The sequence below is a fragment of the Atribacterota bacterium genome, from assembly GCA_028703475.1.
Taxonomy (GTDB): domain Bacteria; phylum Atribacterota; class Phoenicimicrobiia; order Phoenicimicrobiales; family Stramentimicrobiaceae; genus JAQVMU01.
Map to the genome: position 1 here is coordinate 1 of JAQVMU010000002.1, position 57,671 is coordinate 57,671.

57 protein-coding genes and 1 riboswitch (1 of these 58 running past the window's edge) are annotated in these 57,671 nt (G+C 32.6%); of the genes, 14 read left to right on the forward strand and 43 right to left on the reverse strand.

Annotation, left to right across the window (positions count from 1 at the left end; genetic code table 11):
• On the forward strand, positions 1–416 hold a 416-nt coding region (locus PHQ99_00560; GenBank protein MDD4288074.1), incomplete at its 5' end, for a formylmethanofuran dehydrogenase subunit E family protein.
• A gap of 1 nt (position 417) precedes the next feature.
• Here the strand turns inward: PHQ99_00560 and PHQ99_00565 are convergent.
• Both PHQ99_00565 and fumC read right to left on the reverse strand, forming a co-directional pair.
• Complete coding sequence (locus tag PHQ99_00565; GenBank protein MDD4288075.1) at positions 418–648, reverse strand: uracil-DNA glycosylase; 231 nt, start codon at positions 646–648, stop codon at positions 418–420.
• A 102-nt stretch (positions 649–750) separates the two neighbouring features.
• Entirely contained in the window at positions 751–2,115 is a 1,365-nt protein-coding gene (gene fumC / locus PHQ99_00570; protein MDD4288076.1) for a class II fumarate hydratase, read from the reverse strand.
• Between the two features lie 583 nt (positions 2,116–2,698).
• Between fumC and PHQ99_00575 the strand changes: the two genes are divergently transcribed.
• The 4 genes from PHQ99_00575 to PHQ99_00590 all read left to right on the forward strand — a co-directional run bounded on the left by PHQ99_00575 (position 2,699) and on the right by PHQ99_00590 (position 7,435).
• Positions 2,699–3,703 carry an ABC transporter substrate-binding protein gene (locus PHQ99_00575; GenBank protein MDD4288077.1) on the forward strand — a complete coding sequence of 335 codons (1,005 nt, stop codon included), beginning with the start codon at positions 2,699–2,701 and terminating at the stop codon, positions 3,701–3,703.
• Between the two features lie 94 nt (positions 3,704–3,797).
• Positions 3,798–5,513: an iron ABC transporter permease gene (locus tag PHQ99_00580; protein MDD4288078.1), complete on the forward strand. Its 1,716-nt coding sequence runs from the start codon at positions 3,798–3,800 to the stop codon at positions 5,511–5,513.
• A 33-nt stretch (positions 5,514–5,546) separates the two neighbouring features.
• Positions 5,547–6,641 carry an ABC transporter ATP-binding protein gene (locus PHQ99_00585; GenBank protein MDD4288079.1) on the forward strand — a complete coding sequence of 365 codons (1,095 nt, stop codon included), beginning with the start codon at positions 5,547–5,549 and terminating at the stop codon, positions 6,639–6,641.
• A complete protein-coding gene (locus PHQ99_00590) occupies positions 6,638–7,435 on the forward strand; it encodes a TIM barrel protein (GenBank protein MDD4288080.1) in 798 nt (265 codons plus the stop codon). Before PHQ99_00585 ends, PHQ99_00590 begins: the two co-directional genes overlap by 4 nt.
• Positions 7,436–7,456: 21 nt before the next feature.
• Here the strand turns inward: PHQ99_00590 and PHQ99_00595 are convergent, their stop codons facing one another.
• From PHQ99_00595 to PHQ99_00720, 26 genes are all read right to left on the reverse strand, one after another.
• Entirely contained in the window at positions 7,457–8,335 is an 879-nt protein-coding gene (locus PHQ99_00595) for a PfkB family carbohydrate kinase (GenBank protein ID MDD4288081.1), read from the reverse strand.
• 65 nt (positions 8,336–8,400) lie between these two features.
• Positions 8,401–9,237: a TIM barrel protein gene (locus PHQ99_00600; protein MDD4288082.1), complete on the reverse strand. Its 837-nt coding sequence runs from the start codon at positions 9,235–9,237 to the stop codon at positions 8,401–8,403.
• A 267-nt stretch (positions 9,238–9,504) separates the two neighbouring features.
• A complete protein-coding gene (locus PHQ99_00605; protein MDD4288083.1) occupies positions 9,505–10,410 on the reverse strand; it encodes a cation diffusion facilitator family transporter in 906 nt (301 codons plus the stop codon).
• 177 nt (positions 10,411–10,587) lie between these two features.
• A complete protein-coding gene (locus PHQ99_00610) occupies positions 10,588–11,493 on the reverse strand; it encodes a phosphate acyltransferase (GenBank protein MDD4288084.1) in 906 nt (301 codons plus the stop codon).
• 64 nt (positions 11,494–11,557) lie between these two features.
• Entirely contained in the window at positions 11,558–12,721 is a 1,164-nt protein-coding gene (locus PHQ99_00615) for a pyridoxal phosphate-dependent aminotransferase (GenBank protein MDD4288085.1), read from the reverse strand.
• Positions 12,722–12,757: 36 nt separating this feature from the next.
• Complete coding sequence (gene iorB / locus PHQ99_00620; protein ID MDD4288086.1) at positions 12,758–13,360, reverse strand: indolepyruvate ferredoxin oxidoreductase subunit beta; 603 nt, start codon at positions 13,358–13,360, stop codon at positions 12,758–12,760.
• Positions 13,357–15,213: an indolepyruvate ferredoxin oxidoreductase subunit alpha gene (gene iorA / locus PHQ99_00625; GenBank protein MDD4288087.1), complete on the reverse strand. Its 1,857-nt coding sequence runs from the start codon at positions 15,211–15,213 to the stop codon at positions 13,357–13,359. The genes iorB and iorA overlap by 4 nt, the downstream gene beginning before the upstream one ends.
• A gap of 74 nt (positions 15,214–15,287) precedes the next feature.
• Complete coding sequence (locus PHQ99_00630; GenBank protein ID MDD4288088.1) at positions 15,288–16,073, reverse strand: IclR family transcriptional regulator; 786 nt, start codon at positions 16,071–16,073, stop codon at positions 15,288–15,290.
• Positions 16,074–16,739: 666 nt separating this feature from the next.
• Entirely contained in the window at positions 16,740–17,915 is a 1,176-nt protein-coding gene (locus PHQ99_00635; GenBank protein ID MDD4288089.1) for an NAD-dependent malic enzyme, read from the reverse strand.
• Positions 17,916–17,991: 76 nt separating this feature from the next.
• On the reverse strand, positions 17,992–18,549 hold the full coding sequence (locus PHQ99_00640; protein MDD4288090.1) for a Fe-S-containing hydro-lyase: 558 nt from the start codon (positions 18,547–18,549) through the stop codon (positions 17,992–17,994).
• A gap of 28 nt (positions 18,550–18,577) precedes the next feature.
• The gene (locus PHQ99_00645) at positions 18,578–19,423 is read right to left on the reverse strand and encodes a fumarate hydratase (protein MDD4288091.1); all 846 of its coding nucleotides are present in this window, start codon (positions 19,421–19,423) and stop codon (positions 18,578–18,580) included.
• A gap of 8 nt (positions 19,424–19,431) precedes the next feature.
• Positions 19,432–20,097 carry a GntR family transcriptional regulator gene (locus PHQ99_00650; GenBank protein ID MDD4288092.1) on the reverse strand — a complete coding sequence of 222 codons (666 nt, stop codon included), beginning with the start codon at positions 20,095–20,097 and terminating at the stop codon, positions 19,432–19,434.
• Positions 20,098–20,413: 316 nt separating this feature from the next.
• Positions 20,414–21,277, reverse strand: a complete 864-nt coding sequence (locus PHQ99_00655; protein ID MDD4288093.1) for a DMT family transporter — start codon at positions 21,275–21,277, stop codon at positions 20,414–20,416.
• Between the two features lie 46 nt (positions 21,278–21,323).
• The gene (locus tag PHQ99_00660; protein MDD4288094.1) at positions 21,324–22,298 is read right to left on the reverse strand and encodes a P1 family peptidase; all 975 of its coding nucleotides are present in this window, start codon (positions 22,296–22,298) and stop codon (positions 21,324–21,326) included.
• Positions 22,299–22,453: 155 nt separating this feature from the next.
• On the reverse strand, positions 22,454–23,641 hold the full coding sequence (locus PHQ99_00665) for an ABC transporter substrate-binding protein (protein ID MDD4288095.1): 1,188 nt from the start codon (positions 23,639–23,641) through the stop codon (positions 22,454–22,456).
• A 43-nt stretch (positions 23,642–23,684) separates the two neighbouring features.
• The gene (locus PHQ99_00670) at positions 23,685–24,230 is read right to left on the reverse strand and encodes an ECF transporter S component (GenBank protein MDD4288096.1); all 546 of its coding nucleotides are present in this window, start codon (positions 24,228–24,230) and stop codon (positions 23,685–23,687) included.
• A gap of 131 nt (positions 24,231–24,361) precedes the next feature.
• A riboswitch (FMN riboswitch) is annotated at positions 24,362–24,554 on the reverse strand.
• A gap of 96 nt (positions 24,555–24,650) precedes the next feature.
• Entirely contained in the window at positions 24,651–25,511 is an 861-nt protein-coding gene (locus PHQ99_00675) for a branched-chain amino acid ABC transporter permease (GenBank protein ID MDD4288097.1), read from the reverse strand.
• Between the two features lie 133 nt (positions 25,512–25,644).
• A complete protein-coding gene (locus PHQ99_00680; protein MDD4288098.1) occupies positions 25,645–26,520 on the reverse strand; it encodes a branched-chain amino acid ABC transporter permease in 876 nt (291 codons plus the stop codon).
• 24 nt (positions 26,521–26,544) lie between these two features.
• A complete protein-coding gene (locus PHQ99_00685; protein ID MDD4288099.1) occupies positions 26,545–27,267 on the reverse strand; it encodes an ABC transporter ATP-binding protein in 723 nt (240 codons plus the stop codon).
• The gene (locus PHQ99_00690; protein ID MDD4288100.1) at positions 27,254–28,018 is read right to left on the reverse strand and encodes an ATP-binding cassette domain-containing protein; all 765 of its coding nucleotides are present in this window, start codon (positions 28,016–28,018) and stop codon (positions 27,254–27,256) included. Before PHQ99_00690 ends, PHQ99_00685 begins: the two co-directional genes overlap by 14 nt.
• 86 nt (positions 28,019–28,104) lie before the next feature.
• Complete coding sequence (locus PHQ99_00695; GenBank protein ID MDD4288101.1) at positions 28,105–29,295, reverse strand: amidohydrolase; 1,191 nt, start codon at positions 29,293–29,295, stop codon at positions 28,105–28,107.
• A gap of 85 nt (positions 29,296–29,380) precedes the next feature.
• Positions 29,381–30,847 carry a pyridoxal-phosphate dependent enzyme gene (locus tag PHQ99_00700; GenBank protein MDD4288102.1) on the reverse strand — a complete coding sequence of 489 codons (1,467 nt, stop codon included), beginning with the start codon at positions 30,845–30,847 and terminating at the stop codon, positions 29,381–29,383.
• Positions 30,848–31,081: 234 nt separating this feature from the next.
• Positions 31,082–31,543 carry a YbaK/EbsC family protein gene (locus PHQ99_00705; protein MDD4288103.1) on the reverse strand — a complete coding sequence of 154 codons (462 nt, stop codon included), beginning with the start codon at positions 31,541–31,543 and terminating at the stop codon, positions 31,082–31,084.
• Between the two features lie 65 nt (positions 31,544–31,608).
• On the reverse strand, positions 31,609–32,103 hold the full coding sequence (locus tag PHQ99_00710; protein MDD4288104.1) for a hypothetical protein: 495 nt from the start codon (positions 32,101–32,103) through the stop codon (positions 31,609–31,611).
• Between the two features lie 54 nt (positions 32,104–32,157).
• Positions 32,158–33,165, reverse strand: coding sequence for a flotillin-like protein FloA (floA, locus tag PHQ99_00715; GenBank protein MDD4288105.1), 1,008 nt, complete (start codon positions 33,163–33,165; stop codon positions 32,158–32,160).
• A 30-nt stretch (positions 33,166–33,195) separates the two neighbouring features.
• A complete protein-coding gene (locus tag PHQ99_00720) occupies positions 33,196–34,503 on the reverse strand; it encodes a nodulation protein NfeD (protein ID MDD4288106.1) in 1,308 nt (435 codons plus the stop codon).
• A gap of 312 nt (positions 34,504–34,815) precedes the next feature.
• On the opposite strand from PHQ99_00720, the gene PHQ99_00725 reads away from it, so the two are divergent.
• Together PHQ99_00725 and PHQ99_00730 are read left to right on the forward strand one after the other, a co-directional pair.
• Positions 34,816–36,426, forward strand: coding sequence for a Na/Pi cotransporter family protein (locus PHQ99_00725; protein MDD4288107.1), 1,611 nt, complete (start codon positions 34,816–34,818; stop codon positions 36,424–36,426).
• Positions 36,427–36,489: 63 nt separating this feature from the next.
• A complete protein-coding gene (locus PHQ99_00730; protein ID MDD4288108.1) occupies positions 36,490–37,158 on the forward strand; it encodes a PIG-L family deacetylase in 669 nt (222 codons plus the stop codon).
• Positions 37,159–37,181: 23 nt separating this feature from the next.
• Here PHQ99_00730 and PHQ99_00735 read toward each other — a convergent pair whose 3' ends face one another.
• Positions 37,182–38,555 carry a hypothetical protein gene (locus PHQ99_00735; protein ID MDD4288109.1) on the reverse strand — a complete coding sequence of 458 codons (1,374 nt, stop codon included), beginning with the start codon at positions 38,553–38,555 and terminating at the stop codon, positions 37,182–37,184.
• Positions 38,556–38,693: 138 nt separating this feature from the next.
• Positions 38,694–40,007 (reverse strand): hypothetical protein, encoded by a 1,314-nt coding sequence (locus PHQ99_00740; protein ID MDD4288110.1) that lies wholly within the window; start codon positions 40,005–40,007, stop codon positions 38,694–38,696.
• A gap of 160 nt (positions 40,008–40,167) precedes the next feature.
• Here PHQ99_00740 and PHQ99_00745 point away from each other — a divergent pair, with 160 nt between their 5' ends.
• Both PHQ99_00745 and trxA read left to right on the forward strand, forming a co-directional pair.
• On the forward strand, positions 40,168–40,629 hold the full coding sequence (locus PHQ99_00745) for a MarR family transcriptional regulator (protein MDD4288111.1): 462 nt from the start codon (positions 40,168–40,170) through the stop codon (positions 40,627–40,629).
• Positions 40,598–40,927: a thioredoxin gene (trxA, locus tag PHQ99_00750; protein MDD4288112.1), complete on the forward strand. Its 330-nt coding sequence runs from the start codon at positions 40,598–40,600 to the stop codon at positions 40,925–40,927. The genes PHQ99_00745 and trxA overlap by 32 nt, the downstream gene beginning before the upstream one ends.
• Positions 40,928–41,022: 95 nt before the next feature.
• On the opposite strand, the gene PHQ99_00755 is transcribed toward trxA, so the two are convergent.
• The 13 genes from PHQ99_00755 to rpmH all read right to left on the reverse strand — a co-directional run bounded on the left by PHQ99_00755 (position 41,023) and on the right by rpmH (position 52,572).
• Positions 41,023–42,690, reverse strand: coding sequence for an MBL fold metallo-hydrolase (locus PHQ99_00755; GenBank protein ID MDD4288113.1), 1,668 nt, complete (start codon positions 42,688–42,690; stop codon positions 41,023–41,025).
• Positions 42,691–42,911: 221 nt separating this feature from the next.
• Positions 42,912–44,150 carry a DUF401 family protein gene (locus tag PHQ99_00760; GenBank protein MDD4288114.1) on the reverse strand — a complete coding sequence of 413 codons (1,239 nt, stop codon included), beginning with the start codon at positions 44,148–44,150 and terminating at the stop codon, positions 42,912–42,914.
• 153 nt (positions 44,151–44,303) lie between these two features.
• A complete protein-coding gene (locus tag PHQ99_00765; protein ID MDD4288115.1) occupies positions 44,304–44,780 on the reverse strand; it encodes an Asp23/Gls24 family envelope stress response protein in 477 nt (158 codons plus the stop codon).
• 19 nt (positions 44,781–44,799) lie between these two features.
• Entirely contained in the window at positions 44,800–45,369 is a 570-nt protein-coding gene (gene amaP / locus PHQ99_00770) for an alkaline shock response membrane anchor protein AmaP (protein ID MDD4288116.1), read from the reverse strand.
• A gap of 74 nt (positions 45,370–45,443) precedes the next feature.
• On the reverse strand, positions 45,444–46,283 hold the full coding sequence (locus PHQ99_00775) for a ParB/RepB/Spo0J family partition protein (protein ID MDD4288117.1): 840 nt from the start codon (positions 46,281–46,283) through the stop codon (positions 45,444–45,446).
• The gene (locus PHQ99_00780) at positions 46,276–47,037 is read right to left on the reverse strand and encodes an AAA family ATPase (GenBank protein ID MDD4288118.1); all 762 of its coding nucleotides are present in this window, start codon (positions 47,035–47,037) and stop codon (positions 46,276–46,278) included. The genes PHQ99_00775 and PHQ99_00780 overlap by 8 nt, the downstream gene beginning before the upstream one ends.
• Positions 47,038–47,278: 241 nt before the next feature.
• Entirely contained in the window at positions 47,279–48,049 is a 771-nt protein-coding gene (gene rsmG / locus PHQ99_00785) for a 16S rRNA (guanine(527)-N(7))-methyltransferase RsmG (GenBank protein MDD4288119.1), read from the reverse strand.
• Positions 48,050–48,637: 588 nt separating this feature from the next.
• Positions 48,638–50,071, reverse strand: a complete 1,434-nt coding sequence (mnmE, locus tag PHQ99_00790) for a tRNA uridine-5-carboxymethylaminomethyl(34) synthesis GTPase MnmE (GenBank protein MDD4288120.1) — start codon at positions 50,069–50,071, stop codon at positions 48,638–48,640.
• Positions 50,072–50,166: 95 nt separating this feature from the next.
• Positions 50,167–50,667 carry a KH domain-containing protein gene (locus PHQ99_00795; protein ID MDD4288121.1) on the reverse strand — a complete coding sequence of 167 codons (501 nt, stop codon included), beginning with the start codon at positions 50,665–50,667 and terminating at the stop codon, positions 50,167–50,169.
• A gap of 80 nt (positions 50,668–50,747) precedes the next feature.
• A complete protein-coding gene (locus PHQ99_00800) occupies positions 50,748–51,695 on the reverse strand; it encodes a YidC/Oxa1 family membrane protein insertase (protein MDD4288122.1) in 948 nt (315 codons plus the stop codon).
• A gap of 100 nt (positions 51,696–51,795) precedes the next feature.
• Positions 51,796–52,050 (reverse strand): membrane protein insertion efficiency factor YidD, encoded by a 255-nt coding sequence (gene yidD / locus PHQ99_00805; protein ID MDD4288123.1) that lies wholly within the window; start codon positions 52,048–52,050, stop codon positions 51,796–51,798.
• A 42-nt stretch (positions 52,051–52,092) separates the two neighbouring features.
• Entirely contained in the window at positions 52,093–52,413 is a 321-nt protein-coding gene (rnpA, locus tag PHQ99_00810) for a ribonuclease P protein component (GenBank protein MDD4288124.1), read from the reverse strand.
• An 18-nt stretch (positions 52,414–52,431) separates the two neighbouring features.
• Positions 52,432–52,572, reverse strand: a complete 141-nt coding sequence (gene rpmH, locus PHQ99_00815) for a 50S ribosomal protein L34 (protein ID MDD4288125.1) — start codon at positions 52,570–52,572, stop codon at positions 52,432–52,434.
• Between the two features lie 593 nt (positions 52,573–53,165).
• Here rpmH and dnaA point away from each other — a divergent pair.
• The 5 genes from dnaA to gyrB form a co-directional block, all read left to right on the forward strand.
• Positions 53,166–54,536, forward strand: coding sequence for a chromosomal replication initiator protein DnaA (dnaA, locus tag PHQ99_00820; protein ID MDD4288126.1), 1,371 nt, complete (start codon positions 53,166–53,168; stop codon positions 54,534–54,536).
• A gap of 191 nt (positions 54,537–54,727) precedes the next feature.
• A complete protein-coding gene (gene dnaN, locus PHQ99_00825) occupies positions 54,728–55,900 on the forward strand; it encodes a DNA polymerase III subunit beta (protein ID MDD4288127.1) in 1,173 nt (390 codons plus the stop codon).
• A 19-nt stretch (positions 55,901–55,919) separates the two neighbouring features.
• Positions 55,920–57,062: a DNA replication/repair protein RecF gene (recF, locus tag PHQ99_00830; GenBank protein ID MDD4288128.1), complete on the forward strand. Its 1,143-nt coding sequence runs from the start codon at positions 55,920–55,922 to the stop codon at positions 57,060–57,062.
• Positions 57,062–57,391 (forward strand): DUF721 domain-containing protein, encoded by a 330-nt coding sequence (locus tag PHQ99_00835; protein MDD4288129.1) that lies wholly within the window; start codon positions 57,062–57,064, stop codon positions 57,389–57,391. The genes recF and PHQ99_00835 overlap by 1 nt, the downstream gene beginning before the upstream one ends.
• Positions 57,392–57,606: 215 nt before the next feature.
• Positions 57,607–57,671, forward strand: partial view of a DNA topoisomerase (ATP-hydrolyzing) subunit B gene (gyrB, locus tag PHQ99_00840; protein MDD4288130.1) — the start only. 1,879 nt of this gene lie beyond the right edge of the window; 65 of the gene's 1,944 nt are visible here — the first part of the coding sequence; its start codon is at positions 57,607–57,609; the stop codon falls past the right edge of the window.

The window sequence follows — 57,671 nt, forward strand, 5'->3', positions numbered from 1 at the left end:
ATAACTTAGGTGATATGATTGAACGTGGAATAAAACTGCATGGTCATGCAGGTCCTTATCTAAATCTGGGTATAAAAATGGGTCTTTTAGCCCTCAAGAATTTAAAAGCAAAAGGATATTTTGATTTATCTGTTGAAGCTGAACTGGAATACCGCAGACCAATGTCCTGTTTTGTTGATGGACTACAGATATCAACCGGCTGTACTATGGGAAAGGGAAATATCAAAGTAAAGAATCAAACCGGTAATATTAATGCTTTATTTAAAACAGAAGACAAAAACCTTCGCATATTCCTAAAACCAGAAATAGTTAAATCTCTGGATTTTGAAAAAGAAAGCTGTGAGGATTTAAGTCAAAAAGTGTTAGATATTCCCAATGCTGAATTATTTGACTATTTTAGAGAAAAATCCGATTAAGTTAAAAGTGGCCTTTTTCTTCAATAATTTTCTTTAAATTTTCATTAACAGTTCCGTCCGGTAAAACATAATCCGGAGAAACATATCCTTTTTCTTCAAATCGCTGCTTCCGTATACAATTTTTGCCACCATTTAAACAATAATTTTCAATCCATTTCTTATCCAGCAATCCTTTATCATAAGCTCGTTTCATCCCTGAAGTCTGGTCATACCAAATACATACATTCACCATAGTAAAACTCCTTAATATCTCTTTATGACATGAAATAATGAAAATATTTATGCAGCTAACAATATATACTTATATTGAATTGTAAAACAATTAGTACGATACCTAAACCATTTTGGCAGGGTCAACAATTTTGTCAAATTCTTCTTCAGTCAATAAATTTAATTTTAAAGCAGCTTCTTTTAAACTTATCTCTTCCTGGTATGCTTTCAGAGCTATCTTTGCAGCATTATCATAGCCAACTATAGGATTTAAAGCGGTTACCAGCATAAGGTTATTATTTAAAAAATAATTTATTCTTTCTTTATTTGGGCTGAGGCCTTTTAAGCAATTTTCGCTGAATGAAATGATAGAATCAGCTAAGAGCCTGACTGATTGTAAAAAATTGTATACAGTAACCGGTAAAAATACGTTTAGCTCAAAATTTCCTTGACTGGCTGCAATACCAATAGAAACATCATTTCCCATAATCTGTACTGCAACCATTGTCACAGCCTCACATTGTGTTGGATTAACCTTTCCCGGCATTATAGAACTTCCCGGTTCATTAGCCGGAATATTCAATTCTCCTATCCCACAGCGAGGACCACTGGAAAGCCACCGGATATCATTTGCTATTTTCATCATATCTGCGGCTAATCCTTTAACTGCTCCATGTGTGAAGACTAAATCATCCAAACTGGTTAATGAATAGAATTTATTAGATGCAGTTTTAAAATTTCTGGATGTCAGGACTGCAATCTTTTCAGCTACTCTTTCGGCAAATTCAGGAGGGGCATTTAATCCTGTCCCTACCGCCGTACCCCCTAAAGCGATATCTAATAATTTAAGGCAACCTTCCTTAATCATTTCTTCACTGCGTTCAATCATCCGGTACCATCCACTTATCTCCTGTCCCAAGGTCAATGGAACGGCATCCTGAAGATGAGTTCTGCCTGCTTTTACAATATCTTTATTATCCTCAATTTTTTTAATTAAAACTTCTTTTATTAACGACAGGGCAGGAAATAACCTGCCTTCGAGTTCATTAACAGCAGCAATATGCATTGCAGTCGGGAAAGTGTCATTGGAGCTCTGCCCCTTATTAACATGATCATTGGGATGAATTGTTTTCTTGCCTAAAATCTGGTTTGCCCTATTCGCGATTACTTCATTTATATTCATGTTAGTATGTGTGCCACTACCTGTTTGCCATACGACAAGTGGAAAATGACTATCCATCTTTCCATTCAATATCTCTTCACACACTATAACAATCATATCAGCAGCTTTCTTCTCTATCCAACCAAGTTCATAATTAGTTAAGGCAGCGGCCTTTTTTAAAATTGCAAAGGCCTTTATAATTTCGATTGGCATTTTATCTTTACCTATCTTAAAATTCTCCAGACTACGCTGGGTTTGAGCTCCCCACAATCTATCTCCAGGTATTTGTACTTCTCCCATACTATCCTTTTCAACTTTTATCCTCATTATTGGAATCCTCCTATTTAATAATTCACAATAAATTAACTGTCAAATTGATAAAAAAATGAATTATAAAAAACTAAATTCGAAACATTTTTGTCCATATTTCAACCTCAACTATAATTTTCTAATTTCCTTTTAAAATTATATTTTTAATCCAATACTTTTTCTAAAAATTAAATCACTTATTTTTATTATAGTACAATTGAATAAAAAATATGGACGATCTATACAATTTTAAATATTTATCTACCCAAAAACTCCCGGTTTTAATTTGATTAAACTAAATAGCGAAGCAATAAAAGTATTTTTGCAGGATACACTTCTATTTGATACAATATTTACTGTGAGGTGGTTTGCTATATTCTAATAGTGTTATCTTTATTGAAAATTGTCTATTATTGTGTCAATAAAATTACAATAGACTTATTATTTATTCAGTAACTTACATTTGAAGTATCAAAATTCTAAAATCTTTGAGATGGGGGGTGATTATCAAAATATTTGATCAATTATCCTTTTCTTTATTGTATAACTATCCAACTTAAAAAATAATTTATTATTAAAAAACTATAGGAGGTTTTATTCGATGAAAAAAATATTGTGGTCTTTGCTAATAGTTTTATTTTTGGTTTTCTGTGTAACTGCTAACAGTCTTGCCCAAAAAGAAGTCCTACACTTATATACAGCTTTTGATACCGAGGAAGCAAAATTATACATTGAAGCATTTGAAGAAGAAACCGGTATTGATGTCCAATGGGTTAGAATGTCTTCTGGAGAGGTATTAGCCAGAATAGAAGCAGAAGCCAGTAATCCTCAGGCAAGTGTCTGGCACGCCGGTTCTAATACATCTCATATTAATGCTGCTTCCAAAGGATTATTGGAACCCTACAAACCCAATACAGATTTTGAATTACCTGATTTATTCCATGCTGATGATTGGGCTTGGTTAGGATTCTATAGTGGTGCCATAGGATTTGTCACCAATACCGAATTTTTAGAAGAAAACAATATGGAACCCCCGACTTCCTGGGCAAACTTACTTCATCCTAAATTAAAACAGAATGTAGCTATGGCTTACCCTTATACTTCGGGAACTGCCTATACAACCTATGCAACTCTTGTTCAAATGTTAGGCTTAGAAAAAGCACTGGATTGGTGGGAAGATTTTGACCAGCATAGCATTTTCCAATACACCAAATCAGGAACCGCCTGCATAGGTATGGTAGGACTTGGCGAAGTTGCTGTTGGAATATCCTTCTCCCATGATATCCTGGCTAAGGGTGTAAAAGCAGGTTATCCTGTAGTCATGACCTTCCCGGAAGAAGGGACTGGATATGAGATTGGAGGATTATCCTTAATTAAAGGAGCTCCTGAGGCGGAATTAGGAAAGAAATTTATAGATTGGTGTTATACGGTCGATGCTCAAAACCTATTCCAGGAATACAACAGACTTCCAGTTAATCCGGAGGCTACAGTCGCAGAAGGCTCTGTTACCTTAGAAGATGTAAAGTTAATCGATTATGACCATATTCTTGCAGGAGAGAGTAAAGATGATTGGGTCGAGGCCTGGAGAGATCGTATAGGCAAATAAAGAAATGAATTAAAATAATTTTAATCCCTGCTGCTATTAATCTAATTCAAAAATTTAGAAACAGTAGCAGGGATTTTATAAATCAAGGCAATTAATGATGAATAGCTATAGAAACAGGCAGTTTCATGAAATAGCAGGACAATTAAGGCTTATCTGGAAAGAGCCAATACTTTTTGTTTTTATCATACTTATTTTTTATTTTTTATTTACTTTTGTTGCATATCCCTTATTCCAGGTTATTAAATATAGTATTTTTATTGACGGACAATGGGATTTTTCCAACTACCTGGCAATCTTTTCTAAAAGATATTATTTTCAGCCATTTATAAATAGTATAATTCTGGGTATTTGTACCGCAACTATCGGAACAATTGCCGGTTTTATTTTTGCTTATGCCTTGACCAGAACCCCTTTGCCATTTAAATCATTTTTTCGTTTAACCGCCACTTTTCCCATTATCTCGCCACCATTTGTAGTTGCACTGGCAGCAATTCTTCTTTTTGGAAGAGCAGGTGCATTAACGCCCTGGTTAAAAAATATAATTGGCAATTATTCTGTCTATGGATTGGGTGGTTTGATTTTAGTAGAGACAATTGCCTATAGTCCTACCGCTTTCATGGTTTTATATGGAATCCTGGAGGCAATAGACCCCTCATTGGAAGAAGCTTCTATGGATCTGGGGGCTGCAAGAATTAAAATATTTTCTTCTGTCACTTTGCCTCTTGCTACTCCGGGAATCGCCAGTGCCTGGCTTTTAGTATTCATTCAATCTATGGCAGATTTTGGTAATCCCATGGTTATTTCGGGTAATTATAGAGTGCTTTCGGTTCAAGCTTTTTTACAGATTACCGGAATGTATGATCTTCCCCGTGGCTCTACTTTAGCTATACTTTTACTTGTGCCAACCTTGATCGCTTTTTTTGTTCAAAAATACTGGGTTTCCCGTAAATCCTATGTGACTGTAACCGGAAAACCTACCGGTGCTACTATAAAAAACCTGGAATGGTATATCAAACTGCCGGTATATGGAGCCTGCTTACTTTATGCCGGAATTGTAATTTTATTCTATGGTACTATTGTATATGGCTCATTCCAAACCTTATGGGGTGTTAATCCTACGCTGACTCTACAAAATTATGTAGAAATGTTTGAGGTTGGAAAAGATTATCTGATTGACTCTATTACTTTATCTACTATTGCCACCCCTATTACCGGAATAGTTGGAATTTTTATATCTTTCTTGATTATAAGAAAAAAATTTATTGGGCGAGGACTCATGGAATTTATTTCCATGTTAACCTTTGCAGTGCCCGGAACAGTTGTTGGTATTGGATATATACTGGCATTCAATCAGGAATCAGTTGTGATGCCTGTTGTTTTAACCGGCACAGCATGGATAATTATTTTACTTCTCGTTTTCCGTAATATGCCAGTCGGTATACGTTCAGGAATTGCTGCGCTGCAACAGATTGACCCGGCAATTGAAGAAGCATCAACTGACTTAGGAGCTGATAGTAATACCACTTTCCGAAAAATTACTCTGCCGATGATTGCTCCGGCATTCTTTTCGGGTTTAGCCTACAGTTTTGTTAAAGCAATGACAGCAATCAGTGCAATTATTTTTGTAGTATCAGGTCAATGGAATCTTATCACAGTTGCAATTCTCGGTTTTGTTGATAACACTCAATACGCACATGCTGCCGCCATGAGTATGTTATTAATTGTAATTGTCCTGATAGCGCTTGGACTGATACAATTTATTGTAGGTAAAATAGGGAAAGGTGTTAGAACAACTGAAATTTTGGGTTAATTCTATTGTTTAATTAAGCAGAAAGGTTCTAAAATGAAAAATAACTATTTGGAATTGAAAGATTTGATTAAAATATTTGGAAGTGGAAGAGATAGTGTAACAGCAGTTAATAATGTAAGCTTAAAAGTTAATGAAGGTGAACTTGTAACCCTTCTGGGGCCTTCAGGGTGTGGTAAAACTACTATATTACGGATGATTTCCGGCTTTGAATTGCCCACCTCCGGTAAAATATTTATTGATCAGGAAGATGTGACAACAACTCCTCCTAATAAGCGACCAACGGCTATGGTATTTCAAAATTATGCACTTTTCCCTCATATGACAGTTGCCCAAAACATTATTTATGGACCTAAAATTCATGGCGAAAATTCTCAATCAGCCAAGAAAAAGGCTGATGATATAATGAAATTGGTTGGCCTGGAAAAATTTGGAAATCGTTCACCATCCCAACTCTCCGGAGGACAGCAGCAAAGAGTCAGCCTGGCTCGTTCTTTGATTATGGAGCCAAAAGTTTTATTGCTTGATGAACCTCTTTCAAATCTGGATGCAAAACTCAGGGTATCAATGCGTCTTGAAATAAGAAAATTACAACAACGGGTCGGAATTACCTCCATATATGTAACCCATGATCAGGAAGAAGCTATGTCTCTTTCCGATCGAGTTGTAATCTTGAAAGATGGGGTAATACAGCAAATTGGAACCCCCTTAGAAGTTTATGCCAGACCGGATAATTGTTTTGTGGCTGATTTTATCGGGAAAGCAAATTTTCTAAATACAGTTGTTGAGGATGTCACTCCAGACGGTGATGTTACTATTAATCTATTAGAGCAAAAACTAATTATCCCAAAAGCAAAAAAATCCTTTAAAAAAAATGATAAAGCATTTCTGGTCCTACGCCCTGAATCTATAATCCTTGAAAAGAAAAAACCTGATACTATAACCGGCATCATTCGGGAAATTGTCTTTTTAGGTAATCAGATGACCTATATTATCGAAATTGCAAAACAACTGGTTACTGTTGAAATGTCAAATCCACAGGAATGTGAATCATTTGAAAATGGTGAAGAAGTATCTATTAAATTACCGGTTAGAAGTCTTCATTTATTACCATGGGAGGAAGAAAAATGAAACCGGTTATCTGCATTGAAATGATTTATCCGGGGATAAAGCCAGAAGAAAAAATCGAGAAAATTAAGCAAGCCGGTTTTTCCTGGATTGAATTCTGGGATTGGACAGACAAAAACATTGATCTTCTTTATTCCTCATGCCATCAATTTAATGTAAAAGTGGCTAATTTCAGTGCCCAGAGACACGGGTGCTTAATTGCCAGCAACACTCATCATGAAATATTTTTTGATTTGAAACATGCAATAAAAACAGCAAAAATACTGAATTGCCCTTATCTGATGTTATTAACAGATGAATTGGGAGAAGAAGGAATAGTAAAATACAACTATGCTGAGATAAGTGCAAAAGAGAAATATGATAATATTATTTCCGGCCTGGAAAAGGCAATCAGCCTAACTCCCGGTTCTATAACTCTGGTATTAGAAATTCTTAATACAAAAATTGACCATCCTGGTTATTGTCTGGATAATATGGATACTGCGGTAAAAATAATCAGGGAGATTAACTATCCTCAGCTTAAAATTTTAGCCGATTTATATCATCTTGGAGTCATGGGTCATGATATCAAACAAATTATTAAACAATACCTCCCGGAAATAGGTTATATTCATATTGCCGATATTCCGGGAAGACACGAACCCGGAACAGGTCAAATAGACTGGAAAGAAATTCTGGAATTACTGAAAGCAGAAAGATACAATGGTTTTGTTGGGTTTGAATATTCCCCTGCTCATGATTCTGATGAATCACTACTCCAAATAAAAAATCTCTGGGAATCAGTTTTTACTGAATAATCTTGATTAAATTTTTTATATTTAATATTTTTCCTGAATCAGTGTTTCCACCTCATCAATAGATCGACGAAAAGGCCCTTCTGCTTCCATCTTCAAACTTGTTACTGCTGCTGCCCAGATAGTGGATTCCTGTGGGGAAGAATTAATTCTTTTTGCCATATAGGAAGCTATACAGGTATCACCCCTACCACTCCGTCCGATTAGTTCTCTGGGATAAAATAGAGCCTGGTGAAACTTTTCCTCAGCAAACACCAGCACACCTTCTTTGTGTGTAATGATTACTTCTTTTGGCCCCAAATCCCTAATTAAAGTAGCTGCTTTTTTAATATCTTTCTCTCCTGTTAAAATTTCAGCTTCCACTGCATCAGTCTTTAATACATCAATACAGGATAAAATTTCTTCCTTCTCCGGCCATGTTTTTGCTATTAATTTACCATTATCATTTACACGGAGAAAACTTTGAATATCAGCAGCCAAAATAGAGTCTTTCTGTGCAAGCATCTTAACCACTGTCAGTGGAATTTCTTCACGCATGGAAGCTCCAACAACAATAACTTCAGCATTTATTACATTAACCTCCCTCAAAGTAAAGGGTCCTGCCCAGCTACTTACATATATAACTCTCTCATCCGGGTTATCTGAAGGATATACTAATTTTAAACAGGTAGATTCTGGAATCCAGGTTACATATGTTTTAACTCCCAACTCTTCTAAATCCCTTGCCACTTCTGAATCTTCTGATGACATCATTGTTACTGCCTGTACTTTAAGATTCATTCTGGCGGCAACATTTGCGCCATAATTGAAAGCACCTCCATTAACAACCCTGGTCCCACTGACAGATACAATAGTATCTTTTGTATAATGGCCTATAAAGGCTATTTGGTATGAGTTTTTCAACTAACTAACCTCCTGAATTGTTATGAAAAAAATTATAAATAAGAATTACATTATACTAATTCTTATTAGGTATTTAAAAATTCAATTGCCTTTTCAATTCTATTTTTTAGGTCCTCTTTATTTAATGCCTGTAAATCCCTATTAAATGGTTCAAATGAAACTATACCATCATAACCATTCTTAATAAAATACTCAATTAGTTGTTTGCTTTTTAATTTATCATTTAAAAAATCAATATTGCGGTGTTCATCGTTATATTCTTCTGTACATATTTCTGCAGTTACAGCAGATATATGTATTATTCCGGTTATTTGAATATCATACTCCCTAATTATTGTCTTAAAACTGTCAGGACCGATGGCATGATGGAAAGTGTCAAATACAACTTTATATCCTTCATATCCCACCTCTCTAATTGCTTTCATGGCTGTAATAACAGAAGATAAAGAACTGGATTTAAATCCTAGCGGTTCGATATATCCCTTAATATTATATTTCTTAAGGATAGGGGCCAATTCTATTAACATATCAACAGTATCCCTGAATTGCTCTTTTGGACTACGAAAATCATTAATGGAATTAATCGGACAAAAAACAATTGCCGGGCAGTTTATTTCTTTTGCTAAATTTGACAGGTAGATTAATTCCTTTTTTATTTTTTCCAAATCAATAGGATTGTTAAACCTTTGTAATGCATTAATGGTGCATATTTTTATACTATATCGATCAGCAAGTATCTTTGTTTCTTTTGCAGTAAGAGTATCGGTTATGCTTTTACCTGGTAAATCATTTCTTAGTTCAAGACAATTTAACCCTAACTCATTTGCAAGTTGAAAATAATCTATAATATGAAGAGACGGGCATAAAATTCTATTTATCCCAAAATTAGAACGATTAATCATAATTTCTTCTTTCTTATTTAAAAATCCTTTTTATGACGAAATTAACCTTTTGTTTTCCTATCATAAATAAAATATATATATAATTCTGTATAACTAAATTGTTAACACTACTCGAAAATAGTACAACTAAATTATAATCCTATGGTCAAAAGATCTAAATACTTGTAGTTGATACACTACTCCTTAATTCTGTAAATTACATATTATAGAAAAGTTTGAGAGGTAAAATATTATATGTTCGAAATAGTAGTTATAAACACTATTAATTTACCCGGAACTGTTATCTATACATTCCTGATTATTGCATAAGCTAAACTCTATCTGAAGATGAGGGTGGTGAATATGAAATTCGTGTTCCAATATTTCTTCAACCTGTTTCCTTATATTATCCGCTTCACTTAGCCTCAGGTCTTTATTTAAGGTAATGTGGCCTTCAAAAAGAATTCGATTTTCATCAATTTGCCAGACATGAACATGATGGAGATTGTGTATTTGAGGAATAATTTCTATCTTCTTTTTTATTTCATCTATATTAATTTTTGCAGGAACTCTCTCCATGAGTATTAGCACACTTTGTTTTAAAATGCTATATCCTTGAAACAAAATAAAGGTAGCAATTACAACTGATAAAAGAGAATCAATAAGGTAAAAGTCATAGAAATAGATAATTATTCCACCGATAATTACTGCTACCGAGGAAAGTGTATCCCCCATTAGGTGTAAATACGCAGAACGGATATTCAAGCTATTATGTGTCTCTGAATGGAGCAAATATACACTCACCAAATCAGCAATAAATCCAAAAGTCCCAATCCCTATCATTAAGTGAGTGGTAATTTCCATAGGATTTATAAAGCGTAAATAGGCCTCTCTAAAAAGAAAAAAAGAAATTATAACAATTACAGATGAATTTAACAGGGCAGCTAATATTTCTGCCCGCTTATAACCAAAAGTCATTTTTAAATCAGGAGAACGCTGGCCTATCTTTCTAGCAATATAGCTTATCAAGATTGCCATTCCATCACTAAAGTTATGCAATGCATCTGCCAGCAGTGAAAGACTGCCTGATAAAAGTCCACCAATAATCTCCAATAGACTTATAGCAAAATTAAGTATTATAGTGATAATGATTCTTTTATTGCTTTTATTGTTTTGGTGAATATGGTTATGCATTTTTCTTTCTTTTTTTTCTTACTATAACAAGATAAAATTTTTATATATTTTTACTACAATATAATTCCATATCAGGCAAGGGAAGAAACAATGAGCCAACCGTATTACTAATTAGGAAAAAGTGTTATCAATAAAATATTTTTAACTATTTTAAATATAGAAAGTTGTCTACTTAAATTATCTGCTACATAAAATTGACAAACCAATGGCATTTAATTTAGCTTCACTTCTATCTGATCTGGAAGAAATCATTACTGGTACTTGGGCACCAATTACCAGGTTTCCTTCCGGAAAATTGGTATAATACATAATACTTTTGCCAAGAATATTTCCACAGGCAATATTAGGAACAATTAGGATATCAGCCTGTCCGGCGACAGGTGATTCAATACCTTTTTTCTTTACAGCAAATTCTGAAATAGCAACATCAAGTGCTAAAGGTCCATCAATAATACATCCTGGTATCTGCCCTCTTTGATTCATCTTACACAAAATACTTGCCTGTACGGTATCTTCCATATCAGGGTTTACCACTTCTACCGCTGCCAACAAGGCTACTTTTGGATTCATAATTCCTAATTTATTGGCTACTGTTACTGCATTTCTAATTACTGAAATCATTGTCTTTAAATCCGGTTTAATATTCACTCCTCCATCACTTAACAGTACCATACGGGATTTTCCTTCTCTCTGTTCTTCAAAAACAAAAACATTACTGATATGATTTTCAGTTCTTAATCCGGTTTCCTTGTTAAGCACTGCTTTTAGAAGATTGGCAGTTTTTATTTTTCCTTTTAAGAGAATACCACCTTTCTTGACTTCTTCCACAGCCACAGGGGCTTTTTCTTCTTCATTTTTAATTGAAACTATGTCCCTGATAAAAGAATGCTCTTTATAACCAAGTTCGTTTAAAGAGCTTTCAATTTCTTCTTCTTTTCCCACAAGAACAGCCTCACCAATGCCCATCTCATAACTTGCCTTTACGGCCTTCAGTGCTTCTATATCTTCACCTCCGGCAATAATAACCCTTTGTCTTTGTTCTTTGCTTAACTTTTGGAAGAGTTGTTGAAAACTTGTTATCATATTAAATCCTCCTGAGGTTTATAATTATCCATGCTATTTAGCTGCTTAATATTATACATGCTATTTAAAAATCTTTAATACCTTTTTTAATCCTTTCTATTCCTTTTTTAATCATATCAACTGAGGTGGCAAATGAAAAACGCAAATAACCTTCACCGTATTGCCCAAAGGCATTGCCTGGTACAGCAACTACGCCACATTTATCAAGTAAATAAATAGATAAATCATCTGAACTTGTACCAGTTCTGGTGATATTGGGAAAGGCATAAAAGGCTCCTTCTGGTGTTAGACATTCAAATCCATCAATTTCATTAAGTCCCTTTAAGATAACATCTCTGCGTTCTTGATATGCAGCACGCATTCTTTCAATGCTTGTTTTAGTTTCTTGCGGGTTTTGCAAGCCATGCAATACAGCCCGCTGTGTAACAGAATTAGGACAAACAGCAGTATTCTGTTGGATTTTAATCATCTCTTTGATTAAAAATTCTGGACAGGTAAGATAAGCTATGCGCCAACCAGTCATAGCATAGCTTTTTGAAAATCCAAAAATAGAAATAGTACGTTCTTTCATTTCTGGAAATGATGCTATGCTTAGATGTTCTCTACCATCAAATAAGATATCTTCGTACAGCTCATCACTAATAACAAATAAATCATTTTCTTTTGCTATAAATGCTATTTCTTCTAAAACTTCTTTCTTTATTATCATTCCGGTGGGATTACTGGGAGAATTTAATAAAATTGCCTTTGTCTTTGTTGTTATCAATTTTCTTAATTCATCAGGATCAATTTGAAAGTTGTTTTTCTCTCTAATTGGTAGAAAAACAGGGTTCCCACCAGCTAAAATTACCTGTGAACCATAGATAAGAAAACCAGGATCTGGAACAATCAATTCATCCCCGGGATTCATTAAAGTATAAAAAGCTGTAAATAGAGCTTGGGTTCCTCCGGAGGTTACCAGTACTTCCTCAGGTTTGCTAGTTATATGATTAAAATTAACTAATTTTTTTGCTAAGGCTTCTCTTAAATCGGCAAATCCGGCATTAGGGGTATAATGAGTATACCCTTCTTCAATTGCTCTTTTAGCTGCATCCCGAACATGATCAGGTGTGATAAAATCAGGTTCTCCAATACCAAAACTGATAATATCCTTTCTATTCTGCGCCAAATCAAACAATTTTCGGATACTCGAGGGTTTTATTCTTTTAAGGTTCTGATTCCATTTCATAATTATCCTCCTCCAAAGTTCATTTATAAAACCATTTTACTCAGAAAATAACTCTTTATATCCCAATTCTAATGCCTTAAGATTAATATCAATCATCCTGACAGGTAAATTCTTTTTAACAGATTCTATAACAATCTTTCTGCTAATAGGGAATCCGGGAATTGCAAGTGCTGCTCCCAGGATCACAATATTTGCAGTAATTAAATGACCAGCTTCTTTTGCTAATTTTTCAGCATCAATTAAATAAAAATTGTTTATCTCTTTTTTCAGCTTATCAAGCATCCGTTTTTTTTCAGGATATGTGGATATACCAAGAGAGACTGTAAAAGGCACTATTGTAGAGCTATTAGCTATAACCTGGGTTTGTTCACCAATTTTATCCAGGGTTCTTAATATTTCTGAAGGTTCAAAAGCCAGGACTAAATTTGCAGCATTCCTTTCAATAAGAGGACTCTCTGCCTGTCCTATTTTCATTTCAGTGACAACTGTTCCCCCACGCTGCGCCATACCATGAACTTCACTCATTACCACATTTAATCCCTGGGACATGGCTGCTTCTCCAATAATGGTAGCAGTTTTTATGGTACCCTGCCCACCAATGCCAATCAAATAAATCTTATAACATTTTTTTGAAATCATTTTTTCACCTCTATTGCTTTCTGGGGACATACCTGTACACATACTCCGCATCCTGTGCATAATAATTCATTAATATGGATGGACCCATCATCTTTTTTATAAATAGCAGGGCAGTTAAATTGTTTTAAACAAATCTGACACCGGGTACACTTTTCCTGATTAATCTGAAAATTCGGTCTCTTTTCTTTGCTTTTTAGCATAATACATGGGGAACGGGAAATTACTACTGATACACCCTTATATTGCAATGCTTCTTTAAAAATCTCAGTCGCCTTTTTAATATTCCCCGGATTTATAACAGCTACATACCCGGCACCAGTTGCTTTGGCCAATTCTTCTATGGAAATTACAGGGGTTTCTTCCCCCCATCCATCCAAAGGAATACTTGGATTTGGTTGGCCTCCTGTCATTGCTGTAATACGATTATCCAAAACAACTACCATGATATTTGCTCTATTGTGAACCGCATTAATAAGAGGCGGTATTCCGGCATGAAAGAAGGTTGAATCTCCAATAAGTGAAATAACTTTCTGTTTGGTTGCTTTGGCCATTCCACTGCCAATGCCAATACTGGATCCCATGCAAATACAATAATCTGCCATATTATAGGGTGGTTGCATTGCAAGTGTATAACATCCTATATCATTGGAATAAATAACATCTTCATCTCTTATTTTTAGACTGTTAACCGCCTTTTTAATAGCGTAAATACTGGAGCGATGCGGACATCCCGGACATAGCACCGGGGGCCGGAATGGCGGTTCGATATCAATATTTTTATCTGTTTGTTCGGGTAAATTAAAATTTACCACCTTTGCTATTGATTCAGCAATAATATCCGGATTATATTCATATATTCTTGGAAATGTATCGTCTAACTTTCCATGTACCTTTATTTTTTTATATTCCTTCCCTATTAATGCCAGTACTTCTTTTTCTATAAAAGGTTCAACTTCCTCAACAATTATTACCCTCTCCAACCCGTCCAGAAATTTTCTTACCAATCCTCTGGGGAAAGGATAGCTTAAGCCCAGCTTAAGAATGTTAACCTGTAAATTATTTTCATTAACAACATCAATCACATAATTATATGGCGCTCCACTGGTAATAACTCCTGTTTTACTGTTACATTCCTTAACAATTTGATTAACCGTTGAGTTATTAGCAACTTCTTCTATCTGCTGAAGTTTTTCAACCAGGGATTTTCGCAGTTTTCTTGCAAATGCCGGTGCTATATTAAATCTGTTTTCTTCTTTCTCAAAAAATCCTTCCTTGTTCTTTTTCTTTATATCACCTAACTTTACTATAGCACGCATATGAGAGACTCTGGTTGTGGTGCGCATTAAGACAGGTATTTGAAATTGTTCAGATATTTCTATTCCATAATGCATAAGGTCTTTTACTTCCTGGGGGTTAGCAGGTTCTAATACCGGAACCCCTGCCATCTGGGCAAAAAGTCTGTTATCCTGCTCATTCTGGGATGAATGCATGGAGGGATCATCAGCCGAAAGTATAATCATGCCACCACGAACACCTGTATAGGCTGTACTCATAAAAGCATCGGCAGCTACATTTAATCCAACATGTTTCATAAAAACAAATGACCTTAAACCCGATGCAGCTGCAGCAGCTGAAACTTCCAATGCCACTTTTTCGTTTACGGAAAACTCAAAATATACTCCTGCTTTTTTGGCTATTTTTGCCAGAACATTACCGATTTCAGAAGAGGGGGTACCTGGATAGGTTGAAGTAAAAGTGATACCTGCTTCCAATGCACCTCTGACTGCAGCTTCATTACCAAGCAAAAATAATTTTTCATCTTTCTTTTTTTCTAAAATATCTTCGATTTTCAATTTATCACTCCCATTCGTTTAAACTTATTCTTATTTCACTACTGTATTCTTATGAATTATAGAATCATTAAATATCAATCTATAAAAACTTTTGGTATTTTAATATTTTCAACAGTATTTTTCAGTGATTTAATCATTTTCCCTAAAATAACCGGGTTCATGCGGGCAGTTGGGAGGCTAAAACTAAGGGATGCAGCTATACTTCCCTCTTCATCAAAAATCGGGGCTGCAATACAGCACACTCCCGGACGGTATTCTTCACTTACAAAACTATAACCCTGTTTACGGATTTTTTGAAATATTTTTACAAGTTGTTCAGTATCTGTTATTGTCTTAGGAGTATAGGTTTTAAAATTCCCCTTATTTAAAAAGCTATTTAAAACCTCTTCATTCTGGTAAGCTAATAATATCCTGCCCAGAGCAGTACAATGAACAGGCTGGTATGTACCAACCTTAAAATCAAGTTTCAAGGCATGAGGGGATTCAATATTATGCAGATATACTACTTTGTCCTGTTCTAAAACTGCCAGGTTGACCATTTCTTTGTATTCTTTTGCCAGTTGTTTCATATGTGGGATAATTTCTGTTATATGCAGTTTTTCATTCAATACTATTCCTATTTTAGAAAATTTATAGGTAAGATAATATTTTCGATTGATGCGATTGTGCCCGACATAACCAAGAGATCTTAATGTTCCCAATAACCTGTAAACCGTACCCTTTGGCAATTGGGCTTCTCTCACTATTTCTGCAATAGAATATTCCATTTTGCCTTTAGCCAACATTTCAATAATTGAAAAGGCAAAAATGACAGAACGTACCGGATATTTAAAGGAGACAATAATATTCTGTTGTTTCATTATTTAAACCTTTTGTTTCATATAACAAACTATATTATTATAACATAGTTTAAACAATTTTTCCTAGTGTAATAATTTAGGACATTCTGCTATTTTTCAAAAGGTTATAAATTTCATATATTCCAACACTTTTATAGTCGTGGTACAGGTTAAACTCAAGCTTCCTTGTTCTATTTTTTTCTGCTTGGGATTGAACGTATTTCCGAATCAGTTTTTCATTGATTTCTACAGTTGAGAATAAATACCCTTTTTTCTAAATGCCTTTTTATTCCTGTATAACTTTTTCAAAAGGTGAATTTTCTGCTGAGGGATTTGTTGATATTATTCTTAATGGTTTCTGTTAATTTGCTCACCGTATATTTCAGAGGAATTACAATATACAGATGAGCATGATCTGACTTTATTCTGATTTTCTGGTATTCTCAATCAGGATAATATTTTATTATTTCTTATAACTTTATCTCCAAATAAATATTTACCCCTATGACCAAGATATTTCTCAGGTAACAAGTTATCCAGATGATATGATGATAGGTTTTACATACATTATGGATTGACTTCTATAATTTCATACTTTTTATTATATCAAAGAACGACCGGAAGATTACAAAAAAGAGTTCTACTCCCCACCTTTACAGGTGGGGAGTTCTTGCTTGATTTAAAACATTAAATCCTTGCCACACCTGTATCCATAGCTGCCTGAGCAACTGCTTCGGCTTCTTTCTTCATTACTTCCGGATGGAAAACATTAGGGATAATGTTTTCCTCATTAAGTTGGTCTTCTGGTATTACTGATGCAATAGCATTGGCTGCTGCTAATTTCATCTCTTCATTAATTTCACTGGCTCTTACTTTTAAAGCACCTTTAAAGATTGCTGGGAAACCTAAACAATTATTTACCTGGTTCGGGAAATCTGAACGACCTGTAGCAATAATACGGGCACCACCTGCTTTTGCTTCATCCGGTAATATTTCCGGAGTTGGGTTAGCCATTGCAAAAATAATTGGGTCATCGGCCATTGTTTTAACCATATCCCGGTTAACAACATTAGGTGCTGATAAACCTAAAAATACATCTGCATCAACTAATGCGTCTGCTAAGCTTCCTTTAACTTTGCCTTTATTAGTAATTTTAGCCATTTCTTCTTTGGCAGAATTCATATTATTTTCTCTGCCTTCATAAATAGCTCCTTTTGAATCACATAAAATAACATTCTGTGCGCCAGCTGACATAATAAATTTGGCTACTGCTATAGAAGCAGATCCGGCTCCATTGACAACTATCTTAGCATTCTCAAGTTTTTTATTAACCAGTTTAAGTGCATTTAATAATCCTGACAAAACAACAACTGCAGTACCATGCTGGTCATCGTGGAAAACAGGGATATCTAATGTTTCTTTTAGTCTTCTTTCGATTTCAAAGCAACGTGGTGCACTAATATCTTCCAGGTTAATACCGCCAAAAACTGGTGCTATCAAGGTTACAGCTTCAATTATTTTTTCAGGATCTTTTGTAGAAAGGCAAATAGGAAATGCGTCCACACCTGCAAAATATTTAAAGAGAACTGCCTTTCCTTCCATTACCGGTATAGCTGCTTCAGGTCCAATATCACCAAGGCCTAATACTGCTGTTCCATCAGAAACAACTGCAACCATATTGCCTTTTGAGGTATATTCATATACTTTAGAAACATCCTCATTGATCTTACGGCAAGGTTCAGCAACACCAGGTGTATATACTACAGCTAAATCGTGCATATCTTTAATTTTTGTCTTACTGATAACTTCAATTTTGCCCTTATTCTCACTATGTAATTTTAGGGCTTCTTGATTGATGTCCATAATAATTATCTCCTTTTATTACTTTTTATTAAGTATATTTATTATTAATTATATTTTTTATATTTGTTTAAATTAATTATTCAGTACTATATTTAGGTGGTTCACTCTCATACAAATTATTCCCATAAGAATCGATACAAACAATTGCAGGAAAATCTTCGACCAAATAGCGATGTATGGCTTCTGCACCTAAATCAGGATAAGCGATAACTTCAGATTTTTTTATACTCTGGGCAATTAAGGCAGCTGCTCCGCCAATTGCGGCAAAATATACAGCCTTGTTTTTTTTCATACTTTCAACAACTTCTTTTGAACGAAGTCCTTTTCCTATCATGCCTTTTAATCCATTTTCCAAAAGGGCTGGAGTATAAGGATCCATTCGATAACTGGTAGTTGGCCCGGCAGGTCCGCAAGCATATCCTGGTTTCGCTGGAGCAGGACCAACATAATAAATGATTTGTCCTACTATTGGAACAGGTAACTCTTTTCCTTCTTTTATTAATTCAAAAAGTCTTTTGTGTGCAGCATCTCTTCCAGTATACACATAACCTGAAATTTTTACTGAATCGCCGGCTTTTAGTTGTTGTACTATAGAATCATCCAGGGGTGTTTTTATTTTAATTACTTCAGACATTAATTATTATCTCCTTCCATCAATAATATCATATCTCGCCATAAGCATGACGTGTTGCATGACAGCAAACATTTACAGCAACTGGCATCCCTGCTATATGGGTAGGCAAATAATCGATGTTTACAGCTAATGAAGTTGTACTTCCACCTAATCCTCCTGGTCCAATGCCAAGTTTATTAATTCTCTCTAATGCTTCTTCTTCCATTTGAGCATATTTAGGATTTGGATTATGCTGACCAATCGTACGGGCAATAGCTTTTTTAGCTATAACCATGGCCTTATCAGCGGTTCCTCCAACACCTACACCCAATACTGTTGGTGGACATGGATTAGGTCCTGCTTTTCTTACTGTATCAACGATAAAATCAACAACGCCTTTAGCACCGTGAGCTGCTGTTAGCATGGCTAAAGAACTCATATTTTCACTGCCGAAACCTTTAGGCATAACAAGTATTTTGATTTTATCTCCGGGAATTATTTCATTGTAAATAAAAGCCGGGGTATTATTCTTGGTATTCTTTCTGTCAAATACAGGATCGTCTACAACGGATTTCCTTAGATAGCCATCCTCATAAGCTTCTTCTACACCTTTATTTATTGCTTCCTTATAATCTCCATCTACAATACATACTTCCTGCCCAATCTCTACAAATAAGACTGCTAATCCTGTATCCTGACATATGGCTAATTCTTTTGAAGAAGCCAGTCGATTATTATCAATAATCATTTTTAAGGCATCTTTTCCTACTTTAGATTTTTCATTTTGCCAGGCTTTTTCAAGTGCATCCAATACATCTGTGCCAATATTAAAATTTGCCTGCAAGAATAATTCTTTAACCTTGCTAGAAATTTTACTAGCCTCTATCTTTCTCATCCTTTATATTATTCTCCTTTCATTTGCATTGATGAAATATTTAAAATTACATTATTTAAATGCTTATGCATTTCCTGTTTACAACAATCAGAATCCTTTAAAGATAAAGTTTTAAAAATATTCACGTGCTCTTCCAAACTACGCTTTAATCTCTCTGGTACTCCCATTGCTTTAATCCAATGATCCGATTGTGCATAAAGATTATCACAAATCTCACACAACTTTTTGTTTCCTGAAAGTTTTGTGATATATTTGTGGTATTTTAAATTTAGATTACTAAACTCAAGTGCATTTTTTGCCTTTACCGCTTCTTCCATTTGTTCTACCATTATTTGAAGATTGCTTAGATCTTTTTCGGTAACTTCTTTAGCAGCGAGATAACTTGCGTAGGTTTCTAATTGGAGTCTTATACGAAGAATATCTAAAAGATCCTGGGGTAAAACCTGGTTAACGACTATACCATTGTTTGGAACTAATTCTACAAAACCCTCTGCCGCTAACAGACGAAGAGCCTCCCGTACAGGAGTTCTGCTAATCTGCATTTGTTCAGCAATTTTTTCTTCAAATAATCTGGTATTCGATACCAATTTACCCCTGATTATATCTCTTTTAATAATTCGATATACTTTTTGGCTTAGCAATTCACGATTTCTAATTTTTGTAAAATTGGCCATAATACATTTATCTACTTTATATCTATTTTAATTTATTTATATTTATAAAATTAATCCACGATTGTATTAGTTCAGTGTATAATGTATACAATTAACATAATAGCATATAAATAAAAAAAAGCAACTATTTAATTTTCAATTTACATATACTTATTATAAAGTAAATTCAAAGATGTGAAGGCTATCTGTAATAGCTTAGAGTCCTTTTGTATGTATAGTTTTTAAGCTATTTATTTATTGATTGTCACTTAAAAACTAATCAAACAAAACAATATTTGTTAGTACAATTTATATTAATAAAACAAATATTTTTTTTCTAAAATTTTAATTTTTGGGCTAATATTACACTTATGAGAAGTATAATTCCACCAAATATTTGAACTGCATTTATAATCTCATTTAAAAATAAAACACCGAGAATACCATTCATTATTGGTGCTAACATAGTAACCATATAATAATAGGTTACACTGGTTATTTTTAAGCCTTTATTCATAAATACCACAACCATTGCTTCAAAAAAACCGGCAAATAAAACCACATATATTGCCTGAACAGATAAAATGTTAACTTTGAATAAAACACTTGCTATAATGGAATAAAATGCTCCACTTGACATAACACCCCACCCTATAATTTCTGAAGGTATGTCTTTATTCACTAATTTTTGAGTTATTGAAAATGAAGCAAAAAATAATCCACCAGCTAAAATCAACAAATCTCCAAATTGGGGAATAATCATTTTTCCAGAGGTGCTTACCAAATAAACTCCTACAAAAAAAGTGAGAATTAGCAGGCACATACTCCTATGTAGTCTTTCTTTCAAAAAGATAAAAGATAAAATTGCCGAAAATATAAGACTGCTTCTAATAAGAAAACCATAGTTTATTGAAGTGGTGTATTTAAGTCCTATAGTGCTGGTAAAATATGCAGAAAATAAGAAAAAACCTGCTAATAATATTTTTTTCCATTCAGAGTTACTAATCTGCTTTACTTTGTATATTTCCTTTTTTTGAAATAATATAATATTAAAACTTAAAATTATTGCAGCAACAACCATAAACTGAAAAAATAATTTTAATGGTGGGACTTCGGCTAATAAAGCAATTTTTTTGGTAAAAATTGCCATCGATACTGACAAAGTAGCTAAAAAACAATATATAAATCTTTTTGAAAACATTTAATCAATTCTCCTAATTATCTAAGTGTTAATAGAATATTGTACTTTAACTTTCTTCCAAATCGGAATGAGCGGGTATGCCAAACATTGCAGTTGCATTAAAAACTGCATTCTGTATAGCCAGTGAGATAACATGAGCAGCAAGGATATTGAGTTGATTGAGATTGGATTTTAATTCTCCTGTAGCCAGGGAAAATATAACATCTCCATCATAAAGAGTATGGGAAGGAATTATACACCTGGCAAAACCATCATGGGCAGACATGGATAATCTTTTTGCTTCTGCCTTCGATAATTGGGCATTGGTTGCGATTACTCCCAAAGTTGTGTTTCGCATGAAAGGACTGTTTTCTTTAAAAAGCCGGGTATCTAATAGTTGATTTGGGTGAGCAAACTGCTTTTTTCCCACATCAAGAGCCCCTGCTATTACTTTTCCGTTTGCCGGATTAACAATATCACCAAAAGCATTAACTATTACCAGCGCACCTACAATCAAATCACCTGTTTTAATACTGGCTGTACCCAATCCACCCTTCATACAGCGATTAATTCCATAATACTTGCCAACAGTTGCCCCGGTACCTGCTCCGATGCATCCATTCCCTGTTTTTGAATTATCAGTATTTGCTATATTTAAACAAGCCTGATATCCCATCTTTTTATCCGGTCTAATTGACGAATCTCCGATATCCAGGTCAAAGATTACTGCTCCCGAAACAATAGGAACCTTAACCGCGCCAGCCTGGAAACCAATATTGTTTTCTTCTAAAAATTCCATTACACCAGCAGCCCCATCTAAACCAAAAGCACTTCCCCCGGAAAGATAGATAGCATGAACCTTTTCAACTGTATTAGTAGGGTCTAATAGATCTGTTTCCCGGGTTCCGGGAGCAGCTCCCCGAACATCTACTCCTGCAACGGCACCTTTTCGAATAATTATTACCGAACAACCAGTCCCTGCTTCGAAATTTTGGGCATGCCCTACCTGTATACCATTAATATCTTTGATGGAATTATTCATAATCTATAGTTTACTCCAATTATATTAAAATATATTTTAATCTTTTAGTTAAATATATTTTAATTTCAGATTTAAGAACAGTACAAATATCATAATTACTAATCACATAAATTAATTTTTCTCTATTACCTGCATTCAGGAACTTTTAAACTTCTTTATTCTGTTTGACAAACAAAATCCTTTTGATTGTCCTGTATTATAAAAAGGAAGGCACCTTTTTCAGAAGGCACTCCGTCGTTCATATCCCAGGTTTGTTGAATCCCCTGAAAAGCTTTGACATTTCGGCAATAATCCCTAATTTTTATCCTTTCTTCGGTTAAATATTCTATATTGCCGGTAATCCCTGTGTTTTCAATAGCTTCCTTAATCATGTAGACACAGTCATAATAAATAGTAGACAGAGAGCTTGGTTCAAGGCCTCCATGCTCCCTCTTGTAATCTTCCCTGAATGAAATCCACCTTTCATTCTGGCTATTAGGATCAATATAATTATAAATATAGCAACCATTTAAATACTCTCCAGCCGTTGTATAAAGTGGTGTATCATCAGCACTACTAAAAATAAGTATTTTTGATGTGTCACTCCAACCCTGCCTTTGTAAGGAAACAACAATTTTTGCTGCTTTTTCCGGACTGCATGTTAAGATAAACCCATCCGGTTGGTTCGACAGCGCTTTCACAACCAGTGAATCAAACATAATTGCATCTCTCGGAACTTCAACCTCCAGGATCTTGTTCACACCAGCTGTCTCTAAGCCAATTGTGTGAAATTTTGCCATCTGTGGCCAGACAGCTTGTTTTTCGGTAAATTGAACTATACTCTTTATTGATTCATCATGGAGTTCTACCCATGTTTTTGTTACCCCCGGCAAGACATCTTCGGTGGGAGGAAACCATGATAGAGACCAGGGAAAATAATTAATAGCAATTTCATAACTGGTCGAGGCGGTCATGCAAAATAGACCCTGCTTTACCGCCATAGGCATAGATGCCTGAATACATACCTCCGGAACCGGGCCTAAAACTACCATGGAGTGGTCTATTATTTTAGCCATTTCAGAAATAGCCTTTTCAGCTGAATCGCCTGTATCGTACTCTAAAACAATTACTGGTTTACCATTTATACCACCGGATTCATTTATCTCCCGGGCAGCTCTCTGGGCACTCCAGGACATATAATTTCCAATACTGGCAACCGAACCTGTTAAAGTGTTTAAAAAATCTATTTTCCACACTTTCTGGTTTTCCTGATATGCTACGGCAGATACTGAAAGCAATAATGCCACAAGTATTGTTAAAAATACTCTAATTGAATTTAAAAAAATGTTCTTTTGCCAATTCATTTCATCTTATCCTTTCATTTTATTGTTCTTAAAAATACTATGGTTATTCCGGGATAATACTTTCCTGATTTAAAAATAGTGAAATTTTTTTGTATACTAATAAAGTCAATATACTGCTTATTAGCCCTTTAATCAAATTAAAAGGAATAATAGCAGGTAGCATAAGCTGCAGGATAATCTCTTTATTAACTCCTAAATATAAAGGTGTTATCAATAAGTTTGCAGGAATCATAATAACTGTCATAACCAGGGTACCCAAAACCAGTCCAATTATTGCTCCTTTTCTGTTATGTTGCTTTAAATAAATCCAGGATGATACCAAAACAAAGGCGCTGGTTGATATAAAATTCATTAATGCCCCATAAGGGCCACCTTGTCCGGTTAACAAAGCAAAGACAAGCGAATAGACCAGGGTCATAAGCATTCCTGCTCTTGGTCCAAATTTAAAAGCTGCAATAAGCAGAAAGACATGTCCCGGGTCATACAGCAGAAAAGGTGCCTGTGGTAAAATTGGAAAATGTATCAGGTATCCTGTGATAACCGATAAGGCAATAAAAATTGAATAATGACTTATGTATTTAGTACTCATTCTTAAATTTCCTTTCTATATTACATTATTTCGTTTTTTTAATAATCTATTAACTGAAATATGAAAGGCTTATTTAAAATAAAAAAGCCCTCGATTTACCTCGGGGCATTAAGGATAATCTTGTTTCCTTTTACCTTCTTCTCTCATCCAGACTTTAACTGTCGGCTCCGGAATCTCACCGGATCAACCAAAATATGGCTCGTGGGCTGTTCATTTTTTCTCTTTAATCTTTCAAGCCTTCTAATATCTTCAAAAATGATACTACCACCGGTCGGGAATTGATAATCACAAAAATGATTATCTCACCTTGCCCCGAAGAAGTGTATTACACATTTATTTTTTAATTATACAACTGTCAGTCAAGATTGTCAGTGATAAATTGTAATAAATAAATAATTTTTTATATTTATTATGATAAACCTATTTTGTTTTCTTTAAAAAACTCTTTCTAAAAATATTACTTAGATTAGTAATCTGTTTCCTGGTTACAAGTCCCTGCGGACGAAGACAAATCATGATAATCAATAAACCACCATAGATAACCTGCTTCCAAACTATTAAAAAATCAGGTAACAAAATAGGTATGCCACCTAATAAAGGAGCTGCCAGTACTACTCCCCACATACAGCTATACCCTCCGACAAACAATATAGCCATAAGTGTGCCTATTATCCCAAAACCAAAAAAGTCTACAGTAATACCTCCTATCAAAGATGCATACAAAACACCTGCCAGGCCGGCTAATACACCGGAAAAGGAATGTACTATCAAAGCAATTTTATTCCCATAAATACCCAAAGATGATGCTAAATTCCTGTCATAAAAAATCACACTGGCCTTTATGCTGATATGAGAATAATCAAATATAAATACTAAAGAACCCATAAATATCAATAAAAGATATGTCCATATAACCAGGTATTTAACTGATGGAATATTAAAAAAACCGATACTTCCACCTAAGAAATCACAATTTTCTATTACTGTCCTTATAATAAATATGGAAGTTAAACCTACAATAACTACAGTAAAGGTAGGAGCATCACCTATTAAGAGTGAAACTATATATTCAATAGTAAATCCGATAACTATACATGCTAATAAAACCAACAAGAAAGACCATTCCCACTCACGAGAAGCAACACCTGTAAAATAAGCACATATAGCCATGACAGATATCGGCAAAAAATGCAGATGACCTATTCTATATGGTAAGTATAGGGACCATCCCATTAAAATATAAATAGCTGTCAGTACTAAAAAATAGTATAGTAAAGTCAATTTTTTCTCCAATATATTTTTTAAATTGATGCCGAAAAATATAAATCACTATAATTTTTTAAAAATCAAAAAACATCTAAGTAATTATTCTTATTTGTTTTAATATTCCCTACTAAGAAAGATTTAAAAAGAATTATTCACTGAATATACCTCTTGGTTTTATTAAAATTACTAAAAGCATCAGTAAAAAAGCTATGGCATTAGACCAGGAACCAGGTAAAAAATGGATTATCAGGGATTCAAGAATACCCAATGCCAATCCACAAACAATAGCACCTTTAATATTTCCCAAACCGGCTACAATAGCCACAGCAAGTACTTTTAAAGAAATATACTCCCCCAACCATGGAGAAGCTGACCCAAGCAACATAGAAAATAGTAGAGCAATAATTCCCCCTAGAAATCCTGTAATACTATATAGCAGTAAATTCAGTTTTACGATCGGTATGCCCTGTAAACGTGCAACTGTTATATTTTCAGCTACAGCTCGAAATGCACGGCCTATTTGAGTTTTAAAGATAATTACAAACAAAGCCAGGGCAATAAAAATACTTACAAACAAAGTGTATAATTGGCCACTGGAAATACGTATAAAACTGATTGTAAATAATTTATAACTGTTCATCCAATTAACAGGAAAAGAAATTGGAAACCCATAATTAATCTGATGTGACATAATCTCAGTTAGAATCATTGCAATTCCTAATGATAAAATAAAGGAAGAATTAATATCTATCATTCCTCTTCTCTTATTAATATAGTAGAACAGTGGTTCTACCATAATATGTAGTAAAATAGAAATTATTATGGCAATCAGGACAGCTATATAAGGATTGTTTGTTATTTTTAACATTCCCCAGCAAGTATACATTGAAATAACTACAATATAGGGATAGGAAAAGTGAATTATTTTACCAACAAGAAACATTAAGTTAAATCCTGTTACCATTAAAACATAGATACTTCCTAATACTATTCCGTTAATTATCTGTGTAATAATAATTCTCAAATATTTGCTTCCTCCGGGCCTAAATTATCTTCCCAGATATGCTTCTTTAATTCTTTTATAATCTTTCAAATCAGCAGGACTTCCATCTAATGTTATTTGTCCATCATCAAGAACATAAATCTTATCTGCATATTTAAATGCCTGAACTGAATTTTGTTCTGCCAGTAAAATAGTATAACCATATCTGTTTAGATATTTTATAGTGTCATAAATCTGAATTATATATTTTGGAGATAAACCCAATGACGGTTCATCAAACATTAAAATCTTGGAATTTGCCATCAGTGCTTTGCTAAAAGCCAGTATTCTCTGCTCACCGCCGCTCAAGGTACCTGCAGTTTGTTTTAACCGCTCTTTCAATAATGGGAATAGATTAACAACAAAATCCAACTGTTCCGAATATTTTTCAAAAGAATAATAAGCTCCCAACTGCAAATTTTCTTTAACAGTTAATGTTCTAAAAATCCCACCATCTTCTGGAATTAAAAAAATGCCACTACGAGTTACTCGTTCTGGCAACCAGAAGGTAATATCATCTGTATGATAAATAATACGGCCTTCATCAGGTTTCTCTAAGCCAATTATTGTGTTTAACAAAGTACTTTTACCTGCACCATTAGAACCTATAAGAATAACAACCTGTCCCTGTTTTACTTCCAAAAATACTTTTTTCAAAGCGATAATTGGCCCATATGATACAGTTATATTTTTAATTTCTAATATATTATTGCTGTTATCCGGAACCAAGGTAAACCTCCTGAACCTTTGTATCCTCCAGAACTTGCTTTGAATTCCCTTCAGAAACTTTCTGCCCAAAATCTAAAACAGCTATTCTGTTGGCAATGCGTCTAATAAACTGGATATCGTGACTAACCAGCATAATAGTAACACCTGCTTTATTTATCTCAATCAGTTTATCTCCTATCTTTTTTACCTCATCTGATCCCATTCCGGCTGTTGGCTCATCTAATAAAAGTAACTTTGGTTCTGATGCGACTGCCCTGGCAATTTGAACCAGTTGCCTTTCATACCAGACTAGGTCCTCAGCCCAACGCTCTGCCATTGATTGTAAATTAAATTTTCTTAATATTTCCTGACTTCTTGTTACATTTTTGTTTTCCTTATAAAAGATATTTTGGGATTGTCTGCCTTTTTTATTCTTATTTAACAAACCGGTCATAATATTTTCTAAAACATTTAAATCCGGAATGATTTTTCCTTCCTGAAAGGTACGGCTGATTCCCTTTTCAAATATCTGCTGGGGTTTAAGTTCATCAATCCTTTCATCAGAAAAGAAAATCTGACCTGATGAGGATTTTAATAAACCTGTTATTATGTTCAATAAAGTTGTTTTACCAGCACCATTAGGTCCGATAATGCCATAAATATCTCTCCGGTACACCGAAATATTCAGGGAAAGCAGCGCTTGTAGTCCACCAAATTTTTTTGATAGGGATTTAGTATAAAACAAAGGTATTTTATTGGGATAAGTTTTCATAAATAATCATCTTCATCTTTAAATCATCTTTAGTATTCTTGTATTAATTATAATAAATTATGGTTTTTGATAAATCAATAATAAAATTATGTGATTTTATATTTTTTAAAAAATTCAAGGGCGCTTTGCACATGCATTTCAATACCTATTGGCAGCATATCCTCATCAATATTAAAAAAGCAGTTATGATGTGAAACTCGTTTTTCAATATTACTGTTGCCACATCCTAAAAAATAAAAAACTGAGGGGACAGTGTGAGAAAATTCTGAAAAATCTTCACTGGCACTGCAAGTAAAATCGATTATTTTATCTCTATCTACTACTTTAATAGCAGCTGATTTAATGATTTCTGTCAATTGTTTATCATTGACTACCATTTTATTTTTTTCTGTAATCTCAATTTCAATCTGAACACGATTGACCTGTGAAATTGAATAAATTAGCTCTTTAAATCTCTCTATGGGTTTTATGGATTTTTGATATTTATCCCGTTCCAAATAACGTATCGTTCCCTCTAACTCAACAAAATCAGGAATAATATTATTCTTTTTTCCTCCTGAAATTTTTCCAATCATAATTATAAGAGGATTAAGCTGATTTATCTCTCTTGTTTGAATAATCTGTATTTGCTGGATTATATTGGCTGCTGCCATAACCGGGTCTATGGCATGGTCAGGATATCCGGTATGTCCGCCTTTTCCAACAACTTTGATTCTAAAAGTAGCCAAAGAAGCCATTATGGCACCATCCTTGATTCCGACAGTGCCCTTTTCCAGTTGTGACCAGAGATGGATTCCCATTGCTGCATTAACTTTTGGATTAATTAAAACACCTTCTTTTATAATCCTTTTTGCTCCTTCTGCAGACTCTTCATCTGGCTGAAAAACAAATTTAATATTACCATTAATCCTGTTTTTATAATATTTGCTTAGTATTTTAGCAGCAATTAGCAGCATTGCCATATGTCCATCATGTCCGCAGGCATGCATAACCCCGGGGATGGTTGATTTATAGGAAACTTCATTCATCTCTTGAACAGGTAGGGCATCTATATCTGATCTGATTAATAATGTGGGACCCTTCTTTTTACCTCTTAATAATCCGATTACACCGGTAGAGGCAATTTTTTTTACCTCTAAATTAATTTCCTCCAGATATTGGTAAATTTTTTTCGAGGTTCTAACTTCATTCCACCCTATTTCAGGAAATCGATGAAAATCTCTTCTCAAAGAAACAGCTTCATTTATTAATAAATTTACTATGGGTTTTAGTTCCATAAAAATTTGGTCTCCTTTGCTTTTAACCCAATTTTATAAAATATATTTTAATAATTAATAATTGTATATTTAGAATAATAGATTTTTATTTTAATAATCCGGTTCTTTGGTTAAATGAATCGATAAGCATATCAATTTGGTCAGACTGTTTATGAATATTTTCCCAATAATTATCATTATCATACCACTGTGCATTTAACTCTTCTAATTCTTTGCCCTGCTGTTCAATCCAGGTATAATATTTTAAATTATGGATTCTTTTTTTGGCAAGAGTACCCAGCTCCTCCATATAATCAGTAGATACTCCTCTTAAATTTTGCTGAAAAGTCATAGCAGCGTCAATCTTATTATATTTGGGATTTTCTTTCTTTATTTCTTCCAATCTTGATTTATACAGCTCTACAGAATCAGTTAAGACTGTTAAAACAATATCATTTTTTCCTAACTCATAATATTTGGCAAATTTTATTGCTCCAATTATATTTGCTATCCCTGAGATTCCTAATAAGGGGAGGTTCTCTATGAATGACTCGCGTATGCCCATTTCTACCATATATTTTTTCCCGATATCTTCATTGAACAAACGTAATAACTGAATAGTGTCATTATCATCAATTGCAATAACCATATCCGTATTTTTAACATTGTGTATCCAGGGAACATGCTTATCACCTATACCTTCAATTCGATGTGCACCAAATCCATTCATTAATAAAGTTGGACACTGTAAAGCCTCTCCTACTGCTAATTTACTATCAGGGTACAGCTTTTTTAGATAATCAGCACAACCCAGGGTACCCGAAGAACCTGATGTAAGTACAATTCCCTTCAATTTTCCATGAGAACCAATTTCTTGCAGTAATACCTCTTCCATCGCCTTCCCGGTAACTTCATAATGGAATAAATGGTTACCAGGCTCATCAAATTGATTAAAGACTACTACATTTTCCCTGGTTTTCTTCAATTCCCAGGACTTATCAAAAATCTCCTTCACATTACTTTCCGATCCCGGAGTTCCTATGACTTCACCGGCTACCTTTGATAACCACTCAAATCTCTCTCTACTCATGCCTTCAGGTAAAATAGCAATGGATTCACAAGATAATAATTCAGCCACATAAGCCCCACCACGGCAGTAATTACCGGTGGACGGCCAGACAGCCTTCTCTTTTGTGGGATCAAACTGTCCGGTTACCAAGCGAGGAACCAGACAACCAAACGTAGCCCCAACTTTGTGGGATCCGGTGGGAAACCATTTGCCTACAAGGGCTATAATTCGTGTATCAACACCACTTAGCTGAGCAGGTATTTCAAGAAAATTTACTCCTTGATACAATCCGCCTCTTTCTTTAGGTTCATTTTTCCAGCTAATCCGGAAAAGATTGTAGGGACTTATATCCCAAAGCCCGATTTTTCCCAGTTTTTTCTTGATAACTTCAGGGATTAATTCGGGGTTTTTCATTTGGGCAAAAGTGGGAATAATTATATTTTTTTCTTTCGCCCTCTGAACAGTCCTTTTTAACTGTTCTTCATTTATGGTTAAATCAATCATAGTCTAACCTCCAACTATTTTTTATTTTTGGAAGCAACTTTATATCCGGGAAGCTTTGTCTTTTGATAATAGCATGTTTAGCAATACTTAACCACTTATATTGGGTTTTTGAGACAAGAATATTTTTGCTTGATACTTAAGAAAACACCAGGTAAATATTTGGTTAAAGTGATATCCAAAATCTGTGGATAAAAACGATCTACTCGGAGGAGTTTAATCCCAATTAGCAATCCACTATTTACAAACAGCTACCCAGGTACCATTGGTAATATTTTGTAGTTCTTCAGGAGTTATTTTAATAAAAGAATTCCCTGAACCAGCTGCTGGAAAAACAAATTCAAATTCAAGTAAAGACTCATCCAGATAAATATCCAGGGGATTTTTCAAGCCAAAAGGGCATACCCCACCCACTTCATGGCCTGTAACTTCAAATACTTCTTCCGGATTCAACATTTTAGCTTTAACTCTAAAATAATCTTTGTATTTACGATTATCTATCCTGGCATCTCCTTTAGTGACCAATAATACACAACGGTCATCTTTTAATTTAAAAGAAAGTGTTTTAGCAATTAGTGCCGGTTTTACCCCTAAGGCTTTTGCTGCTAAATCTACTGTTGCAGTGCTCTCTTCTAATTCGACTACTTTATAATCAAGTTTTTCATTTTTAAAATATTTCCTTACATCTTCTACACTCATTTAAGCCCTTGTCTCCTGTACTTTCTAAAAAATCTATTTAAATAATACTATTTTATAATCAATAATCAAATCCTCTTGAATTTGTATGGTCTAAGAGCCCGGGGAGGACCTAATACTTCTAAGGAAATTATTCCCAGGGGTAAATTGTCCCCAACTAATAATTTTTTAAGTTCTTTTTCCAATTCTCCGGATTTTTTTACCTTCAAATCCTCTTTTGGTAATCCCTGGAAAGGGGTTTTTGCTATGTCTTTTGTCTCTTCAGGGTGGTCTATTTTAATACTCTTATCCACCTGTTCTACCCGGCCTTTTAATTCAGTTTCCTGTTTATTTTTTTGCTTTTCTGCCAGGCTAATTTCAATTTCGGGTTTTGCTTCTTCATAATTAAAAACTTCTTCTTTTTCTGTCGGTATTTTCTCCTTCAGTAATTTTTCAGCATCAACAGATTCTGAATCGAAAGACCACGGATCATAAGCAGGTTTGCTTTTGGTCTGTTTTCTTATGTTTTTAATAATAGAAGAAACAACTGAAATTAGAATAAATAAAATTATTAGAAAATCCATTAGCTAATCCCTTTCATTTTTATTTATTACTTTTACTTTTTTTACTTATAATAGTTATTGTTTTTCCTGTTTATCTTTTTTTTCACCATCAGTCCCCATCTTTGATATTGTGCCTCGCATCTGGGTATCAGATTGAATGTTTTGCATATTGTAATAATCCATTACACCCAGCTTGCCTTCCCGCAGAGCTTGAGATAAGGCTTTTGGTACTTCGGCTTCTGCCTCTACTACCTTGGCCCTCATTTCCTGTACGGCAGCTTTCATTTCCTGCTCCCTGGCAACAGCCATTGCCCTTCTCTCTTCAGCCTTAGCTTGAGCTATACGTTTATCTGCTTCAGCCTGGTCTGTCTGTAACCGTGCACCGATATTTTTTCCAACGTCTACATCAGCAATGTCAATTGAAAGAATTTCAAAAGCAGTTCCTGAATCAAGGCCTTTCTTAAGAATAGTCCTTGATATGTCATCCGGGTTTTCCAATACCTGTTTGTGAGTCTGGGCAGAACCAATAGTTGAAACTACACCTTCCCCGACTCGGGCAATAATGGTTTCTTCTCCTGCCCCTCCAACCAGACGCTCGATATTAGCCCTTACCGTTACCCTTGCCCTGGCTTTCACTTCGATCCCGTCACTTGCTACAGCTGCTACAAGAGGGGTTTCGATTACCTTCGGATTAACACTCATCTGTACTGCTTTTAAAACATCTCGACCTGCCAGATCTATGGCAGCTGCCCTCTCAAAACCTAGTTCTATATTTGCGCGTTGAGCAGCAATCAATGCATTAACTACATTATCTACATTACCCCCTGCCAGATAATGTCCTTCCAGATTGTTTACATTAAGGTCTAATCCGGCCTTAGTAGCCTTAATCAATGGTTCAACAACTTTTGCAGGAACAACTCTGCGCAATCTCATCCCGACAAGAGTAACCAGACCTACACGCACACCTGCAGCCATAGCTGCAATCCATAACCTTAGCGGAATAAAACTGAAAATAACTGAAAAAATAATAACAATAAGAAATACTAATAACAAAAAAGGTAAAGTACTTCCGATATCAATCATATCTTAAACTCCTTTCTTAGATTCTTATACCTATTTTTTATCTTGCTTACGAACTACTATTCTATATCCTTCTATTTTGGTAACTTTTATAGTTTCACCAGTATTTATAAAACTTCCTTCACTAACAGCATCGTATCTTTTTCCTTCAATCTCAATTGCTCCAGAGGGGCGCATGGGAGTAACGGCTTTCCCTGTCTTATCCAAAAGATGGCTATAATCATCAGAAGAACTGTAGCCTGCTTCTTTAGTAGCTGATTGTGAAAGTATGAAACTTTTTAGAGTTCCCTTTCTCTGAAAATATTTAAATGCTGCATATCCGGCAATACCTGCTATTGCAAAAGAGATTAAGAGCATATATATCCCAAGGGTTGTAGAAGCAGCTGCCAATACAATAGAAACAATTACTGCCACCAGTCCAACAATGCCAAAAATCCCGAAACCAGGCATAAAGGCTTCCACTAAAATAAAAATAATACCAAAAGCAAATAAAAAGATTACAGGCCATCCGCTGATACCGGTTAAAAAATGTGCACCAAAATAAAGACCAAAAGCAAGTAAACTAAGAATTCCACCAAATCCAAAACCGGCAGTTAACACCTCTATTATTAAAAAGAAAAAACCCATCATTAATAAAAATGTAGCTACAACAGGATTTATGAGCCAACCACTTAATCTTTCCCAAAAACTCGCTGTAGTTGGAATTAAAACTGAGTCTGTCAGGCCTGCAGCTTCGAGCAGTTCTTCAATTGAAAATACTGTACCATTACTAAAACCAAGCATTTCGGCTTCACCGGCAGTTAAAGTAAGTAGTTCTCCTTCTTCAACTACATCTTCTATAACAATGTCTCTTCGAACCATTGCGGCGGCGATTTTAGGATCCTTTTTCTGCCTTTCAGCTGCACTTCGCATTTCTGCTTCCCAGAAAGAAAGTACCTTTTCAGTTACCTCCCCTCCTCCTAAAAGGACAGGTTCAGCAGCCCCGATTGTAGAACCTGTTTTCATAAAAAACCCGTCTGTGATCAATGCAAGGTAAGCACCTGCAGAAATAGCATTTGTATTGACATACCCATAGATTGGAAATGGGAATTCTCCCATAGATACTTTTGCCTTCTGTACTGTATCAATATAGCCACCCGGGGTATCAATATCCAGAATAACTGCCTGAGCATTTGCTCTTTCTGCTTCCTGCAAAGATCGTTCTAAAAAAAGCAACCATCCGGGTTCAATTTGCCCCTTTACAGGAATAATATATACAGTAGACGAGCTGACAGGAAGAACGAAGCAAAAAAACAAAAAAATAATAAAAAAGGTAAAGGCAATATATTTTTTTTTAAACAATAAGATCTCCATTTACTAACCGCTTTCTGTTTCATCGATATTTTTAACAATATTAACAAAATTAGAATTAAGAAATCAGGTAGTAATAAGTTTAAATTTTGTTCATTGTAATCATTGTAAATTTACATTAATTATAATAAACATAAATTTATATAGCAAGCTATTTATTAAATAGAGTCAGAGAATGGTTCAAATAAAATAGATTCAAATAATCTTCATTTTACAATTTTGTTTGAAAAAGGTATATTTATGATTATCAGTAAAAATATTATACTTAAAAAATTTTCTATCATTAATTAAGGGGAATTTTTTATGGTTTTGCAAGTTATAGGAATTTTTGGCAGCCTTATTATCTTTTTATACGGATTACAAAAAACTAATATACACCTGAGACAAGCATTTGGTAATAAATTACAGGCATGGATTAATAAGATTTCCTTTTATCCCTCTCTTTCGATTTTTTTTGGGATATTTCTAACCTTTACCATGCAAAGCAGTACTGCTGCTACTTCTTTGCTGGTTGGACTTATAAACACGGGAATGATGACTTTATATCAGGCATTGCAAATCCTAATCGGAACCAGTATTGGTACCACTATTACTACTCAGATTATTACCTTTAATATTGCACAATATTCTTTTATTCTGATTATTTTAGGTTATGGATTAAATATATTAAGCAAAAAAAGGCGTTATCAATCTTTTGGTGCTGTATTGCTCGGAATTGGTTTTATTTTTCTGGGAATGAACCTGATTTCAGGCTTTTCTGAACCTCTAAAAGACAGTCCTGCCTTACTTAATATTATTTCTCAGCTACAGGGGTCACCTGTTCTGGCATTGCTTCTCTCAGTAGTTATAACCAGTATTTTGCAAAGCAGTACAGCCATGATGGCATTAACTATTTCTTTATCAACACAGGGGATTATTCCTTTTGAATTGGCAATTCCTGTTATTCTTGGTTCTCATTTAGGTTCTTGTACGACTGTACTCTTTGTTGGTCTTGGAAAAACAAGTCAGGCTAAAACGCTGACCTTTGGAAATCTTTTTTATAAGATGGTAGCTGTAATATTCTTTTTTTTCCTGATTAAGCCAATCTACTCGATTGCTGTTTATTTTACTCCTAATTTACCAAGACAGATTGCTATTGCCCATACCATTATAATTGTTGGTAACGCCTTATTAGTTTATCCTTTTCTTTCCTTATTTGCTGTTTTTCTACAAAAATTATTTCCAAAATCAGCAGAAGAAGAATCACTTTATAAGCCAAAGTTTCTGGACGACAACGTTCTTGAATCCCCTGATTTAGCTATTTATCTGGCAAGAAAAGAATTAATAAGGATGGCTAACTCTGTTGATGAAATGTTTGTTGGTATTATGAAAGTATTTTTTGACCGTGATGAAAATCTACTCTACAAATTATGCAAAGTAGACAGGGTGGTTGACACATTATCCAATGCAATTATCCATTATCTGACAGAAATGAAATTTGAAGATCTGACACCTGAACAATCAAGAGAAACATATGGCTTGCTTAATGTCACTAATGATTTTGAGCATATTGGAGATTTGATAGATAAAGATATAATACCTATTATTGAAAAACAAATTGATAATGAATTAAAATTATCTGAGGCAGGAGTTTCTGAGATTAAAGAACTCTATAAAATGGTATATCAAAATTTCTACCAATCATTAGGAGCTTTTGCCCTGGGAGACAAACGGTTAGCCCAAAAAGTTTTGCAGCAAAAAGAGGCAATAATAGAAAGGGAAGCTAAAATGAGAAGAAGTCATATTGACCGTTTACATAAAGGAGTTGAGCTGTCAAGACAGACCAGCTCTATACATTTTGATATGATTAATATCTTAAAGCAGATTAGTGATCACTCTTCTTTAATAGCTGAAACAGTCTTAAATAATTTGTAATTATGTTAATGTTTTGGTTTAATATTATAACAATACTTTTATATTAGGAGAATTAAATTATTTATGGCAACAATCATTGTGTTTGGAACAGAACCTGACCAGGCAGAAGCGGGTATGGGAGGGGCTATATTGAAATTAACTGAATCAGCTCACCAGGTCACAATTATTGATCTCACTAATGGTGAGTTTTCAAAAAATCATCAGACTGATTATCGAAAAAGAGAGGCCATCAAAGCCAGTAGGATTTTAGGTATTGATGAAAGAATTACTCTTGACTATCTTTATCCGGAATTGAAAAACAATATCGAAATAAGAGAAGAAATTACTGAAATATACGAAAATACCAATCCGGATATAATATTTATACCATATCCTGTTAAGTTTAACCCGGAAAGTAAGATTGCCTCAGAAATATGCAATTCTTCTTTAAGTTATCTTTATCAGCAAAATGCTATGTATATAAAAGAAAAAATATTTTACTATTTTGCTACCCCTTTTAATTATTTTGAAAAACCTGATTTTATTGTTGACATAAGTAAAGAAATTGAAATGAAAGTGGAAGCATTAAAATGTTATGAATCCAGATTTGGAAAGAACCTTCAAGATAGTCCATTATTTGAAAATACTTTAAACCTAAGCCGATATTACGGTATGCTTATTGGAACTAAATTTGGGGAATCATTTATCTGTAAAGATCCTTTGGAAATCAGGAACATCGATTCGATTATCTAATTCTTCCATAAATCCTATTGGAATTAAATAATGCGGTTTAATAGATTTGAAAATATTACCATGCCTAAAAGAGCAAATGGATATACTGCTCCATAACCGGAGGCTGGTTCATCACTGCCTACAGCATCTATTGCAGCACCAAGTCCGGGAGTAGACGTCATCCCGCCGCAGATTGCTCCTGAAAGCATTATCCAATTTATTTTGAAAATGTATTTGCCAATAATAAAACCTGAAATCATGGCAATTGAACCTATAAAAAAGGATGTTATGACCAGGTAGACTCCTGGACCGGTTAAGAAATCAACAACCTGATATCCATATCTTAATCCGATGGTTGAAAAGAAGAAAGCCAGGGTTATTTTTCTCAAAAGACTTAAAACACTGCTATTCATTCTAAAACAAAATGGCCCGATATTTCCCATTGATCCCAGGATTAATGCTGCAACCAATACACCGCCTGTTGATCCCAGGCAAATCTCTCCCAGCACAGAAAGATTCACTCTTATGATACCAATCATATATCCTAAAATACACACCAATAAAAAAGCGCATAAATCAAAATACACTGTTTTTGTTTTCTGGTATTCTTCTCTTTTTACCTTATTTTTATTATTATCGCCAGTTCTCAGTTCTTCCTTTAATAGGAATTTCTCTTTATTTATATCTATTTTAAAAATAATGGGGAAAAAGTTCATGGCGAAGATTACTATAATTACCCCGAAAGGATAGCCAACAGCATAACCTGTTCCTACTCCGGCCTCTGCATTCTGGATAAAATTATTCTTCTGCTCTTCCGATAAAGATGTGATATTTTGAAACTCTAAGCCTTCATCCTCCTTAATCATGTTTAATATCTCTTCTTTTTCAGGAGAGCTTAGTAGTTCATAGTTCTCAATCCATTTGGCAGAATGAACCCTGGCAGATTCTATTGAGGCAGCCAGCCCCGGCGAACTGGTTAATGCACCAGCATAAACCCCGCTGTAATAATAAGGATTTTCCATTGGATTAATCTGGCTTAGACCATAAGTGCTTATAGCTCCGATAAAGGTAATCATAAAACCTAATATTATAAATTTTATACCATAAATCCTGATTACTCTACCTACGTCTTTAGCAGCCAGCAATCCGACTGAAGCAATAAATAAAACAAGAAACAAATCAAAAAATCCTTTATCAATAATATTTTTTGCTAAAACTTGCTGGGCAATACCATAAAACTCACTATCAGCTCCTATTGTATTTACATAATTTACTACAGCCCAGCCCAGTATAATTCCAACAAACATACTTCCGGAAGTACTGAAACTAAACCTGCCTAATCGTATATTACCAAAGAGCATACCAAAAAAGACAGAAACTATCATTAATATAACCGGATTGAACAATAATGCCATCATTTATATATTCACCATGCTTATTCTGCTTTAATAACTGAATTTAATAAGTTTTCCACCAGAAACCAAACAATAAATAATATCTACTAATAGGAAAGATTTATGGATTATATGCAAATATAAAAAGTAATACAAGCAATACTATATCATATAGTTATTCTTTTTAATAATAATTTTAATATATTTTAATAGATAATCTTTATGATTATTATCCGGGTTTATAAGCACTTCCCTTAAAGCGCTTTCGAGTATTTTTCTAATTTCTTTGCCCTCAGGCACACCCATTTTTCGCACTTCATCGCCTCCTATTGCCAAATCAGATAAGCTTACCGGATTATTTTTCTTTATTTCAGCCTCTAAGAGGGTTTCTTCAAATTTCAGATTGTGTTTTTTGTATAATTGCTTTTCTGTTTCTAATAAAGCCTTTTTCAGTAAAAATAATCGCCTGGTATTTATAACTCCAAATTCAGATAAAATAAAACGGATTTTAACATTGGAACTAAAATCAATATATTCCCATTCTTTATTTAACAGTATCCTGACTGATTCAATTGTCTTTTTTTTGAATTTTAAGTATCTGACAATGGGTAAATAAAAAATACCAGCAATTTTGCATGAATTATAAAACAACCTACCCAATATAGCTAACTGGAAAACTAAGTCATGTTTTTTATTTCCTAATACTGATAGCAAATGTTTATTTTGCTTTTCTATATTTATTTGTGTCTTTTTTATCCTGTCAAGACTAATTATTTTGCAAATAAAACCATAGTGATACAATAATAATACCCCTTTTTTTGCCTTGGGGTTACTCAAAATAAGTTTTATCTCGTTTCTAATACGTTCAGGACTCACTTTCTGTATCAGAAAATTATTCTTGCACAGACTTTTTTTTGTAGCATACTCTATGCTAAAATCCAATTCACATGCTAACCGTATAGCCCGCAACATTCTTAAAGGATCATCTTTAAATCGTAAATCAGGGTCAATGCTTCTGATAATTTTTTGACTCAAATCTTTTAATCCTTCAGAAGGGTCTATTATTCCTGTATTCTGACTCCAGCATATTGAGTCGATAGTAAAGTCCCTGGAGATTAAATCTGCTTTTAAGTTTTGATAATTTTCACCATTTTTAGGGGATAAACATTGACCATTATTGTTTCTTAAAGAAGATATTTGATATGTTTTGCAGTTTAATACTATTGTTACTGTGAGAGAACTCTTCCCTATTAATATGGTTTTATAGGCATAAAAAACTTTCTTAATCTGCCCCGGTGCTGCATCAGTTATAATATCCCAATCCCGAACAGCTTTTTTGATTAATAAATCTCTTACACATCCTCCAACCAAAAAAGCACTAAAGCCAGCTTTTTCAAGCCTTTTTATTATAAAAGCAACGTCAGCAGGAACTATATTTTTATTAATTAAATTCTTTTTATGATAAGAAGTATTCATTTTTTATCTTTTCTTATTAATCTATTAAATATTCTAAACATTTGTTTGTAAAAAAACAAAAAATAATTTCTATTATTACTTGACAAATATCAGATATAGTATATAATTGCCTTTAGAAATTATTGCTATAAGCAATTATCTTTTTTGTGGGTGTTCAAAAATGAAAGAATTATATGATTTTATCTTGAAACTAAAAGATTTTTGTATATGTAACGAAACCAAGATCAGTAATATATGTAATATTAGTATGGCTGAGCTGAAGAGCATAAATGCAATTAACTGTAATGAAGAAATTACTTGTACTGAATTCTCAGAGAGATTATCCTTGTCTCCGTCTCGGGGAAGCAGAATTATAGATAATCTTGTCAAAAAGGGGTTTTTGATAAGAAAGGTTAAAGATTGTGATCGTAGATCAATATTGCTCTGTTTGACTGAAAAAGGGAGAAGGATAAAAGATGAAATAAACCAGGAACAAAAAATTTTTGAAGATGAAATAAATTCAAACCTTAGTACACAAGAAATCATATCCCTAAAAAAAGGATTAAAAATATTTGATAAAATACTAGAAAACAATAAAAAAGGAGAAAAAAATGACAGAAAAATCCATATTGGATGTAAATGAAGATAATTTTCAAAAGGAAGTGCTGGAATCTTCTCTACCGGTGTTAGTAGATATGTGGGCTCCCTGGTGTATGCCATGTAAGATGGTTGCCCCCGCTGTAGAAAAAATAGCTAAGGATAATATTGATAAATTAAAGGTATGCAAATTAAACGTAGATGATAATCAGAATATTGCAGTAAATCATAATATTCAAGGGATTCCCGCATTGCTTATTTTTAAAAACGGAAAAGAAGTTGACCGTATTGTTGGAGCAGTACCACCCCAGGCAATTCAATCAAAATTAGATAGCATCTTTTAAAAATAAAAATTTATGCGGGTACTATATATAAAAAGTATAATACCCGCATAAAATATAAATTCTAATAACAGAAATATATTAACTCTCTTAAGCTTTTATTTATTTTGATGATTTGTTTTGTTTTTATCTGTCATCATCATGCTTAATTCAATTCCTTCTTTTTTTAATTCCAGTATTTTATTTTTTAATCTATGCATGTCTTCTTCTTCTAAATCCTGTTTTGTTTTTTCCTCTAATTGGTCTAAAACAGATTCCATTAAATCTTTCAAATAACTGGTTTCTTCCTCCAATAACAATGAATCTCTTACACCTTTCTCCTGTTTTCCTTCTAAAGAAGGTGTTTTGGCTACACCTTGAATAAGGAAATGATCTCCTAATTCAGGCGCTGTTACATCTAACCCTAACTCATCTTGAATAGCATCTTGCAAAGCATTGAGTGAATCCTTTTCTCCATGTACTAAAAATACCTTTTGAGGCTTTTTCTTAAAATTCTTCAACCATTCAATAAGCTCGTCCTTATCAGCATGGCCGGAAAATCCTTCCAATACATGTATTTGGGCATTTACTTTAACATCTTCACCAAATATTTTTACTTTTTTAGCTCCATCTTTTATTCTTCTTCCTAAAGTTCCTTCAGCTTGATATCCTACAAAAACAACACTTGACTCTTTTCTCCATAGATTGTGTTTAAGATGATGTTTTATTCGACCAGCAGTACACATGCCGCTTGCAGATATTATGACTTTACTTTCTGAAGATATATTTAATTGTTTTGATTCTTTTGCTGTCCTGGTAAAATGCAGATTTTTGAAATCTAATGGATTATATCCATTTTGAATAAGCTCAAGAGTCTCTTTGTCAAAACAGTCTGGATTTCTTCTGAATATCTCTGTTGCTGAAATTGTTAAAGGACTATCAACATATACAGGTATATCAAGGTAGCTGTTATCCTTGGTTGAAACTATTTGGTCATAATACTGGTTTAATTCATAAATAATATCCTGTGCTCTTTGCACAGCAAAAGAAGGTATTATTACATTTCCACCTTTTTTCTTTGTTTCAATCATTATTGGTATTAATTGGGAAGCCTCATTATCTAATGAAGCATGCTTTCTGTTTCCATAAGTAGATTCCATTATCAGGTAATCTGCTTCTTCAATGATAGATGGATTCCTGATTATCGGTTTATTTTTTCTTCCTAAATCTCCAGTAAATACCAGCTTAATGGTTTCTCCTTTTTCTTTAATCCACATTTCAACAATCGATGATCCAAGAATATGGCCTGCGTCTTGAAATCGTATTGTAAGATTATCATCAATTGTTATTTTTTGATTATACAAAACAGGTGAAAAGTATTTTAAGCTGTCTGTGGCCTCTGCTGCAGTGTAAAGAGGTTCCCGTAATGGCTTCCCGGCTCTTTTTCTTTTCCTGTTTTCCCATTCATTCTCCGTCTCCTGAACATAACCGCTATCTGGAAGCATTATTGAACAGAGGTCATAAGTTGCCTTTGTACAATATATTTTTTTCTTAAACCCCTTTTTAATCAAACTGGGTATACGTCCGCTATGATCAATATGAGCATGTGACAGAATTAACATCTCTACTTCCTCAGGATTAAAAGGGAATTCTTTGTAGTTAAGGCTGTTAAGCTGCCTGTTTCCCTGAAACATTCCGCAATCAAGTAATATTTTTCTATTTTCCGTCTCTAACAACATGTTAGAACCTGTTACTACCTGGGCAGCTCCCAAAAAGTGTATTTTCATTTTTATTTCTCCAATCTCTCCAATCTTATTATAATGAATAAACATATCAATTTTATAACTCATTAGTATTTTCTATAAAGTGGTTCTAAGGTGGTGGTTGTTTTTGTGTTTATTTAATAAAATTACAAAGAACACATCAATGAATATTATATTTATAATATCATAATAATATGGGAAAAAATATTGCAATTAAGATATATAATAATATTCATTCCATTTATTCAATATTGCTTTATGGCCATATTTATATAAAAAACATAAATTGAGCTTATCATAATTAACCCAACTATACTAATCGATAGTCTTTTATAAAATTTTAGAATATCTGCCTTCAAATATTCTACTGTAACCGTAAAACACAAATGCATTGGAGACATCATCATTCCCGAAAAACCTGCAACATAAGCAATGATAACCATGGGCATATTTAGGGTTCCGCTCTGAATTAATAGCGGCATTATAATAGGAAAGCTTATTCCGACAAAACCTGCTGTGCTTCCTGTTAGAAATCCCAACAAAAAAGGAATAAAAAATAATATAACCCAAATATTGATACCAAGTGCTGAAAATAGTAAAGAAATTTGTTCCATGGAATTGGTGTTTTCTAATACCTGTTTGAAAAACATAATCCCCACAACCAAAAAAACGACCTTGAATGATATATCATAAAATATAATTTCTTTCAGTTTTGGTAATAGTATTTCTCTATAAATAATCAGTAGCATTATTGTAGTAACAGTCAAAGCAATTAATAAATTTATTTTAATAAATAATACTAAAAATATAATAAACAATATTGACCATATACTTTTAAACAAAAGTAGCCATTGTTGTCCCGGTGATTCTGAATTTATTTCATTATTCTTTTTCCTTTTTAAACTCAGATACATCCATAATAGCCCAATTATAAGTGCAATAAAGACTAAAGGTGATTGGAAAATCATTACCTGCCGAATATCAAGGCCGGTTACTGAAGTGTATAACAATACACCTGGTATTAAGGGCCAGACAAATTCCCAAATATGGCGAAACCAATAATTAAAAAACATTATTTCTTCTGAACTCATATTGTTTTTTACTCCAATTTCTTTCAATAAAGGAGCAGAAAACATGGCACCGGCAGGCATTGGTATTAATCCCAAGAAACTGGCTATAAAAAATACTATTAAACGATAATCAGACACAATATTCTGTAAAGATTTTTCGATTCCCTCCATACTTTTTGTTCTGATTAAAATACTGCTTAGTATATAAACCAAAACAATAATACCAATTAATTGTAATGTTGTATAATCAATAATGGCAAGATAAAGATTAGTTGCGAGTTCATAAAAACCCTGCTGGAATAAAATTCCGAGAAAAACAGACGAAACAAACATAATCAAGCCAAGATTCCACTTTAAACCCAATAAAACAACAATTAAAATAATAACAGAAATAATTTTTATTGCTTCAGCCAAAATATACCTCATTTTACAATACTACAATACTATTTTTTAATAAAACATTAAATAAAAAAGTACTTTCACCTATAAAATAAATCTTGTAGTGAAAATACTTTTTTATTTATTTACTTAAAAGAATTAAGTAATTGTCCTAATTAACCGGGGTAATTAATTATTTTTCTCTAAGTTCTTTTTATCTTCTTTCTCTTTCTCTTCTTTTATTTCTTTTTTTATCTCAGGTTTTTCTTTTTTTTCCATATCTTCCTTGAATTTAACGTCAAGAACATTAATATCTACTTTGCTTACTTTTAATCCGGCCATAGTCTCAATTGCTTTTTTTACATTCTTCTGGGTTTCCACGGCAGTCTGATAAATACCGATGGCATAATCAGCTACCAGGGAAATAGTAATAGCTACGTCTTTCTGGTTCATCGAGACCTCTATACCTTTGGTTAAATTATTTTTATCTAACAATGGGGCAAAGTTACCTTTTCTTCCAGCAGTTAACCCTATAACACCCTTTACTTTGGTTGCCTCCATAGCTACAATTATAGCAACAACATCTTTAGAAACTGATATATTGCCCAGTTCTGCATTCTGATCTTCTAAATCCGGATTTTTATCATTTTTATTAGTATCTACCATAAATATTAAACCTCCTTCTTTATTTAGGAATTACCTCTTTATTCTCATATTCAATTTTATTGACATTAATTTTAATATCTTTTAGGTCTACTCCGCTTATTCTTGGCAGCTCTTCTTTTAATTTTTGTTGAATAAGATTAGCCATTTCCGGTATATTACAATCTGTTGCTACAATAAGCTGTAAAATAGCTTTAACTCCTCCGTTTTTCTGGATTTGAATATCAGGCTTAATCTCTTTTACTCCCTTTATATCATGTAATGTATTTAGAATTATCTGTTCAAGTGATATAGTAGAAATTTTTATTTCACCATCATCAGTAGTTATTTTCACTGATGGTATTTGTAAAGCAATCCTTTGTTTCAACCAAATTAGCCATAGAGCAATAGCAAATATTACAAAACCGGCTATGGCAAGCAATACCTGATTTGTAAGGCTTGAATAAATTACATTAATTCCTTTATTTATAATACTCACTAAAAAACCTTTTTCTATTACATTAAAGGCTATCAAAAAACATTTTAAAGAAAAAATCAATAACAGAATGATAAAAAGAATAAAAATCATATTATTAAAAAATTTTTCCTTCATATAATACCTCACAAAATATTAAATTTAACTGTATATCAGAAACTAATTATCATTTATATTGTTTTCATTTGTTTTCATTTTAATAAAAGGCTATAAATTCTATCTAAATCCTCATTGCTATAAAATTCAATCGAAAGATTTCCTCTTTTTCCATTAAATTTTATCTTAACTTTTGTACCGAATCTTTCTATTAACTGCTTTTCCAGTTCCGGAAAAGTCTGTATCGTTCTTTTTTGCTGAAAATTTTTCCTGCTCTTTTTCATCCATATACTAATTATCCGCTCTAAATCTCTTACCGATAATTCCTGTTCAATAATCTTTTGTCCAAATTCCTGCTGTATTTGCTTGTTTTCTAACCCCAAAAGGACTTTGGCATGTCCTAATGTTATTTTCCCGGCAGCTACTCTTTCTTTTATCCAGTCATCAAGATTCAGTAATCTGATAATATTACTTATAAAAGTCCTGCTTTTGCCAGTCATTTCAGCTAATTCCTGGTGAGTCAAATTAAACTCTTCACTCAATCTTTTAAAAGCGAAAGCCTGATCTATTGGATTCAGATCTTCCCTCTGAATATTTTCAACTAATGCAATTTCGAATGATTTAAGATTATTGAATTGCCTTATAATAACCGGTACTTTTTTCATACCCAGCTCTTTAGCTGCCTTTAATCTTCTTTCACCGGCAACAATCTCGTATCCATCTGCTGACTCCCGGACAATAATCGGCTGAATAATACCATGGGCTTTGATAGATTCTTTTAATTCATCCATCTTTTCCTGGTCAAATTCCTGTCTCGGTTGGTACAAATTAGGCCATAATTGATTTACATCTACTTCAGTAACATAGGAACGGTCTTTTATGTTAGATATAGGAATCAGGGATTCTAATCCCCTTCCTAAACCCTTTTTAGCCATGTGAAATTACCTCCTTTGCCAATTTCTGATAAGCCTGCGCGCCTTTTGATTTCAATTCATAAATTGCGATTGGCTGTCCATAGCTTGGGGCTTCGCTTAGTCGGACATTTCGGGGAATAATGGATTCAAAAATACTACCCTGGAAATGTTTATTTATTTCTTCAACTACTTCTTTTGATAAATTATTTCTTTGATCATACATTGTTAACAAAATTCCCTCGATTGATAAATTGGGATTTAAGTTTTCTTTCACCAGGGTAACTGTATTGAGGAGCTGTCCAATCCCTTCTAATGCATAATATTCGCATTGAACAGGAATAATAACCGAGTCAGCTGCATTTAACGCATTTAAGGTTAACAATCCTAAAGAGGGAGGTGTGTCTATAATAATATAATCATATGATTCTTTAATAGGACGTATTAGTTGTTTCAACCTGTTTTCCCGGGAGATATAATTTACTAATTCTACTTCTGCGCCTGCTAATTGTAAGGTAGAAGGCAATACATCTAAATTTTTTATCTGACTGGGTACCATTACCTCTTGAATGGGAATTTGATTTATTAGACAATCATATATGTTTTTTTCAATTTTAGAACGTTCTATTCCTATTCCGCTGCTGGCATTCCCCTGGGGATCAATATCAATCAGAAGTACATTTTTTTTCTCTAATGCTAAAAAAGCGCTTAAATTAATAGCCGTGGTTGTTTTACCAACACCACCTTTTTGATTACTGATAGACATAATTTTACTCATAATTGACATTTCCCCTTAATATTTTTAATTAGATGTTCCACGTGGAACATCTAAAGTGTATAACTTTAATACTAATTATGATTTATAATAATATCATTATATTTTGTGACTTAAGTTTGCAAAATGCACTATTCAGGTGTTAAATTTTTTCAGGATGATATGTTATTTTCGCTTCTTGGCTCCAAAATATATTGCTTTTTAAGAAATACATTAAAAGTATTTTTATATTATCAAAATTTATCTAAAAACACAAAGGTCTTTTCAGAGGAATACCATTTCTTCTTGGAAAACTGACAGGTGTTGGAAATGTTTTCCGAATAATTAATATTGTCCTTATATATTCAGATGAAGGTATTTTTATTAAATTTATGCTTTCTAGTGCTCCCCCTAATTTTTCAATTACCTTATAACTTTCTCTTAATTCTTCTACATAAGAGGATCCTTTAAAAGCCATCATTACTCCCCCTATTTTACAAAAAGGTAGTGAATATTCACTTAATACTCCAAGTTGGGCGACTGCTCTTGAAACTACAATATGATATTTTTCACGATGCTCTGCCATTTTACCCAGTTTTTCTGCCCTATTCTGAAGTACAGCAGTTTTTTTTAGCTCCAAACTACTGACAACTGTATCTAAAAATACTTTTTTATTTTTTTTTGCTTCCAGTAAAAGCATTTTTGTGTCTGGAAAAAATATTTTTATTGGTATACCTGGTAAACCTGCACCACTACCAATATCAATCAATTGTACATTACTACCACTTTTGTCAACTTCCTTCTGAATAAATTGTATGGCTGATAATGAATCGAGGAAGTGCTTGTCAATAATGTCATTCACATCCCTAATAGCAGTAATATTCATTTTTTTTTGATATTCTTTAATTAATTCTAAATACTTAATTAAATCATTACTATTTTTTTTATTAAAGCTAACGCCCAAAGACAGCATGCCTATATTGAGTCTTTTTACTAAATTATTGATTCTCGAATAAGTATATTTTCTTTCTTCCACAGCTTTTCCACAATTCTATTTCATATTTTTAATTGCAAAATATTTAAACTATTCAGATAATATTTTTATTTAATAAAATTAAAATATCCGCCCCTCTGTAACCTTTATAAATAAGGGTCTTCAGGAATTTCAATGATTCTAATTATTACCTGATTTTTATGTAAATTACTTTTCATTCAATTATTAAACTTTCTATTTCCTTTATTCACAAGTTATTCACAAAAAAACACAAACTGCTTTTCCTAAGTCAATCATATTCTTTTTTAATGATATTAATATATTATATACGATAAATTATTTATAAAAAACCTTTTTATCCCTTTATTGGTCACCTGATTATAAATAATTTCATTGATGTATATTTAAAATATCCTTTTTAATATATTTAATATACCTATTAAATTAATATGTGTAATTTAATTTCTTTAGGGTAATTTAAGATAATCTTTTAAAAATAAATCAATAAATCTACAAATGAGATTATTAGAAAAAAGAATGTTCCACGTGGAACATTCTTTTAAAAATTGATTTTAATTTGGTAAGTGAATACATATGATTAGTGTTACTTCTGTTTTTCAGTATTATATATTATTTCCCAATACAAAATTTTGAAAATACATTATCAAGTATCTCCTTATCGCAAGATTCACCGGTTATTCTCGCAAGTTGACTTGCAGCATACTGTAAATCCATTGTAATAAAATCATCTTGAATTCCTGTATCTAATTTTGAAATAATATATGATAGTCTTTCTTGTGCTTTGATTAAATACTCCTGATGCCTCTTATTGCTTATTATTAAACCGCCTTCGGGAATAGAAATATTCGACAAAGAATAATCAACCATTCTTTTTTCTAAAAGTTCAATCCCTTCCCTGTTTATTACTGATAATTTAATTGATTCTTTTATCTTTAATCTTTTATATAGCTCTTGTGTATTCATTCTTTTGGGTAAATCAATTTTGTTCTCAATTAAGATTGTTTTATTATTACGATTAATGAAAGGTTTTATCTTATTTATTAATGCAATATCTTGTACATCAAGGGGTTGACTTATATCAAACATTATAATGAATATCTGTCCGTATTCTAAAAAATCATCTACTCTTTTTAAACTAATTTCTTCGACAATATTTTCAGGATTCTTCATCCCGGCAGTATCAATCAAATTAAATCTAAATCCTTTTATATCAACCGATTCTTCGATAGTATCTCGAGTCGTTCCTGGAACAGATGTTACGATCGATCTATTCTTTTTCAAGAGCAAATTGAATAGGCTTGACTTCCCCACATTGGTTTTTCCTATAATTACACAGCAAATACCCTCTTTAATTAGATGTCCGTATTTTACTGTATCTAATAAACTGTTAATCTCAAGCAGGTATTCTTTTAATAGTTCTTTAATTTCTTTTCTGTCTAATTCAGGAATCCCTTGATCCGGGAAATCAATAGGCGCCTCAATTCTTGTATTTAATTCAATAATGTTATTTTTTAAATCATTTATTTTATTCCTGAGTCCTCCGGATAATTGAAAGATAGAAGATTTAAGACTCCTTTCACTATTTGATTCAATAATATCAATAACTGCCTCAGCCTGGCTTAAATCTATCCTTCCATTTATAAATGCTCTTTTGGTAAATTCACCTGGTTCGGCAATTATTGCACCAAGCTCTAACGTGATTTCCAAAACATTTTTAACTACCAGTAAACCACCATGGCAATTTATTTCTACGATATCTTCTTTAGTATAAGTCCTGGGTTTTCGCATGACAGTCAACATCACTTCATCAATAATTATTTCTGTGTCAGGATGGAGAATTGTTCCATAGTATATTTTGTGAGATTTGAATTCATTTGGATTTATTTTAAATTTTCCTTTATGTCTAAAAATAATGCTGGCTATCTGGAAAGCAAGTGGTCCGCTAAGACGGACAATCCCTATGCCTCCGGCTCCTAAGGGGGTTGAAATTGCAGCAATAGTTTCTACTTCAATACCTTGTTTAATAAACTGTTCTTTATTCATACCAATTACCAAATATCAATATATTTTATATAATAAATTTGTATGATTGTTAAATTATACATTTTAAGTTAATTATAAAACCATTTTAATGTTGATTATTCATTTGCTTTTTTTGAAATACTATCTAAATTTGGAGATTTTTGCAGAGGAGAGATGACAACCCTACGATAAGGCTCAACGCCTTCACTATGAGTATTTATATGAGGATCGTCTTTTAAAGAAAGATGAATAAGCCTTCTTTCAATGCTGTTCATAAAGTATAATGCAACTACTTTCCCTCTTTCTTTTGCAATCTTAGCTTTTTCAAGGGCAAATCTTTTTAGAGATTCTTCTCTTCTTTTACGATATCCGTCTATATCCACTAAATATAGTTTCTGATTATCTTTATCGGTATTTTGATTTACTATCATGTTAACAAGATATTGAATAGCATCCAGGGTATGCCCATGTTTACCAATAATAAGACCGGGATCTGCCTTGCTTACTTCAAAAATAACATAATCCTGATCAGAAAATATCTTCTTTGCTTCGGATCCGGCGCTAATTGAATTAATAATTTTTGTAAGCACTTCTAATGCCTTTTTTTCTTTACTCAAAAAATCTCTTTTATTATCTTGAGAATCTAACAATTAAAACACTCTTTCTTTATTGTTTTAATCAGCTTAAACTGTTTTACTTATTTTTGATTATTTTTCCCTTTATTCTTATCCTGCTTATTCTGTAGAGAGGCAGGTTTTTCATAACCCGGAATCCAGGAAGTGTCTTTTTCTATATTTTTATTACCTTTTTCTTTTTCCTTCTTATTAACTTCCTGTATTGCTTTTGGTTGTGTTTTTTCTTCTTTTTTTAATTCTTTGTCATTATTTACTGTAATAGTCTTAATTTCGGTCTCCTTTTTGTTAATTAATATCTGCTGACCAATCCCAAAAATTGTAGAGGTAACCCAGTATAAACTTAACCCGGAAGGTAGTGTAAAGCTGATAAAACCAATCATTAAAGGCATGATAGTAGTCATCATCTTTTGTGTTCCGGCGGTTGGATTTGATGAGCTGCTATTCTGTGAAGACTCAGGCATAGCCGGTGTCGTCAGCTTCTGCTGAATATACATCGTTGCTCCAACTAATATAGGTAAAATACCAATAAAATATTCGTTTCCCGACATATTTATAACACCAAACAACTTATCCGGGGCAGCCAGCCCTGCTACCATTTCTCCCTGATACATAATTTCATTCTGTATCCATAAAAAACCACCGGCAACTTGTTCAGTATTTGGAATAAAATACTTAAATTCGCGCAAAACCTGGAAAAATAAAATTAATATTGGCATCTGTATAAGAAGTGGTAAGCATCCTCCCATAGGATTCACATTATGTTCTTTATATAAACGCATCAGTTCCTGATTCATCTTCTCTTTATCATTTTTATATTTTCTTTGAATCTCCTGCATCAATGGCTGTACTTTTTGGGTTTCTCTCATAGAAGTCATCTGCTTTTGCATTAAAGGATAGAGGAGAAGCCTGATAATAATTGTCAATAAAATAATGGCTAATCCATAATTATGGGTAACACCATATAAAAATTCTAAGATTTGACTTACTATATTAATTAATGAACTCCACAAAATATTAATCTCCTTTTTTGAATATTATTTATCAATCAATTCGATGAGTAATAAATAACAGCACTATATATTATTCCTAATTCAATATTTATTCTTTTATCTATTTCTTTCCGGTTCCGGATAAATTTAATTTATTAACTGTTTTAACCGGAACAGGGTCATAACCACCAGAATGGTAGGGGTGACAACGCAGTATTCTGCAAATCGCAAGTCTTGATCCCTCAAAAAAGCCAAATCTTTGAATAGATTGAATGGCATAATCAGAACAACTGGGATAAAACCTGCATGTTGCAGGTTTTAGAGGGGAAATATATTTTTGATAAAACACGATTAAAGCAATAAACATCTTACTCATTAACACATTCTACCATCTTGCTGACAGACAGTTAATCCTTGATTATAATTTATTAATTAATTTAACTATATCTTCTTCAATTTCCTTAAAACTAGCATTTATAATATTTTTTCTTGCTAAAATAACTATATCATAACCGGATAATAAATTACTATATTTATTGCGCAATATTTCTCTTAATATCCGTTTTATTCTATTTCTTTTAACTGCGTTTCCAATATACTTTTTAGTAATAATTCCATATCTGTTGATATTTCTTTCTATCGGAAGAAAGTATAGTATAACATACTTTCCAATTCTTTTATCGCCGGATAAAAAAACTCTCTTAAATTCATTATTACTTTTTAATGTTTCATTCTTCAAATTTGTATAATTACATTCCTAACCGGAAACGGTTAATCTTTTTCTTCCTTTTTTTCTTCTTCTTTTTAAGATAAGTCTACCGCTTCGGGTACTCATACGGTTGCGGAAACCATGCACTTTTAATTTTTTACGAGTATTAGGCTGATAAGTACGCTTCATTAGAATCTTTTCTCCTTTTTTGTAAAAATTTCTTGTTATTTAAATCTTAATCAAAATCATTTAAAAATTTACTTAATATTTTCCTATTGAAAGTATGTTTCCAGTTAATATTAATATAAAAACCACAAATAATGCAATAGTCTAACTTATTTTTGTTTCTATTGCAAGTTATCATTATAAAATAATATTATAGATAAACTATTATACAAAGTAAACTAAATTCAATTCATTGAAAAAGAAAAATAGTCTTTATTTTTATTTTTTAATTTGTTATTATAATATCATTAAATGAAAATTCATATTCTTATTTAAATATTTTTGATTAATATCTTAGTTTTCCACAATTGTTAATAAGTTGTGAATTATTTGAAAACCCCTTATGTGCAGTCGTTATAGGTCAGAGACAATCGGTGTTAAAAAACAAGTTTAACTCTGTAAACGATGAATTTTCACAATAAATTTCAATCAGACTGTTTTCCACAGGGAAATGTTAATAATGTGAATAAATATTCTTCTTTCTTTAAAATTATTTTATGTTAGAATAGTTATTCAAAAAGTTACCCAAAATAAAATATAACAGCAAAAGGAATGATATGAGTTATAACAAAATAAATAATAAGTGGGAAGATATTTTAAAAATTATTCAAGAAAACTTGACTCCACAACTTTTTAATACCTGGTTTTCCGGTGTTAAATATATAGATTTTAAAGACAATGAACTAAAATTAGCTGTACCTAATTTATTTTGCAAAAACTGGCTGGAAAAAAACTACTATCAATTTCTAAAAGATATACTTGTAGACCAGCTTGGAATTGACGAGAATGTATTAATAAAATTTCAGGTTGATTCATTAAAAACTCCCGGGCAGTCCAGGGAAAGAAAAAAAAATACAAACCAGGATGATTTACAAAAAAAATATGATAAAACAGGTTTAAACCCAAATTATGCATTTGAAAGTTTTATTATTGGAGACAGTAACCGTTTTGCCCATGCTGCCTGTATGGCAGTTGCCCAATCACCGGCAAAATCTTATAACCCGTTATTTGTTTATGGAGGGGTAGGGTTGGGGAAAACTCATCTGATGCATGCAATTGGTAATTTTATTATAAATAAAAATTCGATTCACTCTACTAATATCTCTTACATATCTTCAGAAAAATTCACAAATGAATTAATTAATGCCATCAGGGATGACTCAACTGAATCTTTTCGAGATAAATACCGCAATTTTGATATTCTATTAATCGATGATATTCAATTTCTGGCAGGAAAAGAAAAGACACAGGAGGAATTTTTTCATACTTTTAATGCTCTTTATAATGCGGGAAAACAGATAGTTATTACCTCTGATCGTCCACCAAAGGATATTACCAGTTTAGAAAGCCGCTTGGTATCACGCTTTGAGTGGGGGCTTATTACCGATATCTCCCAGCCGGATTTAGAGACAAGAATTGCTATTCTTCAAAAGAAGGCACAGAGCTGTCAAACAGAAATATCTGAAGAAATTATTCAGTATATTGCCAGTAAGATTCTAACCAATATACGTCAATTAGAAGGTGCCTTAAATAAGCTGGATGCCTATGCCACCTTGACCCAGACTAAGATAGATTTCCCCTTGGCTAAACAAATTTTAAAAGATTTTATCACCATTGAGGAAAAAGAAATTTCCATTCAAATGATTCAAAAACATACTGCAGAATATTTTAATCTAAAACCAAGTATATTACTATCAAAAAAAAGGTCTAAAAACATTGTAACAGCACGACATATTGCCATGTATCTAACTAAAGAACTGACAGATTATTCTCTCACTGTAATAGGAGATTCTTTTGGAGGGAAAGACCATACTACAGTAATTCATTCCTGTAACAAAATAAAAGAACAAATTAAAACAGATAAAAAGTTAAAATATAGTATAGATAAAATAATTAACCAAATACAAAATGGCCCAAATAATATATAAATTTCGATAATATATAATTGTTAATAATGTTAATAAAAAATATATGTTTTTAAGAATTTTATTAACATTTCTACTAATAATAAATCAAGGTAATATTAAGGTTATTAACAATATTAACATTATTACTATTACTATTACTAATTAATATAAACAAAATAATCAATTTAATAAGAGGAAAGAGGGGATAAATAATGAGGGTTATTTGTTCGCAAAAAAGTTTAATGAACGGAATACAAAAAGTCCAGAAGGCAATTTCTACAAAACTTGGTTTACCAATTTATAGTGGTATACTTTTTGAAGTAAGTAAAAATAATAAAATACATTTATTTGCCACAGATTTGGAAATTGGTATTGATTGTTATATTTCAGCCCAGATAATTGAACATGGTTCAGTAGTTATACCAAATAAAATATTCAGTGATTTAATAAGGAAATTTCCTGAAGGAAATATTGAGATTGAAGTAGGGGATGATAATATTATTTATCTTAAGCAAGAAGATTCCTCAAGTTATAAGATTTATGGATTCTCAGCAGATGATTTTTCTCCTTTTCCTGAAATTCAAAGTAAAATAAAAATAGAATTTACTAAAACAATTTTAAAGGATACAATTCAAGAAGTCATATTAGCTGCTTCAAAAGATGAAAATCGCTCATTTTTAAATGGTTTATTGTTTAAGAAAATTGATAATAGTATTGAAGTTGCCGCAACTGATAGTCATCGTTTAGCAGTTAAAAAAATAAAAATAGATAAAGTAAATAATTTAGAAATAGATAATAAATTTGATGTTATTATTCCACAAAGGGCAATGTCAGAATTATTTAAATTACTTTCTTATGATGAAGAGGGAATGGTTGAAATAGGAATTGGTGAAAAACAGGTAGTATTTATTTTAGATCCAGATGGTGAAAAGAATAAAATTAGATTATACTCCCGTATTATTGAAGGACAGTTTCCTGATTATCATCAGATTATTCCGAATAAGTTTAAAACAACTGTAAAAGTAAATACAGAAGAACTCAGACAAAGGATGGAAAGAATTACCTTATTTGTAAAAGAGGATATTAATACAGTTAGAATGGAAGTACATAATTCTAAACAACAACAGGGTGAAAATAGAGGGGAAATAATTATTAGAGTAAAAACCCCGGATATTGGTGATGCTTATGAACAAATTCCTTGTATTACAGAAGGTGATTATGTGGAAATTGCCTTTAACTCCCGTTATATAATGGATGTGCTGAGAATTATAAAAACAGACAATACAGAAATAAAATTAAATGAAAATCTTAATCCCGCAATGATTAAACCATTAGATAAAGACAATTTTTATAGTTATATATTAATGCCGGTTAGAATGGATTGAATAAAGAAAGGGAAATCATTTGAATGTTAAAAAAATACGGCTGATTAATTTTAGAAACATCCTGGATTTATCAGTTGATTTTGATAATTCTCTTAATATATTTATAGGAAATAATGCCCAGGGGAAAACAAATTTAGTTGAATCAATATTTACTTTAATGAAAGGAAAATCTTACCGGACAACCAATGATGAAAATTTAATTAATTGGAATGAAAATAAAAGTTATATTTTAGGTGAGGTACAAAAAAAAGAAGAGAATTATAAAATTAGTATTTTACTGCAAAATATAGGTAATGATGATAAACAAACTGTAAAATTAAAAAAAGTAATTAAAATAAATAAAAAATATCAAAGAAGAGATGATTTATTTAAAAAATTTAATCCGGTAATCTTTACACCTGAGGATCTTCAAATTATAAAAAGTACCCCTTTAATCCGAAGAAAGTTTTTAGATGAAGTAATTATTAGTATTAATTTGGTTTATAATAAATATTTAAGGAACTATAATAGAATTTTATATCAGAGGAATACATTATTAAAAAGTGGGAAAAATATAAATAAAATCGATAAACAGTTAATAATATGGGATCAGAAAATTATAGAATTAGGCACTATAATTATTTTAAATAGAATTAAAACTCTTCAAAAAATTAATAAAAAAGCAAAGATTTTTCATCAGATGATGACAGAAAATAAAGAAACTATTAAACTTAAATATAACAGTAATGTATTAGAAGATTACACTGATGATAAAGAAGAAATTTATAAAATAATTGAAAATAAATTAAAAGAATCCCGCGAAAAAGACTTTCAGTTAAAGATGACTACTATTGGACCTCACAGAGATGATTATTATATTATGAATAATACAATTAATTTAGGTGTTTATGGTTCTCAGGGACAACAACGTACAGCTGCTCTATCATTAAAACTTGCCGAACTTGAACTTCTTAAGGAACAGGAAAATGAATATCCTGTTTTACTGTTAGATGATGTTATGTCTGAGCTTGATCCGGAAAGAAGATTTTTTCTATTAAAATTAATAACGGAAAGATCTGTGCAAACATTTATAACTAATATTATTTTAGATGAGTTAAAAGAACTGGAAGTTGTAAATAATCTGAAAATATTTAAAATTAAAAATGGAATGATTGAAGGATAATGAAAAATAGTTTACCTAAGCATATTGGAGAAATTATTCAAGTTTATTTAAAAGAACAAAATTGGACACAAAGGATTAACGGTTATAATATATTTCAGTCATGGGAAGAGTTTATACCGAAAAAAATTGCACAAAATACCAGGCCTATTAAAATTCAGGATAACACTCTGTTTATCAGGGTTAAAAACCACGTATGGGCGAATGAATTAAGAATTAGAAAAGGAGAATTTTTAAATTTAGTAAATAAGAATATTGGTAATAATACTACAATAAATGAAATAATAATCAGAATTGATACTAAATATTTTGTTGAAAAAAATAAAGAGTAAATAGAATTAAGATACTTTAATATAAGTATATTAAGATACTTTAATATAAATAAAAGAATATATAATATATAAAAATATAATCTTTTAGCATACTTTATTGACAAATGTACTATTATATAGTATTATATTTAACATTAAGCTACTAAATATATTGCATAATGATAAGCCGTGGCTGACTGTCACGGTTTAATTTTGTTTGTTGGAGAATGAAATAGATGGTTAAAAACAACTTACCTAATCAACATAAATATACCGCCAAAGAAATACAAGTTTTAGAGGG

Coding starts and splice junctions, on each gene's coding strand:
- yidD (MDD4288123.1), bottom strand. CDS start 52,050: ATGAGTAAGATGTTTATTGCTTTAATCGTGTTTTATCAAAAATATATT.
- fumC (MDD4288076.1), bottom strand. CDS start 2,115: ATGAGGATAAAAGTTGAAAAGGATAGTATGGGAGAAGTACAAATACCT.
- PHQ99_00755 (MDD4288113.1), bottom strand. CDS start 42,690: ATGAAAATACACTTTTTGGGAGCTGCCCAGGTAGTAACAGGTTCTAAC.
- PHQ99_00580 (MDD4288078.1), top strand. CDS start 3,798: ATGATGAATAGCTATAGAAACAGGCAGTTTCATGAAATAGCAGGACAA.
- PHQ99_00745 (MDD4288111.1), top strand. CDS start 40,168: ATGAAAGAATTATATGATTTTATCTTGAAACTAAAAGATTTTTGTATA.
- dnaN (MDD4288127.1), top strand. CDS start 54,728: ATGAGGGTTATTTGTTCGCAAAAAAGTTTAATGAACGGAATACAAAAA.
- PHQ99_00660 (MDD4288094.1), bottom strand. CDS start 22,298: ATGAATAATTCCATCAAAGATATTAATGGTATACAGGTAGGGCATGCC.
- PHQ99_00600 (MDD4288082.1), bottom strand. CDS start 9,237: ATGATTAATCGTTCTAATTTTGGGATAAATAGAATTTTATGCCCGTCT.
- PHQ99_00650 (MDD4288092.1), bottom strand. CDS start 20,097: ATGGCCAATTTTACAAAAATTAGAAATCGTGAATTGCTAAGCCAAAAA.
- PHQ99_00635 (MDD4288089.1), bottom strand. CDS start 17,915: ATGGACATCAATCAAGAAGCCCTAAAATTACATAGTGAGAATAAGGGC.
- PHQ99_00670 (MDD4288096.1), bottom strand. CDS start 24,230: ATGAGTACTAAATACATAAGTCATTATTCAATTTTTATTGCCTTATCG.
- PHQ99_00610 (MDD4288084.1), bottom strand. CDS start 11,493: ATGATAACAAGTTTTCAACAACTCTTCCAAAAGTTAAGCAAAGAACAA.
- PHQ99_00775 (MDD4288117.1), bottom strand. CDS start 46,283: ATGGCTAAAAAGGGTTTAGGAAGGGGATTAGAATCCCTGATTCCTATA.
- PHQ99_00705 (MDD4288103.1), bottom strand. CDS start 31,543: ATGAGTGTAGAAGATGTAAGGAAATATTTTAAAAATGAAAAACTTGAT.
- PHQ99_00590 (MDD4288080.1), top strand. CDS start 6,638: ATGAAACCGGTTATCTGCATTGAAATGATTTATCCGGGGATAAAGCCA.
- rpmH (MDD4288125.1), bottom strand. CDS start 52,572: ATGAAGCGTACTTATCAGCCTAATACTCGTAAAAAATTAAAAGTGCAT.
- dnaA (MDD4288126.1), top strand. CDS start 53,166: ATGAGTTATAACAAAATAAATAATAAGTGGGAAGATATTTTAAAAATT.
- PHQ99_00565 (MDD4288075.1), bottom strand. CDS start 648: ATGGTGAATGTATGTATTTGGTATGACCAGACTTCAGGGATGAAACGA.
- PHQ99_00735 (MDD4288109.1), bottom strand. CDS start 38,555: ATGATGGCATTATTGTTCAATCCGGTTATATTAATGATAGTTTCTGTC.
- PHQ99_00665 (MDD4288095.1), bottom strand. CDS start 23,641: ATGAATTGGCAAAAGAACATTTTTTTAAATTCAATTAGAGTATTTTTA.
- PHQ99_00690 (MDD4288100.1), bottom strand. CDS start 28,018: ATGAAAACTTATCCCAATAAAATACCTTTGTTTTATACTAAATCCCTA.
- iorB (MDD4288086.1), bottom strand. CDS start 13,360: ATGATTTCAAAAAAATGTTATAAGATTTATTTGATTGGCATTGGTGGG.
- PHQ99_00765 (MDD4288115.1), bottom strand. CDS start 44,780: ATGGTAGATACTAATAAAAATGATAAAAATCCGGATTTAGAAGATCAG.
- PHQ99_00655 (MDD4288093.1), bottom strand. CDS start 21,277: ATGTTTTCAAAAAGATTTATATATTGTTTTTTAGCTACTTTGTCAGTA.
- PHQ99_00640 (MDD4288090.1), bottom strand. CDS start 18,549: ATGTCTGAAGTAATTAAAATAAAAACACCCCTGGATGATTCTATAGTA.
- PHQ99_00585 (MDD4288079.1), top strand. CDS start 5,547: ATGAAAAATAACTATTTGGAATTGAAAGATTTGATTAAAATATTTGGA.
- PHQ99_00575 (MDD4288077.1), top strand. CDS start 2,699: ATGAAAAAAATATTGTGGTCTTTGCTAATAGTTTTATTTTTGGTTTTC.
- amaP (MDD4288116.1), bottom strand. CDS start 45,369: ATGAAGGAAAAATTTTTTAATAATATGATTTTTATTCTTTTTATCATT.
- PHQ99_00645 (MDD4288091.1), bottom strand. CDS start 19,423: ATGAGAAAGATAGAGGCTAGTAAAATTTCTAGCAAGGTTAAAGAATTA.
- PHQ99_00725 (MDD4288107.1), top strand. CDS start 34,816: ATGGTTTTGCAAGTTATAGGAATTTTTGGCAGCCTTATTATCTTTTTA.
- floA (MDD4288105.1), bottom strand. CDS start 33,165: ATGATTGATATCGGAAGTACTTTACCTTTTTTGTTATTAGTATTTCTT.
- PHQ99_00700 (MDD4288102.1), bottom strand. CDS start 30,847: ATGATTGATTTAACCATAAATGAAGAACAGTTAAAAAGGACTGTTCAG.
- PHQ99_00695 (MDD4288101.1), bottom strand. CDS start 29,295: ATGGAACTAAAACCCATAGTAAATTTATTAATAAATGAAGCTGTTTCT.
- mnmE (MDD4288120.1), bottom strand. CDS start 50,071: ATGAATAAAGAACAGTTTATTAAACAAGGTATTGAAGTAGAAACTATT.
- PHQ99_00730 (MDD4288108.1), top strand. CDS start 36,490: ATGGCAACAATCATTGTGTTTGGAACAGAACCTGACCAGGCAGAAGCG.
- PHQ99_00740 (MDD4288110.1), bottom strand. CDS start 40,007: ATGAATACTTCTTATCATAAAAAGAATTTAATTAATAAAAATATAGTT.
- PHQ99_00835 (MDD4288129.1), top strand. CDS start 57,062: ATGAAAAATAGTTTACCTAAGCATATTGGAGAAATTATTCAAGTTTAT.
- PHQ99_00710 (MDD4288104.1), bottom strand. CDS start 32,103: ATGGATTTTCTAATAATTTTATTTATTCTAATTTCAGTTGTTTCTTCT.
- PHQ99_00615 (MDD4288085.1), bottom strand. CDS start 12,721: ATGAAATGGAATCAGAACCTTAAAAGAATAAAACCCTCGAGTATCCGA.
- PHQ99_00630 (MDD4288088.1), bottom strand. CDS start 16,073: ATGAAACAACAGAATATTATTGTCTCCTTTAAATATCCGGTACGTTCT.
- PHQ99_00605 (MDD4288083.1), bottom strand. CDS start 10,410: ATGCATAACCATATTCACCAAAACAATAAAAGCAATAAAAGAATCATT.
- PHQ99_00780 (MDD4288118.1), bottom strand. CDS start 47,037: ATGAGTAAAATTATGTCTATCAGTAATCAAAAAGGTGGTGTTGGTAAA.
- trxA (MDD4288112.1), top strand. CDS start 40,598: ATGACAGAAAAATCCATATTGGATGTAAATGAAGATAATTTTCAAAAG.